The sequence below is a fragment of the Synechococcus sp. N5 genome (assembly GCF_900473925.1).
GTDB lineage: Bacteria > Cyanobacteriota > Cyanobacteriia > PCC-6307 > Cyanobiaceae > Parasynechococcus.
Window position 1 is genome coordinate 1 of the sequence record NZ_UCNI01000008.1, and the last position, 54,722, is coordinate 54,722.

Consider the following 54,722-nt stretch of genomic DNA (forward strand, 5'->3'; position numbering starts at 1 on the left):
GAGTCATCACTGACAGTTGGAAAAGGCAAGTCGGCACAGCAAATCGAAACCCTTACGCTGACAACTGGTGGTGATTCTGTACTTCAAGCTTCATTAGAAAATGAGCTCGGTCTAAATGAAGGCACACTCGATGATGTCCTCACCAATCCATCAGGCTCCACAGATGCAACAGAAGGCTCAGGTGTTACTGGTTCCTTTGCAGCCAAAGCCGGTGACGTAGTCACATTCGACTACTTCTTTGATGGTGGTGACTACCTGCCCTTTAACGACTTCGCCTTTGTTGCAATCAACGGTGATGCCCAAAAGCTCACTTCAATTGCTGATAACGGCAATTACGGCGATGCATCAGGTATTTACCAGTATGTAATTCAAGAATCCGATATCGTTGATGGAATCATTAATTTTGCTGTTGGCATTACTGATGTTGGAGATACAGCAGTAACTTCATCACTCAATATCGCTGGTTTCAAAGTTACCCCAGCATCGTTGGTCGATAATAAAATTACAATTATCGATCAGCCTGTTTCCAAAGCTTCCGATACTATCTCCAGCTTTGGTTCAGTAACGAAGTCCGATACCACCTACACACTTTCAACTACTAAGGGCTCAATCTCTCAGTTCAATCTTGAGAAATCACTGGGACTCGACTCCGGCATTCTCGACGTAACCAATGGCACTGAGAATGCCACAGAAGGCTCTGCAATCAGTGCTGTATTTGCAGTCAAGAGTGGCGATATTCTCACTTTTGACTATTACTTCCAGGGTGGTGACTACCTCCCTTACGACGACTTTGCCTTTGTCTCTGTCAATGGTCAGACATCGACCTTCTCTTCTATTGGAGAAGTTGGAAGCTATGGAACAGAAGCCGGCATTTTCAAACTAGAAATTACCGATGATCTGATTAACGATGATGGAACAATAGCCGTATCCGTCGGCGTCATGGATGTTGGCGATACAGCAATGGACACCACCTTGGTGGTCAAAGATCTCGCACTTAATAAGGAAGAATATATCGATGATGATATCGATATTGACGACGATATGATGATCGAAGATAACAGCAAGAACACGATCAATGCTATCGGTGACTATTCACAGTCTGATGACGGTGATACATACTTCCTCTCTACAGGTTCCGGCTCCGAATCCCAATTCACGCTTGAGTCAACAATTGGACTTAAGAAAGGAACACTGGATAAAACCAATGGAAAGGCCAATGCCACAGAGGGTTCAGCGGTTTACGCCGAGCTGAATGCCAAAGCTGGCGATGTCGTCACATTCGACTACTTCTTTGATGGCGGTGACTATCTGCCATTTGATGACTTTGCCTTTGTCTCAATTAATGGCAAGAGCATTACTCTTGCTTCTATCAAAGAGAATGGAAACTACGGAGATGAATCAGGCGTATTTGAATACAAACTGAAGAGCTCTGATGTCAAAGGCGGTACTGTCAAAGTGGCAGTCGGTGTCATGGATGTCGGCGATACAGCCGTTACATCTGCATTAGCTGTTTCTGGTCTATCTGTAACACCAGCTGAGTATGTCGATGAAGATGTCGACATTGACGAAGCTGAGTTTGACGATCTTGATCTGGTCATCGCTGCCTCTGACGAACTCACATACGCGGGTCAAGTCACTGAGTCATCACTGACAGTTGGAAAAGGCAAGTCGGCACAGCAAATCGAAACCCTTACGCTGACAACTGGTGGTGATTCTGTACTTCAAGCTTCATTAGAAAATGAGCTCGGTCTAAATGAAGGCACACTCGATGATGTCCTCACCAATCCATCAGGCTCCACAGATGCAACAGAAGGCTCAGGTGTTACTGGTTCCTTTGCAGCCAAAGCCGGTGACGTAGTCACATTCGACTACTTCTTTGATGGTGGTGACTACCTGCCCTTTAACGACTTCGCCTTTGTTGCAATCAACGGTGATGCCCAAAAGCTCACTTCAATTGCTGATAACGGCAATTACGGCGATGCATCAGGTATTTACCAGTATGTAATTCAAGAATCCGATATCGTTGATGGAATCATTAATTTTGCTGTTGGCATTACTGATGTTGGAGATACAGCAGTAACTTCATCACTCAATATCGCTGGTTTCAAAGTTACCCCAGCATCGTTGGTCGATAATAAAATTACAATTATCGATCAGCCTGTTTCCAAAGCTTCCGATACTATCTCCAGCTTTGGTTCAGTAACGAAGTCCGATACCACCTACACACTTTCAACTACTAAGGGCTCAATCTCTCAGTTCAATCTTGAGAAATCACTGGGACTCGACTCCGGCATTCTCGACGTAACCAATGGCACTGAGAATGCCACAGAAGGCTCTGCAATCAGTGCTGTATTTGCAGTCAAGAGTGGCGATATTCTCACTTTTGACTATTACTTCCAGGGTGGTGACTACCTCCCTTACGACGACTTTGCCTTTGTCTCTGTCAATGGTCAGACATCGACCTTCTCTTCTATTGGAGAAGTTGGAAGCTATGGAACAGAAGCCGGCATTTTCAAACTAGAAATTACCGATGATCTGATTAACGATGATGGAACAATAGCCGTATCCGTCGGCGTCATGGATGTTGGCGATACAGCAATGGACACCACCTTGGTGGTCAAAGATCTCGCACTTAATAAGGAAGAATATATCGATGATGATATCGATATTGACGACGATATGATGATCGAAGATAACAGCAAGAACACGATCAATGCTATCGGTGACTATTCACAGTCTGATGACGGTGATACATACTTCCTCTCTACAGGTTCCGGCTCCGAATCCCAATTCACGCTTGAGTCAACAATTGGACTTAAGAAAGGAACACTGGATAAAACCAATGGAAAGGCCAATGCCACAGAGGGTTCAGCGGTTTACGCCGAGCTGAATGCCAAAGCTGGCGATGTCGTCACATTCGACTACTTCTTTGATGGCGGTGACTATCTGCCATTTGATGACTTTGCCTTTGTCTCAATTAATGGCAAGAGCATTACTCTTGCTTCTATCAAAGAGAATGGAAACTACGGAGATGAATCAGGCGTATTTGAATACAAACTGAAGAGCTCTGATGTCAAAGGCGGTACTGTCAAAGTGGCAGTCGGTGTCATGGATGTCGGCGATACAGCCGTTACATCTGCATTAGCTGTTTCTGGTCTATCTGTAACACCAGCTGAGTATGTCGATGAAGATGTCGACATTGACACAACCGAGATGGATTTAGGCGAAGGTGTAGATATGGAAGCAACTTATGATGGCATTGTAATTAAGAAACTAAACAACTCCATTGATGATCAATGCGATCTTTATGTAACCTCCTCTGAGATAACACAAAAACTATCTTCGAACCCTGAGAATACATGGGGTAATTTCTTTGATGTACCCATTGAAAATATATTGCCTCAATTCTCGTCGATTGATGAGCTTACAAGCATATCAACTATCAAGAAAACCATTACGCTGAAAAATTGGAACGAGTTAGCCGTCTCGGTAAGTATGAATTTGGACGCGACCGGAGATGTCAATTCTGATGGATTTGAGGGTGTTGTAGTAAAAGCATCATTAAATCCTGAGTCAGCCCAATATGTAAATGATACCGATGAAGATATGATAGATATAGCTTTTCTTGATCCTAATTTCATTGAATACCAAGTGTTTGAATATGACCCGAACAATCCATTCCCCACATTTAGCATGAATATGGGTGAAATATTGCCTGACGCAATATGGCAATACAGTGAAAAGCCAGAAGTTGTTTACGTTGACATAGAGGTAGCTGCAGTCGCAAAATATAGCTCGAATATCGAGAGCACGTTCAAGGCAAGTATAGGAAGTACAAATGTCTCAAGTATATTCTCTGCAGATGTACCCACTTTCGATATGGAGAATAAGACTAAGACCTACAACCTATCAGCATATGATGAAAGCCTAAATGAATTAATTGATGATAGTGGAGTAGTTGCATTAACCACAGATTCACAAATATTAGACATCCTGGAAAGTGATATCAACGTCGCAAATAGTTATAAATTTAAGAAAAATACAATCGCTTACGAAGACGATGGTACAGACCTAATTTTGGGCGCTGGCAAGGGACAAGTTAAAGCATACGGAAGTTCAGATAGTGATATTTATGCACCTACACTTGGAACCGACGAAATCTCCTCATCTAATAAAACATGGGATGTCAATATCAGTAATTACTTACAAGAAATAACGGAAGAAGATCAGACGCTATCAAAACTCTATGGTTTCGAAAGTGGTGAGGATAGTATTTATCTAACAAAGGGGAGTGGTATGACCGTCAATGAAAACTATGAATTCAAGGAAAGCAAAGTTTCAACATTGATAATTGACAAGGAGACCGACACAACTGTGGCTCAAATTGTTGGCCAGGAAATAGATGAGCTCAACGAAATCATGGGTACAGGCTTTATCATATAATTGAGCTTGAATAACTAATAGGTAGTAAGTGACTTCAGGGATTTATCAAATTGGGTAAATATCAACTGAAAGTAACTTGCTTTTCGCAATGTGATATTCGCGGAAATAGTCATTCCTGGTCTTAACTTTAAACTTGAACCAATATTTGTTTCTAGCAATTGATTATCTAAATCTATAGTTGCGGGATAGCGTATGAAGTTATATTCGTTATCTGCAGGTAGCGATGAGGATGATATAGATATGATCTTGCCGCGAAGTGTTCCAAAATCTGACGCAGGAAAAGCATCAATAGAAACTTCAACTTTCGCACCTTTATTAACAAAACCAATTTTATTTGATGGGATATTGACATCAGCTATAAGTATATCTGTTGGTACTATTTTCAACAAAAGCTCAGCAGGAGCGCTGACATAATCAGGCTTGGTAGTGACTAAATCAAATACATAACCCTCTTGAGGACTTGTAAGTGTAAGATAATAGATAGCTTGAATTGTAGTTGACCTCTGTTTTCTAAGTTCAAGAAGCTCTTGATTAATTCGCGAGATTTCGTTATTAAGACTGGATACTTCGAGCAAGCCTTGAGAAACTATTACTTTTTCATCATCAACTAATTGTTGAACCCTAGATTTTTGATCCATCAGCTGGAATCTCGAAATCGCACCACTGTCTTTTAGTATTTGAAGGGAATCGAGTTTTTCATTTTCAATAAACTGCAAATTTTTGTTTCTGAGTTTTTGATTTGCATATGATTCTTGGACTGCCTTCTTTTGTTCTTCCTTGAACATGATTTGATTTTCTTTTGCCTGTATCTGTTCATTTAAAATATTGAGCCTTTTCTGTTCTAGTGAATCATCCATAAGTATCAGAACTTCGTCTTTTTGAACATAATCTCCTTCTGAAATAAGTATTTCTTTTATAACGCCGCCATTGGCAGCTTGAATTTCGTAAATACTGCCCAATGGGAGTAATTTACCTTGTACTTGAATTGTTTGCTCTGTTTTTCCAAAAAATAATAGGATGATGCCAAAACTTAGAAACGCAAGTAATGAGTATACAAGTACTTTGTAGTACAAAGAAGAAATTGGTTGATTGGGTCCACTTTGTTTTTTTAGGAATGATTCGATAAAAGATCTAATCATTTCTGAGTTCTCCTTTCTGTTCTATGAGTGCATAATATTGACCTTTCAGGTCAATCAATTCAGAGTGTGTTCCTGATTCTTGAATCATTCCAGAATCCATAAACAATATCTTATCAAAGAGATCAGCCTGAGACAATCGGTGAGTTATATATATAGTTGTTATCCCACTTAACTCTCGATGTATATTTGAAAATACTTCATATTCAGTCTTATAATCTAGGGCACTGGTAGCCTCGTCTAATATTAATAATTGGGGATTAGCTAGTATTGTCCTTGCGAGTGCAATTCTTTGCATCTGTCCACCAGATAGATTTGCCCCTCTTTCACCTACATCACTTAGATAGCCATTTGGAAGCTCCATGATGAATTCGTGTGCACAGGCAATTCTGCAAGCCCTAACCAGGTCCTTTTCAGGTGGTTCCTGAATACCAGCGCAAATATTATCCTTAACAGTTCCAGAAAACAACATTGGAGATTGAGGCACATATCCTATTTGATTCCTGAGAGAATAAAGATCGACCTTAGATATGTCATAATCATCGATAAATATTTTCCCAAAATTTGCATCGTAGAATCTGCAAATAAGCTTGGTCAATGTACTTTTTCCGCTCCCACTCAGTCCAACAATGCCTACCAATTGCCCAGCATCAATACCAAAACTGATATTATTTAAGACGTTTTTTTTGGAATCGTCACTGAAGCGGAATACAACGTTCTGAAATAAGACGTCTCCTTTAATAGGTGGCATACATATATTTAAGGACTGATCGTATTCCGATTCACCTTTTCTATTCACTATTTCACCGATTCTTGAAAGTGAGACTTGGATTTCTTGGTAACTTTGGAATATTGTTGTTAATCTAAGTAAAGGGGTAGTAACATAACCAGATATTATCCTGAAAGCGATTAACCCACCGAGTGTAAGCTTGGCGTCAAGGACTAAAGTTACACCTACCCACAGTACTAACAACTGCGATATCTTTTGAAATAACTTTGATGACTCATTGGTCAATGATGAAAGCTGGGTTTTTCTGAAGAGTGATTTCATATACTCTTTATATGTTTTCTGCCATTTCCATCTCGACATCAATTCAAGATTCTGTGATTTAACCGTGATCATATTTCCAAGAGTTTCGACAAGGTGTGACTGAATTGCACTATTTGATTGAGCAGCTTGCTTATAAAATTTAAGAATGTAGGGTGTACCAATGAGGGTTATTAATGCTTGAATTGGTAATACAGACAAAGCAATTATAGATAACAGAGGACTATATATAAACATAATTGCTATATATATAATTGAAAACAGGGAATCGAGAATTGAATTGATTATTTGGCCAGTAAAAAAGCTTCGTATCTTTTCAATCTCATTCACTCTTGTTGAGAGATCGCCAACTGTACTTCTATCAAAGAACTTAAGCGGCAAGTCAAGTAAATGCGTTAAAAGACTTGTCCCTAGTGAGTAATCAATTCTATTTGCCACCGCAGAAGAAAGAAATGTTCGAGTAGTTGCAAATAGTCCCTCAAAAACTGTTAAGAATATCATTGCACTTCCTAAAACAGCAAGAGAAGACAAGCTTCTTTGATTAACTACTTTATCTATTATTTGTTGGATCATTAAAGGTCCAAACAATCCAACAAGTTGAACAAAAAAAGATAAAATTAGGATCTCAATGATCTCTTTTTTGTATTTTTTGATGTATGGCTTAAATGAGCTGAGACTGAATCTATTGGTAAGCAATGTATTTCTTTTTGTCAGTAAAAAGGCATCTGTAGATTCACTTTCTGAAAACAATCTGGTACAAAAATCACTGAACAACAGATCTCTATGTCCCTCTGAACTATTGCATATCAAGCATTCATTTCCATTAATAGAAAGTACTAAATTGGGACTTCCTTCAAATTGAATAACTACTATTCCGTTAAATTTTGGGATATTTTCTTTGTTAATATGAACCTGGTCGCATCTAAACCCCATCTGGGATGCTGTGTTGATGATGGATTCAATTTTTATATTGCTTTCTTCGCTAGTTACCTGATTAGCAACAACCCTTCGCAGTCTTTCTAGATTGTAGGGTACGTCTAATTCATCACTGAGTATTTTTATAAGATAAATAATTACATCTGAAGGTTTTTGGTTTTGTGGTGGGTCGTGCTTGGGCAGACTTTTTTTCGTTGAATACTGGCCTATATTTCTCGCCAAAATACTGTTGGTGTTATTTTTGACAAGGCCAATATCACTATCGATGATTTTATTGGTATTTGGTATGTCCTCTATTACTTGACCAGATATATTTATATACTCTTCTTGTCCAATTTGCTTTGATCTTGCTAGCTTAATAATCCTAAGGGGCATTTCACCTCGCCTACTAATTACCATTCCATCTTCGATTAGATCACCAAATGACAATTCATCGCAATTATCAGATACCAAGTAATAATCACTTTTATCTAAATCAGGCTTTTGAAATGTTTTCGAGACAAATAATAATGTATTCTCTTTATCAATTTCTGCATAGATTTTTTTTGCCCAATTTTTGTCGGCATGAATTTTACCAATTTTCTGGCAGAGCCTTTCCAAAATGAGATTTTTATTGAGATCACATAAATCATTGTTCGCAGAAGGATTATGCTTTAGATAATCAATTACTGAGTCTGTTTTAATTAATAATCCTTTTATCGGCCTATCTGCAATTACATTCTTCTCTATAGTGTATGTAGACAATAAAGATACGAGTCCTACCATATCGCCAGGTGTTAGGTGTATTATTGATTTTGGATGACTCGTTTCTGTGCAAATTAATCTGGCTGATCCTTCTTTAATGTAAATAAGGTTTTCGGGTAGCCCATCTTGGGGAAGTAAACAGTCTCCGACCTCAAAATCTATTTCCTCTATGTTTACTTTCAATGCAGAAATAATTCTTTCCACTTCTGCGTGATGACTCATCTAGGGGCACCTTTACCCTGTTGTACTAGCATATTAGCAATTTTGAATCATCTTTCAAGTCTGCGTCATGAAGGAATTAGATTCTAACTTTTCAAAAGAACTAGCAAAATATAATTTGTTAGAACCCTTTCTTAAGCGTAAGATTTTGTTCGAGCTTGTTTCGGGCATAGACATATCGGATGAATTGAGAAGCAATACTTTTAAACACTTTCTCCAATCTCGAAAGATTGACCCAGATCAATTAGATGCTTATTTAATTTCCAAAGGTATTAACCCTTGCGATGCAGAAGACATTATTCTTCTTGATCAAAGAATAGAGCACTACATATTTAACGTAATTGGCATAACTTCCATTAAAGCTCGCTTTATGTCAGAGTCAAAAAAATTATCAAATGCTACTTTTGACATGCTCTCCTTCAAAGAAAAATTAACTTGCCAATTTGCTTACACTAAAATCCTCGAAGACTCAATACCATTCGTCAAAATCGAATCAGTGATGCCTGGAAAGTGTCATTTAAAGCACTACATAAAAGAAGCATTACTCAATCTTTCTCCTGCAATAAGGCACAACCTAATTGATTCAAAAGCCAATTGCACAAGCATCCCATTTCAAAATAAAGAATCGTGGTGTCTTATTTACGTTCATGATCTGGCTAAGCCAAAACTGACTCATGAAACGAAGCTAAGAGTTGGACGTCTCTTGCTTGAAGAGACCGTTGCCAGAAAATTTGCTTCCCTTGTAAGAGCTAAAAACTAATTTCCTGCAGACTTGTTTGAACTTCATTGAATGAAAATGACTTTTACTTGTCTGATTTCCAACCATGTAGAGTGAAGTACTGCAAGAAAAAAGAACGGGATTAACTCATTGTCTTGTCGTTGCTGTTGAGCTACACCTGGTAGGTCTGTGGCTCAGCCATGAAGATTGACAGCGCCAACGCTCAACCGATGGGAAGCCTGATCTTTGAGGGGGTACACAAGCCCTTCCATGCCTTGGCTTGTCCCCTGAAGCCGGCTTCAGTGCGCATCAGCCGGAAAGCTTGAGGACTAACAACTTGTTGCCATGCCCCAGCCTGATGCAGGCTGGAAGGCTGTTGAGCCCATTACAGCGTGGATCCAAGCAACCTGGAGCCTGTGCTGGCCAAGGACAGCCGACTCCTGGTGGCGGCGTTCTATGCCTTCACGCCCCTTGATGACGAGCGTCGTGAGGCATTGCTGGGCAGCTTGCCGAGCCTGGCTCGCGAAGGCAGCGTGCTCGGATCTGTGTTGGTGGCCCATGAAGGGGTGAATGGCACGATCAGCGGACCAGAGCACGGCGTTGATGCGCTGCTGGATCACCTGCGCGCCTCGTTGGATCTGGGCAACGACCACTACGCACGGCTCGGGGTGAAGCGCAGCTGGGCCAAAAAACCAGTATTCCGCCGTTTCAAGGCCCGCCGCAAAAAGGAGATCGTGACCATCGGTGTGGCCAGCGTGGATCCCAGCGCCAGCGTGGGCACCTATGTGGAACCCGAACACTGGAATGCCCTGGTGGATGATCCCGACACCCTGGTGATCGACACCCGCAACAGCTACGAAACGGCGATCGGCAGCTTCGAGGGGGCCATCGACCCCAGCACCGAGAGCTTCCGCGACTTCCCGCAATGGGCAGAGTCCACGCTGCGGCCCCTGATCGCACAGCAGAGCAGCAAGCGCATCGCCATGTTCTGCACCGGCGGGATCCGCTGCGAAAAAGCCAGCAGCTACCTGCAGCAACAGGGTTTCGGGGAGGTGCACCACCTGCGCGGCGGCATCCTCAAGTACCTCGAACAGGTGCCGGAAGCCGAGAGCCGCTGGCAAGGAGAGTGCTTTGTTTTTGATCAACGGGTGGCGTTGAACCACCGGCTGGAACCTGGAGAGCACAGCCTCTGCCACGCATGCGGCCTGCCGGTGTCAGCCCAGCAACGCGAACTGCCGAGTTACATCAAGGGGGTGCAGTGCGTTCACTGCGTGGATCGCTTCACCGATGCCGACCGGGAACGCTTCGCCATGCGGCAGCGTCAGATCGATCAAAGCCAGATTGATCAACACAACATCGACCTGCAGCAGGCCTGAGCCGTCAGTCCGCATCGGACAATCCCTGCAAGGGACCACCCCGATGCCGTGCTGCCGATCCTCTACAGCTTTCGACGCTGCCCCTACGCCATGCGCGCCCGCTGGGCTCTGCTGGAGGCAGGACTGTTGGTTCAGTGGCGAGAGATCGCACTGAAGGCCAAACCGGCTGAGATGTTGGCGGTCTCCCCCAAGGGCACCGTGCCCGTGTTGGTGTTGCCGGACGGCAGCGTGATCGAAGAAAGCCTGGCGGTGATGCACTGGGCCCTGGATCAAGCAGACCCTCGCGAGCTGCGCAACGACGGCGATGCCTCAGCGCTGATCGAGCAGAACGACGGTGCGTTCAAACATCATCTCGACCGGTTCAAGTACACCGACCGCTACCCCGGCACCAACAAAGACGAGCAACGGGCCGCCGGGCTAGCCATCCTTCAGGACTGGAACCAGAGGATCGCTGATCAGGGCTGGCTGCTGGGCGAGCGCTGCTCGCTGGCGGATGCCGCCCTCTGGCCGTTCGTACGGCAGTGGCGCATCGCGGATCCCGAGGGATTCGACAACGACAACAGCCTGGAACCTCTTCGCCACTGGCTCCAGCACTTCCTCGAGGATCCCCGTTTTGAGCGGCTGATGCAGCGGGCCGACCCCTGGGATGCCGGGGCGCAACAACACCACTTCCCCGCCGATGCCGTGGCAGTTCCCAAGGATCAAGCCCTGTTTCACCTGGCCCTCAAGGCCGACTGGCAGGCCGCCCAGGTCAACGGCAGCTACCGCATCTCCACCCGGGGAATGAGCTTGGAGCAGGTGGGCTTCATCCACTGCTCCTGGCAGGATCAGGTGAAGGCCACCTTTGAGCGTTTCTACGCCGACGCCGGCGAGGTGCTGCTGCTGGAGATTGATCCCGCCGCCGTGAACGCTCCCCTGCGGGCCGATGCCATCCCCAGCGGCGAACTGTTCCCCCATCTCTACGGACCACTGCCCCTGAAGGCAGTGCGCTCGGTCGGCACCATGACCGCGGCAGCATGACCGGACGACCATGACCGTGGCCAGATCCCAATCGATGCTTGAGCAACTGGAAGCCGAAGCCCGTGATCGGGGACTGCTGCTGAGGTTGCAGGTGGGCCGCCCCCTGGGGCTGTGGAGCCTGCGGCTGGTGGTGGCCCAGCAAGGCTCCAGCGGCAACCTGCTGCTGCTGGGGGAAATGAAGGGATGGGCTTATTCCGCCGCCACAGGCCTGCAGCTCGACACGATGCGGGTGATGCCAAAGGCGCCTGCCGGCGTGGGCGATCTGATCTGGGCGGCCACCATGGCCTGGGCCCAGGAGGCCACCCCCTGCTCCCGGGCCCGATTGCTGGCCATCCGCGACGACGAGCAGCAGCACCGCCGGCTGGTGCGTTACTTCCGCCAACGCGGCTTCAGCAAATCCCGCGATGTGGAAGCGGCGCTCTGGGATCTGCCCCTGCGCATGGTCTGGGGCGGCGCCGGGGCCCTGATGAGTGGTGATGTGGCCACCGTGCTGGAGCGCAGCCTGCGGGGCTGGCGTCAGTCGGCGGCGTGATAACTGCTGCGCACCAGCGGACCACTGCGCACCTGGGCAAAGCCCAGCTCGCGGGCCACATCCCCCAGCTCATCGAACTCCTGGGGCGTCCAATAGCGGGCCACCGGAATGTGCACAAGCGAGGGGCGTAGGTACTGCCCCAGGGTGATCCGTTGGCAATCCACGCTGCGGAGATCCTTGAGGGTGGCGATCACCTCGTCGCGGCTTTCCCCCAAGCCGAGCATCAGGCCACTCTTGGTGGGGATTTCCGGCGCCAGCTCACGGGCGGCCGCCAATAAACCCAGGGATCGTTCATAGGTGGCACCGCGGCGCACCTCCCCCTGCAGCCGCTGCACCGTTTCCAGGTTGTGGTTGAAGCACACTGGCTGGGCCGCCAGCACCGTGGCCAATCGCTCCCGTTGAGCCACCAACGCCTGATCGTGATCCGACACGCCCCCCCAGAAATCGGGGGTGAGCACTTCAATGGCGATCAGCGGATTGCGGGCTCGGATCGCCGCCATGGTGCAGGTGAACAGGCTGGCGCCGTGATCAGCGAGATCATCGCGGGCTACCGCCGTGAGCACCACATAACGGAGATGCATCGCCTCAACGGCATCGGCCACCCGCTCGGCTTCGGCGGCATCCACCGGCATCGGGGCCTGGCCCTTGTCCACCTGGCAGAAGGCACAGCTGCGAGTGCAGATCGAGCCACCCAAGAGAAACGTCGCCGTTCCGGCGGCGTAGCACTCGCCGCGGTTGGGGCAGCGCCCCTCCTCACAGATGGTGTGGAGCCGGTTCTGCTTCACCAGCCCCTGCACCCGCTCCAACTCCGAGGCGTTGCCGATCGGCCGCCGCAGCCAGTCCGGCAGTCGCTCGCCAGGGGGGATGGCGCTGTACTTGCTCATACCGGCCGGCGCCCTTCAAGAGCCCTGCTCAAGGTGACCTCATCGGCGTATTCCAGTTCACTGCCCATCGGCAGGCCGTAGGCGATTCGGCTCACTGAGCAGAAGGGCTTGAGCAACCGCCCCAAATACAAGCTGGTGGTGTCCCCTTCCACGCTGGGGGTGAGGGCCAGAATCACCTCACTGATCTCCTCATTGGTGATGCGCTGCACCAATTCGGTGACGTGCAGCAGCTCCGGACCAATGCCATCCATGGGTGAGATCAGACCACCGAGCACGTGGTAACGCCCCTGGAATTCGCGGGTGCGCTCCAGCGCCAGCAGATCGCGGGAATCCGCCACCACACAGATCACTCCGTTGCGGCGCTCGGGGTTGCGGCAGATCTCACACTCCGGATCAGCGGAGAGGTGGAAACAGGTTTGGCACTGGCCCACCTGGGTGCGGGCCGCCAGCAATGCGTCAGCGAACTGATGAATCTGCTCCTGCGATTGGTTCAGCAGATGCAACGCGAGCCGCTGGGCCGTGCGCGGGCCGATGCCGGGCAGACGCTCGAACTGATCAATCAGTCGCGCCAACGGTTTGGTGAAGCCGCTCAGGGGTCTGCCGCCGATGCGGGAAATGTAGGAGTTGCGGAGATCATCTGCCGCAACAGGGGCCACGACCATCAGGCCACAACGGCAGAATGGCCCGTGGATTGATCGCCCCGCTGATGCAGCTCCTCCAGTCTCTGAGTCGCGTGATCGTTTGCGGCGTTCTGGCTCTGGTGCTGGGGGCCTGCGCGGCGGGACCAACAGCAGGGCTGCAGTCGTACCAGAGTCCGGATGGCCGCTTCGCCTTCCTCTATCCCACCGGCTGGACCGAGGTGCAGGTGAGCAACGGACCCCGGGTGGTGTTTCACGACCTCATCCACAGCGATGAAACCGTGAGCCTGATGATCAACAAGGTGAACGAAGACAACGAGCTGAGTGAACTGGGCAGCGCCGTTGCCGTTGGCGAGCGCCTGCGCCGTGAAGTGATCGCCACCGCCGGCAGCGGCCGCACCGCCGAGCTGGTGGAAGCGCAGGAGCGTGAAGTGAATGGCCACACCTTCTACGACCTTGAATACGCCGTGCACCTGGAAGACCGCGACCGCCACGAGTTGGCGACCGTCGTGGTTGACCGCGGCCGGCTCTACACCCTGGCCACAAGCGTCAACGAAGACCGCTGGGGCAAGGTGGGTGACCTCTGCGGCCGGGTGGTGCGCTCACTGACCCTGCTGATCTGATCAGAACAGGAAGCGAAAACGCCGACCGTTGGGGTCACCTGAATCGGCGCCAGTGCTTGAGTGCGCCGGCCACTCCGTATCCAGATAGCTGATGCCGTCGGCATCGAACGGAACCGCCCTCAGGGTGGAGGCCTTCAGTTCGGTGGTGCCCATGGCGGTGACCAACCCGCCCAGTTCCATTGGCCCCAGATCCGTCTCCAACGCCTGCCCCGCCGCAGTGATCAAGGCCGGCAGGCGGATCAGATTCTGCGGTTGTTTCATCTGCTCAAACAGCCCCTTCAGCGCCAGCTGCTGCCGTTCCAGCCGGCCGAAATCGCCGCGGCCGTCGTTGCGCCAACGAAGAAAGCCCTCCAGATCCTTGCCCTTCAACAGCTGAGGTCCTGGCTGCAGGTCGATCAACAGGTTCTGACTGCGATCGACGTAGTACAGGCGCTTGGGAACATCCACTTCGATGCCCCCCACCAGGTTGGCCAGGGTTTCGATCGCATCCAGGCGCACCACGATGTGATGACGGATTGGGCGGTTCATCAGGCGCGACAACTCCCGCTCCACCGCCTCCACACCGCCGTAGGCCATCAGCGCATTGAGCTTGATGCCTCCGAAGCCCTCGGCATCGATGTAGCTGTCGCGTGGGATCTGGGTGATCGATGTGGTGGTGCCATCCACCCGCACCGTGAAGATCACATCGGTGCTGCTACTGGTGCGGTCCTGGCCCAGCACCACCACCTCCCTGGCCCCGAAGCCTGTCCAACCGGCAAACGGGTTGGACAGCGGCGCGGGCTGAAGCAGCGCGAAGGGTTGATCTGCCGTGCTGGATGGCGCCGTGATCAACCGGCTCAGCGGAACCGAAAGAATCAGGCCACCGCTGAGACCCGCCACCACAGCAGCAACCACCGGCCAATTGATGGCCTCAGATGACGCCTTAGCAGGGGGGGCTTGTGGCATGGAACACGTGTTATGCAGCATCTTGGCGCGCTCGTTCCATCTCGGGTAGAGGGGCGCAGGCCTCTGTTAAACCAACGGATCGCTGATCACCATCGAGGCGCAGGGGAGCTGACGGATCAATTTGCTGGTGCGATCACTGCCGGGAATCGGCAGACCGGCAACCCGCCTGCGCTGGGTGCGCAGGATCACCAGATCGTGTTCGCGGCTGAGGCGATGAATGGCCCCGTCGATGCCGGGCCCCCGCACGATCACGATGTGGAACCACTCCTCCGGAATCCCCAGCGGGCGCCAGCGGATCAGCTGCTGTTCCATCCAATGACGGTCCTGGCCGCTGAAGCGGGGGTCGTGCACATGCAGCAGGGTGATCCGCACGCGCTGATCCTCCGGGGCTGAGTTGATCACCCGCAGCGCCAGTTCGAACTGCTCGCGGGCACTGGCGGAGAGGTCTTTGATCGGAACGAGGATCCGGCCCAGACCGCTATCGGTCTCACGGCCCAGATTCACCACCACCACCGGACAGTGGGCCGTGCGGCAGACCCCATCAACGATGTCGCCCATCAGCCAGGCCCGGAGTTGATCGCTGCGGGCTGCACCGATCAGCAACAGATCCGCGGCCTGCTCCAAGGCTGTGCGGCTCATGCCGCCGGCGATGTCTTCATCCAGCCGCAGCAGGCTGCGGGTGTGCACAGCCAACTGGGCGCCGATGCTCTCCGCAGTGCTGAGGCGTCCGCGCGCTGCCGCAACGGCCCGGTTCAAGCCACCGCGCATCTCCTCGAGGCTGGGATTCACCATCGCCAGGGGCAACAGCACACCTTCAGCCCCCGATGAGCCCTGCACCAGCCGAGCCGCCATGCTCAGCAACCCTTTCTCAGTGCTGGGGTTGGCCACCGGCACCACGATGCGCAGGGGGCGCTGCACCACCTCGTTAACGCCGTCCAGCACCGCCGCCTCCTCCCCGAAGCTGACCGGCACCGCATCGGGGCTGGGATCCTTGAGCCTGGTCACCGACTGCTCGGTGAGGATCGGCCCCAGGGTGGCCGTCACCACCATCACCGCCAACACGCTGTTCAGCACGGTCTGATTGAGCAGGCCCGCCTGGTAGCCGATGAAGGCCGTGGCCAGGGTCGCCGCCACCTTGGGCATCGTCAGCGACCACATCATCAGGATCTGGGCGCGGCGATAACCGAACAGCCGTCCGCTGACCCACGACGCCAGGCCCTTGCCGCCAATGGCGCCCACCAGCATCAGCGCTGTGAACTGAAAGTTGCCCAGGCTTTCGCCAAGGCTGCCCAGATCCAGCAGCAATCCCAGATCGATGAAGAAGATCGGGATGAACAGCACGCCACCCACAAAGATCACCTGCTCCTTCACCCGGCCCTCGGGCAACACGGAATTCACCGCCAAACCAGCCAGGAAGGCGCCGACGATCTTCTCAACGCCGGCCAGCTCAGCCCCCAGGGAGGCCAGGAACAGGGCCACCAGAACAGCAAGCACCATCCGGTTTTCATCGCTGATGCCGCGCAGCACCAGGCGCCGGCCCAGCCAGCGGATGCCGATCACCACCACCAGAGCGAAGCCACCGATCTTGAGCAGCAGCAGGCCCAGGCCCAGCCCGCTGAGGCTGCCCTGGCCCAGCCCCACCGCCAGCAGCAGCAGAGCCACGATGTCGGTGAAGATCGTGCTGCCCACGCTCACCACCACCGACTCATCCTTCTGGGCGCCGTAACTGCGCACGATCGGGTAACCCAAAGGGGTGTGGGTGGCCATCAGGGCGCCGAGCAACAGGCACGACACCGAAGCGAAGCCCGCCATCAGGCCGATCGACACGCCCGTGCCCACACCGATCAACAGGATCAGCAGGCCATAGATGAACGAGCGACGTTTGACCCGGTTGAACTCCTCCAGGTCGATCTCCAGACCCATGGTGAACAGTAGATACACCGCCCCGAGATCGGAAAGCAGCCGCACCGTTTCGCTGCTGCTGTCGACCCAGTTCAAGGCATGGGGGCCCACCACCACACCAGCCGCCAGCAACCCCACCAGATCGGGCAGACCCAGCCGCCGGATCAACGGCGGCACCGCCGCACTGATCGCCACCAACATCGAGAACACCCCGAGGGGGTGATGCATGACGTGGCTGATCGAGGCCTGCATGGCCATGGCTGCACCGCCGGCTTGCGGACCCAGCATGGTCGCGGGATCTGCCGGCAACAACAGCTGCTTCAGGAAGCGATAAGCCCTTCGCCGGCCTGGACCTGCCAGAGGTTGGTGTAGATCCCGCCCTGGTCCACCAGGCTGTCGTGGCTGCCCTGCTCCACAATCCGGCCCTGGTCCATCACCACAATCCAGTCGGCATGGCGCACCGTACTGAGCCGGTGGGCGATCACCACGGTGGTGCGCTGCTGGGTGATCTGCGCCAAGGAGCGCTGGATGGCGGCTTCGGTGTCGTTGTCCACCGCAGCGGTGGCTTCATCGAGCACCAGCACTGGCGCATCCTTGAGGATGGCGCGGGCCAAAGCGAGGCGCTGACGCTGTCCGCCGGAGAGGCGCTGCCCCCGCTCCCCAACAAGGGTGTCGTAACCCTGGGGCAAGGCGTCGATGAAGCCAGCGGCTTCCGCCAGGCGAGCGGCCTGCTCAATCGCCACCGGATCGGGATCTGCAACGCCATAGGCGATGTTCTCGGCCACGGTGCCGTGGAAGAGGTAGACGTCCTGACTCACCAGAGCGATGCAGCGGCGCAGGTCCTGCAGCTGCAGGGTTTCGATGGGGAATCCATCCAGACAGATGCGTCCGCCATTGCGCTCATAGAGCCGCAACAACAGCTTCACCACGGTGCTCTTGCCAGACCCCGTCGCCCCGACGATGCCCAGGGTCGATCCCGCTGGCACGGTGAGATCGAAACCCTTCAGCAGCGTTGATCGGCCGGCATAGGCGAAATCCACCGCTTCAAAGCGAATCTCACCCCGCAGCCGCTGCGGATCCACCGGCACCGTTCCTCCCTGGATCAACACCGGCGTATCGATCAGATCGAGCACCCGTTGCGTGGAGGCCATCGAGCGCTGGTACTCATCGAGGGTGCGGCCAATGGCGGTGAGCGGCCAGAGCAGCCGCTGGGTAATGAACACCAGAACGCTGTAGGTGGCCACCGGCAGTTCCCCGGCCAGGGCCTTGAACCCACCGATTAACAGGATCGCCAGGAAGGCGAACAGAATCGCGAAGCGAATCAAGGGAATGAAGGCCGCCGAGAGACGAATCGCCCGGGCATTGCTCTGGCGGTAGGCCAGGCTTTCCGCCCGCAGGCGCTCCAGCTCCAGAGCCTCAGCGGTGAAGCTCTTGATCGTGAGCATCCCCCCCAGGTTGTTGGCGAGCCTGGAGGCGAGGTCGCCCGCCTTTGCACGCACCTCCCGATAACGAGGCTCCAGCCGGCGCTGGAAATGCAGCGACCCCCAGAGAATCACCGGGATCGGCAGATAGGCGAACAGGGCCACCTCCGGCGCCACCATCGCCATGCCGATGCCCACCACCAGCACCGTGGTGATCAACTGCAGGATCTGGTTGGCACCCCGATCCAGAAACCGTTCGAGCTGGTTGATGTCGTCATTGAGCACCGCCATCAGGCGACCGGTGCTGTCCTGCTCGAAAAAGGCCAGCTGCAGCTTCTGCAGATGGTCGTAGGCCTCGAGCCTGAGGCTGTGCTGGGTTGTTTGCGCCAGGTTGCGCCAGAGCACGTCGTAGAGGTACTCGAACAGCGACTCCGCCGCCCAGATCACAAAGGTGAGCAGGGCCAGGCCCCACAGTTGCTGGCCGGCGGTCTTCAGACCGAAACCCGCCAGCACAGATTGCTCCTTGAGCAACACCACATCCACGGCCAAGCCGATCAAGATCGGCGGGGCCAGATCGAACAGCTTGTTGAGCAGGGAGCACAACACCGCTACCACCACAAGTCGGCGCTGCGGCGCCAGATGGCGCAACAACCGCATTAAGGGGGAGCGATTTGCTGAAGCTTTCCTGAGGGTTCGTTCCGACACGGTTTTCACCCCTGAAGACGCACTACAACGGAACCACAACTGAAGGAGGTGCCATGAGCCGATCAAGGTCGTTCAACCGCTTTCACCGTTACCTGGCGCGGCAGAAACGTCGCGGACTGCGAGCTGTCTTGCCCCAGTTCCAGGACGCCCGTAAGCATCAGGAAAGCCCAGCCAACAGCAGCGGTGGTGTGCTGCGTCGGCTGAGCTTGCGTGAAATGGAATTGGACCTGATGGAGGCCGAGGCCTGAGCCTCAGCCGCGGTAACCGCCACCACCACCACGGGGGCCGCCGGAGCGCTCCCGAGGGGTGGCTTTGCTTACGCGGATCATGCGGCCCATCCACTCCACATCCTGAAGATCGTCGATGGCCTTCTGCTCATCGGCATCGTTGACCATTTCAACGAAGGCGAAACCGCGTTTGCGGCCCGTCTCGCGATCCAGGGGCAGGCTGCAGTTCTTGACCTCGCCGTACTCACTGAAGAGATCGAAGAGGTGCTCCTGCTCCGCCTGGAACGAAAGATTGCCGATGTAGATGGTCATGGACCGTGGAACCGTTGAACGTGCTCAGTCGCTTGAGCTGGTTCCGAAAGCTCGGAAGGTGCCAGTGCTCAAGCTTGAACCCGATGACGTTACAGGGCAGTCGCACGAATCAACACAAAAAAAAGAAGCAATTGCGAAGACTCGCCAGCAACCGAGCCATCCACTCCATTGTCAGAAGACCCTGACGCAGGAGAGAGATGACATTCGACAGCCTTTGTTTCCAAGCCCTGGCCTGGACCGCCGACGGAGAGCTGGATCCCGTGGACAAACTTGTGCTGCTCAACAACTTGATCCGGCAAGCCACGCCGAGCGAGCAGATCGAGCTGATTCAGGTGGTAGAGAAATTAGCCCTGCTTCAGCCCGAGGCCACCGTTCAAGTGAGCCATCTCTGACGGTTTTTGATCCCCGAGGATCAGAGGCCGTAGGTCTCGGCAGCCTTGGCCTTGCATGTGGCCTGGGCCGTCTGGATCCCCGCCGCGTTCTGCACCTCGGCGAGAAAACAACGGCAGGTGTCATCCACCATTCCCTCCGGAGGAACGGTCCCAGCCCTATGAAGCTCGGCCTTGACGGCCGTTTTGCAGAACTGGGTGATCAGGCTGTTGTCCGAGGCTGAAGCAGCCAGGGGAGCCGACATCAGACCAACGGCCAACAGCACACGCATCAAGAGGCCTTGCTGATTTGCAGTTCGCGGTTCATCACGCGCAGGCGTTGAAGGCTGTTGAACACATCTTCCGGCATGCCCTTGGGAAGATCCACCAGGCTGTGATTGTCAAAAATCTGGATGCGGCCGATCATCCGGCCCTGCAGACCGGTCTCGCCGGCGATGGCACCCACCAGGTTTCCGGGTTTGACCCGATCGCGGTGGCCCACCTCAACGCGGTAGCGCTGCATGTTCTCCTCAGGAGCCCGGGCCGGACGCTCGCGCCGCTCACGGCGGTCCCCTGAATGGCGATCGCGGTCGCGGTCATTGCGACGGGTGTTCTGAATCCAGTCGTCGTCGCCCTTACGCAACAGCGCATCGGGGCCGATGGCCAGGTTGAGTGCCGCCATGGCCAGCTGCTCGGAGCTGAGCTCAAGTTCCGTGGCCACCCGCTGCATCAATTCCTGGAGCAGGGCCGCTTCATCGGCGTCAGGGCGTTGCGATTGGGCCGCATCACTCAAACGCTTGCGCAAGCGGTCCAGCCGTCCCTGGTTGATGGCCGTGTTGCCGGGCACCTCCATCGCTTCGATCGGCTGGCCCGTAGCCCGCTCGAGGTTGCGGATGAAACGGCGTTCCCGTGGAGTCACGAACAGAACCGCTTCTCCGGTGCGTCCAGCCCGGCCCGTCCGGCCGATGCGGTGCACATAGGCCTCGCTGTCGAACGGCATGTCGTAGTTGATCACCAGGCCGATGCGCTCAACATCGAGACCCCGCGCTGCAACGTCGGTGGCCACAAGGATGTCGACCGATCCACTGCGCAGCCGCTCCACAGTGCGTTCCCGTTGGTTCTGGGGAACGTCGCCATTGAGCACCGCCACCTGATGGCCACCGGCCTCAAGGGTTTCGGCCACGGTCAGGGTGATCGCCTTGGTGCGGGCAAAGATGATCACACCCTCACCACCACAGGCGTCGAGAACCCGCTGCAGGGCCTCGAGCTTGTGCGGCATCGGCACCGTGATCGAACGCTGACGGATCCGCTTGCCTTCCTGATCCTTGGTGCGGATTGTGACCTCAGCCGGGTCCTTGAGATAACGCTTGGACAAGCGACGGATCTCAGGGGGCATCGTCGCGGAGAACAGCACCACCTGACGCTGCTCAGGAAGCTGATCGAGGATCCACTCCACATCGTCGATGAAGCCCATGCGGAGCATTTCGTCCGCTTCATCGAGCACCAGGCTGCGCAGACCGCTGGTGTCGAGCGTGCCCTGACGCATGTGGTCCATCACCCGGCCGGGGGTGCCCACCACCACATCAACCCCGCGCCTGAGGGCACTGATCTGGGAGCGGAAATCCGTGCCGCCGTACACCGCCAGCACCTTCAGATGGGGATGGCCGGCGGAATAGGCCTTGAACGATTCGGCCACCTGCATCGCCAGCTCCCGTGTGGGGGCGAGCACGAGGGCCTGGGGGGTTTTCTGGCCGCTCTCGAGACGCTCGAGCAACGGCAGGGCAAAGGCTGCTGTCTTGCCGGTGCCGGTCTGAGCCTGCCCCACCAGATCGCGGCCGAGCATCAGCTCGGGGAAGGCCGCCTTCTGAATGGGAGAAGGTTCGCTGTATCCCTTGTCCGCCAGGGTGCGGAGCAGGGCCTCACTGAAACCAAAACCGGCAAAACCGGATTCCGGTTCAGCCGATGTGATGGTGGTGGTGAACACCTCAGCATTGGTGTTGGATTCCGGCAGATCGGACGCAGAAAGATCCACTGCGCAGGCGGAATCGTCGCGCTGCTGTTGCTGTTCAGTCATGAAAGGTGGCTTGGCCTGATTGATCTCTGAAATCAGGCTCACAACCTCCCTGCAACGTAAGAGTTGCGCTCTGGTTGTGTTGCCTACGCTTCAAAGGTTGGCCATCAAGTTATCACCCGGCCGTAATCATCCTGCAGCCGTTCGATGTCGTCTTCCCGCAGATCATCACCGTGCTGAACTTCCAGAATCAGCAGATCTGACCCGTCTGAACGGGCGCGATGCACAGCGCCGCAGGGGATCGAGAGCATGACGCCCGCGCTGGCGGCGTGCCAGGTGTCTTCGCAGAGCAGAGCCCCCGAGCCGGACACCACGGTCCAACTTTCGCTGCGATGACGATGCCGCTGTAGGGATAACTGCTGCCCGGCACGAACCAGCAGCCGTTTGACCAAATAGTTGTGCCCCTGGGTCAGCGTTTCGTACCAGCCCCAGGGACGCTCAACCCGCATCAGTCCACCCGCGTCAGATCTGCGTCACCAGGTCAAGGCTGGCACGGGCACGGGTGATGGCTGTGTACAGCAATCGGCGTTGATGTTCTGCAGCCGGGCCATCCTCAAGGGGATCTGGCCAGAGCACGATCACCCGATCCGCCTCACTGCCCTGGGCCCGATGGATGGTGAGCGCAACCGCCGGCTCCAGACGCCGCAAACGGGCTGGATGCAAACGACGCACATGCAGCTGGCCGTCCGGATCCACCACCTGGAACAACAGGCGTCGTTCAGAGCCTGCCCCGATCACCACCCCGAGGTCACCATTGGCCAAGCCCAGTTCCGGTTGGTTGCTGCCGCAGATCACCGGCAAGCCGATCGGCCAACGCTCGACCCTGCCGGCGGCATTGGCCCCCAGCAGCGTGCGGTGCACATCATCAAGACTCCACGGTCCCCGGCGACGTGGACAAAGCAACAGGTCCTGCTCGAGCAACGCAAACAAAGGCCGGGATGCCGCCATCAGCTCCTGCTCGGTGCAGCGGTCGAGATCAACCGTCAGTGCCTGCAACTGCTGGAGGCGCTGAATCCAGCGCTGGCGCACCAAGGCAGGGAAACGACGCAGGGGCCAGGGATGCACCTGAAGATTGGCCTGCTCAGGCAAGGCGGACAGATCCGCTGCAAAGACCTGCAGATTCCCCTGGCGCAGCTGTTGCGCCACCTGGGCCAGGGCACCGCGGTTACGGTAGGTGCGCTCCAAATGCACGGCGCCGGCACCGAAACGACCGCGCACGTCCGGCTGCTGCAGCCGATGCCAAACCGCTCCACTCCCCACCGGCGGCAACTGAGCTGGATCCCCCACCAAGAGCAGCCGGCAACCACTGGGCAATGCCTCCAACAGAGCCTGGGTCAAGGCCAGATCCAGCATCGACATCTCGTCGATCACCAGCAGATCCAGCTCCAGGGGACGCTGGCGGTGCCTGCCGAAGCCACGGCTTCCGGCCTCCAACCAGCGGTGGAGGGTGCTGCAGGGCAACGGAGCCCGCTGCGCCATCACCGCCTCCCCCAGGCGCCGGGCCGCCTTGCCGGTGGGGGCCGCCAGACCGATGCGCAGGCCGGGATGGCGGGCTTCCGCCCGGGCCAGAATCTCCACCACCGTGCTGGTTTTGCCCGTGCCCGGACCACCGCTGAGCAGCACAACCGAGGCCTGATCCAGGGCGCGCACGGCGGCGCACTGTTCAGCGTTGAGACGATCCGACAGCTCGGGATCGGCAGCCTCGACGGGTTTGGGAAGCGGAGCATGGGCCCGCTCCACCAGCTCGGCCACCACCTGCTCCATGGCCTGCAACCAGCGGCGCCAGCCGAGCCGATCACCCTGGAGCAGCAGGGGGGAGGCATCCCCCTCCAGCCAGCCACTGGATTGGGCAGCGGCCAGCCGCTCCGGCGTCAGCGCCACCGTCAACTCCCCCTGCTCCAAGGCCAGCACCAGATCGCGGCTGAGCTCCTCCAGGGCGGGGCCATCAGCCCGGGGCGGGATCCGTCGCCGCAGGGCGGCATGGAGTCCGGCCGTGAAGCTGGAGGGCCAGGTGCTGGTTCCCTGGGGCAGCTGCTCCGTCACGCCGGCACCTCCCCCAGGGCTCGATCCAGGGCCGCAATGCGATTGAGCGGCACGGGTTCAACGATGCGCCCCGGCCCAACAGCATCTTCTGGAGAGGCAGTCACCGCTCCGGGCATCCCCCGCAGGAAGCAATAGACGTAGCCCCCCAGATGCTGCTCCGGGTCGTAATCCGGCAGCCGCCAACGAAGATGGCGATGCAGAGCCACCAGGTAGAGATGGGCCTGCAGGGGGTAGTGGTGGTGCAACATCTGCTCCTCCATCGCCTCCTGGGAGTAGTGATGCGGACCGCATAGCCCTGGCTCAGCGCCGGTGCGCCGTTCACCGATCCAGTTGCTCTTCCAGTCGAGAACCCACCAGCGTTGGTGCTGGGGGTCCTGGAACACCAGATCGATGGAACCGGTGAGAAACCCACGGCTGTTGATTGAGAGCGATGCCAGGGCCGGGCTGTAGGTGCGGCCAAAACGGGCCTCAGCATCACAACCGAAGGCGGCCACCAGATCGGCCGTGCGCACGTGCTGCACCGGCAGATCAAAACTGAGTTCCGGCAGGCGCTGGTGCGGCCCCAGCCGATCCAGCGACAACGCACCCAGCGGTCCCCCCAGGGGCGTCTGCAACACCTGCTCCAACCCCGTCAACACATCGTTCTGAAGATCTGGATCAAGCCCGGCCCGGCGCAACTCGGCGGCGATCAGCTCGAGCCGTTGGCGGGGTTCAGAGGCCTCCGCCGCAGAGAAGGGGAACTGTTCGAGGATCCGGTGCAGACAGTCCCCGGCCCCGGCCCCGCGCGGGAAGGCCGCCAGCGGCCCCGTCTCGGACCATGCCGGTTCTGCCCTCGCTACCGTCGATTCCACCATCGATTCCACCGTCGATTCCTCAGCGCCGGGATCGCGATCACGACCCTGTTCATGCAGCTGAACGTCGTCGGATGAGGCAATCCAGGCCGAATAACTGGCCCGGCCCCAGCTCCGGTCGATCCGCTTGGGGATGGAACCAAGGGCCAACGGCTCGGCCCGCAGCGGAGACCGCCAACGCTTGCCGCTGGGCAGGCTCTCGACCAGGCCATCGATGCTGATCGGAACCTGTCGCTCCGCCAGGGCTTGGCTCATCCGCTCATCGGTGAGGCTGTCAATCGCATCGCCAGCGGCCTCAGCTCCGAATAACCAGGCGGGCAAGGGGGAATCCTCCTGGCCGTTGGCCCTGGCCCAGATCAGAACCAACTGGGATTGGGCTCGGGTCACCGCCACATAGGCCAGCCGCTCGGCCTCGGCCGCGGCCTCCCGCTTCGCCTGTTGCGCCGCCTGCCAGCCCTCCCCCCAGTGGACATCCACCCGCACCAGGCACTCTGCGGAGCGGGGGTCACGCCAGAGCGGACCGGACACGACGGGGGGGGACTGCCAGAGGTAGGGGCAGATCACCACCGGATATTCCAGACCCTTGCTGCGATGGACGGTGACCACGGCGATGGCGCTGTCGGCCTGATCGCTGTGGGGCTGGCGAGCCTCAGGCACCGGCTGGCTGGGGTGCAACCGCTCCCTCCGCAACCAATCCGCCGCGGTGGCCACATCAAGCCCCTGGCGGTGCATCGCCTCCTGCACCAGCCGCGCCGCCTGCTGCAGATCCCCCAGCATCCGGCCCCGTTCCGACAGCCCCGCCATCTGTTCACCCTTGAGCAGATCAGCCAGCGCCCCGAGCAGGCCCAGCCGCGGCATCGCCTCAGCCAAACCGCGCAACTGCAGCGCCAGCTGATCCAACAGGGCCGGCTCCAAGGCATCGGGCGCGATGGTCATCAGTCCCGAGCAGGCCAGCAGACGCAAGCGAGCGTCATCGCCCGGTTCCGCCAGGGCATCGAGGAACCATTGCAACAACAAGGCAGCCTCACTTTCGAGCACATCCCCCTGGGTCACCAGGCGGGTGGGGAGTCCGCAAACCCCAAGGGCGCGACGCAGGTCTTCCGCCTGTTGATGACGACTCACCAGCACGCAGAGATCTGCAGGGGTGAGGTCGTCCCGTTGCTGCAGCTGCTCCAGCACCATCGCGGCGAGCCGCTGGGGCAGCTCTGCTTCCAGAGCACTGCGGCTGGAGGGCGTCTCAGTGGAAAGCAGCAGCAGTTGCAACGCCGGGGCATCCTGCGGTGGGGTGGCGGAGCTGCGGGGCTGCACCGCAGGCACAGGCAGTTCAGATCGAGGGAGACCCGGAGCCATCAAGCGGTTCAACCCCTCCATTAGAAGTGCCGTTGTGCGGAAGTTGTCGAGCAGGTGATCGATCCGCTCCACCTGATCCCGCGCTGCCATGTAGGTGGCCAGATCACCACCCCGGAAGCGGTAAATCGCCTGCTTGGGATCCCCCACCATCAGCAGGAGGTGGCGTTCACCACCACCGAAGGCCCGCTGCAGCAGACGCCACTGCACGGGGTCTGTGTCCTGAAACTCATCCACCATCACCGCCCGGTAGCGCTGTTGCAGCGGGGCAAGCCAGGCAACGTCGCCATCGCCCGGGTCCATGGCGGCCAACAAACCGCCAAAGGTGATCACCCCGCGGCGGCGACGGCGGCGGTCCAGCTCCTGCAAGCCCCGTTCCAGCAGGTACTGCCAGGTGCGCTCAATCGGTGCATCCCAGAGCGCCGCAACAGCGGCCTGCAGAGCCGGCGTCACCAGGCTGGGGTCGGTCTCACCGCACTTGCGCGCGACCTTGCACCAACTGCCGGGGTGGAAGTACTCCTTCAACGGCTTCTCATGGGCGGCAATCTCCAGCAGTGACGGCACTGCGGTCTGCCCATGCAGCCACTGGTTGATCTGCGCGCAGCGATCACTCTTGGGCTTTGCCGAATAAGGGGTGGTGGTTTCACAGCCCTGGGCTTTCCACTGCTCGGCCGCCTGACGGAACCCGGCATCCAGGGCGGCATGGTCCCGCTGCCAGAGCGGCACGAACTCGTCCCAGAGCTGCGCCAGCCAGTGCTCCAGCTGTGGGGCGAGGGGCTGGTCGAGATCGATCGCCCCATCAACGGCCCTGAACCGCGGCTGCTGTTCGCCATCGAGTTGCGCCAACCCCCTGCGCAGGGTCTGGGGCGAGAGGCCGCGTTGACGCAACGCCTTGAACTGATCCGGCGGCAGGCTGAGCAGTTCCTGTTGCCACAGGTCCTGAACCACCTCGGCCTGGAGCGCGGTGGCGTCGGTGTCCAGCTGAGGCTCCATCGCCGCCGCGTTGCTGAGGGCCAGACGGCGCAGACTGCGGCGGCAGAAGCCGTGGATGGTGGTGATGTCGGCCCGGTCCAGCTGTTCGAGGGCCACCAGCAAGCGCCGAATCCACCGCTGACGCGCCTCCCCTGGTTCGGAACCCGACAGCCACTCCACCAGGACGGGGTCTGGAGCGGTAGCCTCCATCCCCCGCTCCAGCTGCTCAAGGCCCTGCAACGCCAGCTGCAGCCGCTGGCCGATGCGGGAGCGCAGCTCTTCGGCCGCCGCATCGGTGAAGGTCACCACCAACAACGCCTCGAGGGCGTGGTCGGCCTCCGTGATCAGCCGCAGGCAGAGATGCGCCAGAGCAAAGGTTTTACCGGTGCCAGCGCTGGCCTCAAGCAGGCGGACCCCAGGGCCGAGGGGGTAGGTGTTGGCATCGAAGCGCTGGGCCATGGATGGAGTCTGCTCAACTTCGGCCTCAAAACCAGTGTTAACTTCCATTAAGCAGCTGGCGAAAGCTGCGAACTGGACTGGGTGTTGTCACACCCCAGAACAGAAGACGACCTGAGCGAGGGCCTGAAGAACCCTCGCTTTTTTATGGGCTTGTGAACGGATGCAACCCAACCCTTGAGAGAACATGGGCTTGTGCGGGTGCGGGGCCATCAGGCCAACACGTTGGTGAAAGCCACCGGCCTGTTTTGTCCCCCGAACGTCGTCAGAAATTGGCCCAGCTGCTGGTGCGCAAAGCCGCCGCTGTTGAAAGCATCAACCAGGAACATCGGGCCTACTTCTTCCGCCGTCAGGCCGGCGAGCCCATGGTGATTTCCAACGAACGCATGCGCGAAATGCTCGACGAGCTGTTCGACTAACGCAGCTGGGCCAGAAGCGGGCCATACAGCAGCTGACACGCCTCCTGGAATCCGGCCTCATCCATCAATTGCTCCGCAGCGATCTCCGTGCCGAAGCAGAGCTGCATCACCGGGGTGGCCCCTTCGTCCTGCCAGGTCTTGCGGAAGTCCTGCGGCCCCTCCCCCGGTTTGCGCCGGTCTTTGGCCACCATCTGCCAGCCGCTCTTCGGGGGGACCGGCCAGCACCGCTCCAGCCCCTGTTGCGCCAGCCGCACCAGCTGCTGCAGCTGGTGCTTGGCTTCAGCCGTCGGCAACGCCGACCAGCGCAAGTGCACCTCGGCGCCGGCAACCCGAGTGCTGCGGGCCACCACCGCTGAGCCGGCAGCAGGCGCCAATCCCTCAGCGCACAGCAACAGATGCTGCAACCAGCCGCGCATCACCGCCGCGGCCGTGAGCATGCCGGGCTGCACCACCACCTGGGTGTCGCCGGCGTAGAGCAGGGGCATCGGCAGACCGGCGAGCACAGGCACCTCCCGGCGGCAGGGACCAAGCGATGCCAGCTGCCGTTGCAGGGCCTGCCAACGCTGCTGCAGTTCCTCTTGCTCAAGGGCCGCACCAGCCCCCGCCGGCAGCACACCCTGGCCCGCCAGCGACGTCGTCCAATCCGGAGCCGATCCAAGAATGAACTGCTCCTCAAGCTCGTGGTTGAGCAGCAAATAGCGCTGCAGGCCCTCCAACTCGAGCGCCTCAAGATCCTCCACCGCCTCAATGCCTTCTCCAGGCCGCAACCCCCGTGCCTGCAACCAGGCCTTCTGGGGCTGCTGCATCCAAGCCAGCAAGGCTTCAGGGTCCAGGGCCAGGTCGTCTCGGTCACGTCCCTCGGCCTCTACCTCGTCATCGACATCGACATCGTTCAGGTCTTGCTGCCAGAGCGATGCCCAGGCCAGCCCCTGGACCTGATCCGACACCGGAGCACGATCCAGGCAGCGCCGGGCCTCCAGCTGGCGGCGATCACAGCTGAGCGGCGCCTCGGGCCGGAAGTTCTCACGGGAGAGGGGGTTCGCGGCCGGCGTGATCAACAACCCCTCCGTGGAGGCACCGGCCCGTTGCAACTGCTCCTGCAGCACCGCAAGCCACTGCTCCACCGGCGCAGCAGGCGGCTGGGGCTCACCGGTGCGCTCCAGCCGCCCGCACCAGCTGATCAGCAGATGACGGCGTGCCGACATCAAGGCCTCCAGCAGCACGTAGCGGTCCTGGTCGCTGCTGCGGGGATCCCCCAGGCGCCGTTGCTGCTCGAGCAGGTGAAAACCAGGGCGGCGACTCGGGCGCGGAAAGTCAGCGCTGTCGAGGCCCATCAAGACAACCACCTTGTGGGGAATCGCCCGCATCGGCTCAAGGGCACTGATGGTGAGGGCGCCACTGCGGTGACCGAAGCGACCGCTGTCCACTGACAAGGCCTCCTGCAACACCTCCAAGGCCACGGCTGCATCGAGGTCCAGAGGGCAGTCATGGGCCCGCAATCGCCACTCCTCAAGGGCCGCCGCCCAGCTCTGCGACTCATCGGCCCAGGCCCCACCCTCAGCGAACAGCTCCTGCAACAGGGTCTGCAGCAGCTGCACCCAGTCATGGCAAGGCCGGGGCTGCCTAAGGCGATCGAGCATCCGCGCCAAACGGTCCAGCAGCGTCCACCAGCGCACCAGGCGATCGGGATCCAGCTCCTGCTGGAACGGTGCCGCCCCTGCTGGAGCCAGGCCCGGCTCCACCGGCAGCACCAGGCCCAGCAGCCAACGGTCGAGACACCAACGCAGGCTGTGCACCTCGTCTCCGCCACGCTCGCGGGCATCCAAGCCCCAGCGAAAACCGCTGCGTTGCAGCGTCTGGGTGATCAACACCGCCTCCTCCGGCGTGAGTCCCTGCTGGCCCTGCAGGGCCGGATTGGCCAGCAGACGTTCCAGCCCCGTGGCAGTGAGGCGTGTGGCCGCCAGCTCCAGCAACGTGAACATCGCCATCGACAACCCCGGACTGCTCTGCTGACTGCGGTCGGTGAGGCGCCAGGGCAAATCGACACCGATGGCCGCCGTGTCGTTGAACACGGAGCTGAGCAGCGGTGCATAGCGCTCAATCTGCGGCGTCATCACCAGCACATCGCGGGGCGCGAGATCGGGATCGGCCGCCAGCCACTGCAGGATGCGATCACGCACCAGTTGCACCTCCCGCCAAGGTCCCGGCGCCGCTTGAAACAGCAGCGACTGGTCGTCTGAGGAACGCTCCAGTGCGGGAACGCTGTCGGCATCCACCAGCTGCTGCTGAAGCTGATCGAGCAGGGTGGGCTGGCGCTCTTCCGCTGCGGCCATCTGCAGGGAACCTGCAAACAGATCCCCTTCGCGTCGCTCCCCCAGCTGCGCTTCACCGGAGCCCTCCAGCAACTGCTGAAATTCGGCACCCATCCGCCCAAGCACGGCCTCCAGGCGCGGCGCCTCCGCCAACCAGCCCCCATCGGGCGGAACCAGCCAGTCATCCCCCATCGAGGCACGCCGACTGCCGCAGCGCTGCCACAGATCCGGACACGGGGTGAGCAGGTAGATCTCCACCTCCAGCAGACCGGACAAGGCCTGAATCAGATCCACCTGCACCGGTGCCAGGGCACTGATGCCAAACAGCCGCAGCCGCTCCGGCAGCAGGGCTGGATCAACGTCTCCTCGCCGGAGACGATCGACGGCCTCACGCACCTGCAGCCCAAAGGGAGCCCGGGGAAGCCGTTGGGCCAGCAGTCGCCAGAGCACGGGCTGCCAGTCGTCATCGGGCCGCGGCCGTTTCCACTGCTCCAGTTGATCGGGGCGGTAGAGGGCGTAATCGTCCATGGCATCGGCGATGGTGCGTGCCAGCTGCCAACGGTCCCGCGTCAACCCCGAGGCGGTTCCTTCACGCTGGCTAAGCCAGGTCCGTAGCGGCTGGGCGACGGGCTGCTCCAACAGCTCTGGCAGCAGCTCGAGCACAGCCCACACCAGCTGGCCCGCTCGCCAGGGATCGTCCTCCTGCGCGGGGAGATGCAGCACCTGGCGCACCAGCTGCCGCAGGCGACTACCCGGGAAGGGGAAGCGCACCAGGGAACTGATGCCGTTGGCCGTGGCCAGCTGTTCCCCCAACCATCGGCTGGTGGGCCAGGTGTTGACCATCACCTCCACCGTTTGAAGGGGGCCCGGCTGCTGCTCGATCAACTGACGGGAGAGCAAGCGAGCCAGAAATTCAGCCCTGTTGCTTCGATAAACCGTCAGCAAGGGCCAACTCCAGCAAGCACGGCATCGGTTGCAGCTCCTTCAACCTGAACGACCGCATCCGTTTGCGGGCAGTAGGCCGATAAACAACCGCCGTAGACCGCACCGGTGTCGATCAGAACAATCGCGCCAAGGCGTTCCACCTGGGGACGGGGCGTATGGCCCACAACAACCTGGCCAAAACGACCGTCATAGGCCTCCCAGAAGGGATCACGAATGGAGAGGTCCGGTTGACCCGCTGCATCGAACCCGGCATGGGTGGCGCACCAACCGTCACCGCGATAAACGAGCGGGAGCTGTTGCAGGCGCGGCAACCATTGGCGAGCGCTGCTGTCGCCCAACTGGGCATAGGTGGCGTGCTGACTCAAGCCGTCCCTGGATTTCAGGGCATCAATGAGGTCTTGCTCATGGTTCCCGCGCAGCCATGTGGCACGGCCGGCCTGGACCAGATCCCAGACCAGATTCATCGTGGTGGGAATGGCCTCACCACGGTTAATCACATCCCCGCAGAAGACCAGATGGTCGTTCGGCGGCAGGGTGGCGAGGAGTTGGCATAGGGGCTGATGGCAACCATGCACATCTCCAATCACCCAGTGCCGGCGGCTGTGCAGGTACAAAGCAACAACCTGGAGATACGTCAATTCTGATGCTCAGCCAGGCAGTGCCAAGAATCCGGCATGCAGATCAGAACAAACCGAGAAAGCGCTTGCGTTCCTTGGGTTGGCTCGGGTCTGGCTTGGGTTTTTCGGGGGTTTCCCGGCGGTAGCGGGGCTTGGCATCACCAACGGTGACCAGGGGATCGTTGTTCTTGAACCAGATCCAGTCGCGAATCGGCGACGTCTCCGTGAGATCCCGGCGGGTCAGCCCCAACCCCAGCTTGGCCGAAGCCCCCAGCAGGATGTCCACCATCGCGTCCCCGTCGGGACAGGTGGCCAAGGCCTTGTTGGTTTTCTCCGCACCATCGAGGGCCTGCACCAGGAGTGCAATGCGCTGCTTAACGGGAAGGGAACTGGGATTCATCAGACGGCACCGGCAAGGGCATCGGGAATCCCTGCGGACGGTGCTTCAAAGGTCCCCACAACCACAAACTCCAAACGGAGTTTGAGGAAGGTGATGAAGGTGGGATCGGTGGACACCACAGCGGCAGCGGGCTGGGGAATGGTTGCCTTGAGCTCAGCCAGCTCAGGAGAGGAGAGGAAAGCCGGTTGCTTCACCAGCCAGAAATCGATGGTCTTGCCGGTTTCGGCGAAGTTGCGTTGGCGCTCCCGCAGCACTTCCTCCAACGGCTCCTCCACGGTGAGGAAGCGCTCGCTGGCTGCAACGAAGTGATAGGTGGTCATCCGGGCGCCTGTCCGAAAAGGGGATCAAGGCGGGGATTCTGAACCAAGACCTTCATATCCCGCACAGCCTGTTGCAGTCCGACGGCGACAGAGCGGGCCACGATCGTGTGGCCAATGTTGAGTTCTTCCATCCCAGGGATGGCCGCGATGGGCTCAACGTTCTGATACGTAAGGCCATGGCCGGCATTGACCCGCAGACCGAGCTGCCGGGCGATGGCCGTGCCCTCCTGCAAGCGCGCCAGCTCCTGGGGCTGGGTGCTCCAGTCCGCATCGGCATAGCGCCCCGTGTGCAATTCCACCCAGCAGGCCCCCGTGGCTTTGCAGGCCTGGAGTTGGGTGGCCTCCGGATCCACAAACAGGCTCACAGGTATCCCGGCGGCCTGAAGGGTTTGCACCATGGCCCCCAGGGAGGCCTCTTGTCCGGCCACATCCAGGCCACCCTCCGTGGTGACCTCCTCCCGCCGTTCCGGCACCATGGTGACCATGTCGGGCTTGATCCGCAGCGCAATCGCCACCATCTCCTCGGTGGCGGCCATTTCCAGGTTGAGGCGGGAGCGCACGGTCTGGCGCAGCAACTCCACATCCCGATCCTGGATGTGACGCCGGTCTTCCCTCAGATGCACGGTGATCCCATCTGCCCCACCGAGTTCGGCCAGCAGTGCCATCGACACCGGGTCTGGCTCGACGGTCCGCCGCGCTTCACGGATGTTGGCGATGTGGTCGATATTGACGCCGAGGCTGGCCATGACGGGGCAGTCGTTGGCCGGATCTTATGCAGCTTTGCCTGGGGGATTTAGGTTCTCAGGCATCGAATCCGATCAGCCCGTTGCAAGCGGCCCTGGCGACCCGAGAAAACAGCCTGCGTGTCGGCATCGACAGCTTCTGGGCCCCCCTGGCGATGTTCACCACCCAGGATCTGGCGCTGCGCCTTCAATTCCGTGAGCGTCTGGTGCTCAACCCAGAGCATCTCCCCCATCAGGGCCCGGTGCTGCTGGCACCGACGCACCGCGCCCGCTGGGATGCCCTGATGCTGCCGATGGCCGCCGGCCGTCGGGTCAGTGGCCGCGACTGCCGCTTCATGGTGACCACCACCGAAATGCGGGGGCTGCAGGGCTGGTTTCTGCAACGGCTCGGCTGCTTCCCAGTGGACCAGGGACGGCCTTCGATGACCACCCTGCGCCTGGCCATCGACCTGCTGGCCGACGGACAGCAAGTGGTGATGTTCCCCGAAGGCAGGATTCACCGGCAGGACGCGGCGATTGAACTGCGGCCCGGCCTGGTGCGTTTAGCCCAACTAGCCAAGAGCCGCGACGTTTCCGTTCCTGTGGTTCCCGTTGGCTTGGGCTACAGCCAGGCCCCACCGCGGCCCTTCAGCCGGGCAGCGCTCTGTTTCGGAGCACCGCTCAGCGTGCCACCCAAGGGAGATCGCGAAGCGACGCGGCAGTTCAACAGCGAACTCGCTGCGGCGATGCATACGGCTGAACAAGCGGCCCGTGCTGCCGTTGGCCGACCGCTTCAGAGCTTCTAAAGTCCGCCCACGTTTTCTTGCTGATCTCATGGGTTGTCGCGCATTGCTGACGACTGCTGTACTGATGGCAACCCTGGGCGTCACCGCAGCTCCCGGCATCGCCCAAACCTCAGCCGAGAACCGCGTTCTGGCTCAGAGCAAGGGTGGATTCAACCCGGCGTCCGTTCGTTTGATGCTGACTGAGGGCGATGCAGCCGCCAGCCGAGGGGACCTGGCCGAGGCGCGGGCTGATTACGACAAAGCCCGCAAAGCCTCCAATCAGCTCCTGGCCTTCTATCGCGACCTGAGTGGTGCCTTCCGGGGGCTTGATGCTCGGATCCCCCGTGAGATGGACACCAAGGGCCGTGAAGCCCTGGAACTGCTGGCGGAAACCAACCTCCGCCTGGCAGCCCTGTTCCGCCGTCAGAACCAGCCCGAAGTGGCTGTTCCGGTGCTTGTCGAGGTGGTCAAGCTGATGACGCCGGCCAAGCCTCAGGGTCAGAAGGCTTATCAGAGCCTGCTGGAACTGGGCTTCGTTGAAACCGAATTCCGGGGTGCATCGGCTGCCGGCCAATGAGCCGGTCTGTCAGCATCTGAGCCAGTCCTCTTTTGCACAACCGCCGCCATGGTGCAGCCGGATGCCGTTGAAGCCGCGATCCAACAGGTCATTCCCGACGCCAACGTCACCGTTGAAGACCTCACCGGTGGCGGTGATCACCTCCAGGTGACGGTGGTGTCGTCTGCTTTTGCTGGCCTTTCACGCATCCGTCAGCATCAAATGGTGTACGGCGCGCTGCAGCAGGAATTGGCCAGCGAAGCGATTCACGCCCTCGCCCTCAACACCTCAATACCTTCGGACGCTGCGTCCGCTTAACGCCAACTAACGCTCAACGATGGACCCCTCCACCAAAGCTCGCATCGAAACTCTGGTCGCTTCCAGCCCGATCTTCGTGTTCATGAAGGGCTCCAAGCTGATGCCCCAGTGCGGATTCTCAAACAATGTGGTGCAGATCCTGCACTCCCTCGGTGTGGCATTCGAGACATTTGACGTTCTCTCTGATCCAGAGATTCGTCAGGGAATCAAAGAATTTTCCAGCTGGCCCACCATCCCCCAGGTGTACGTGAAAGGGGAATTCATCGGCGGTTCCGACATCCTGATCGAGATGTACAACTCCGGAGAACTTCGCGAAAAGCTGGAAATCGCTCTCGCTAGCTAACTCAATAGCCCTTGGGATGGCGCATATACAAGGTGCTCACATCCCCGTCAGGGCCAATAAAGCTGGAGGGATCCAGGATCCAGCGATCAATCAATTGCTCAAGACGATGCTGAGAGCGGGGATCAAGCGATCCTGACTTCCGCAATGCATGCAAGTAGCCATCGGAGTACAGCCGCAGCTCCGAAGGTGTGTGATATCTCGTCGTCAGCTCCTGACAGGCATCGCAGAGCGATTGGAAATGGCGGATGGCTTCAGGGTCGTCGAGTGATGTCATGAGATACAACAGCAGCCCCTGCTACCAGCCTGCCAGGAATTTCGGCTTAGCGTAGGCGCGCCCGGGCCGATCCAGTGACCTCCACTCCCCACGACCTCACGGCGGAAGCATCTGCAGCCAGCTCTGATCCGGTAGTGATGCCAAGTGCAAGCACCGGTCAGGAACCTTCGAGAGTGTTGGTGGTCGAGCCGCACCCCACCCTGCGCACGGTGCTGGTGCAGCGGCTGCGTCAGGACGGTCATCTCACCGCAGCAGTGGCCAACGCCGCTGAAGCTTTGGACGTTTGTCAGGAACAGTCTCCCGATCTCCTGGTGAGTGCAGAACTACTGGAGCGCAGCTCCGCCCTGCGCTTGGCGGAGCAGCTGCGTTGCCCTGTGATTGTGCTGACCGCACGGGCCGGAGCCGAGCCGGTGGTGGGCCTGCTGGATGACGGTGCAGACGATGTGCTGCGCAAACCCTTTGGCCTCGAGGAACTGGCCGCCCGCTGCCGAACCCTGCTCAAGCGGGGGCACAGCGGCCTGCAAGAGCGGGTCACCGTTGGGCCTCTGGAGGTTCATCTGCTCCTCCGCCATGTGACGCTGCGGGAGCAGCCGGTGGAGCTCAGCCCCCGCGAATTTGCCCTGCTTTGTGCACTCTTGATGCCGCCTGGGCTGGTGCGCAGCCGGCAGGAACTGCTGCGAATGGCTTGGCCTCCCTTCAGCGGTGGCCCCCGTTCGGTGGACACTCAGGTGTTGACCCTGCGCCGCAAGCTGGAGCAGGCCGGTCTGGGCGAGGGCGGTGGAATCACCACCGTACGTCAGCGGGGCTACCGCTTCAGCCTCGACAATCTGCCGGCCAGCTGAATCAAGTGAATTCATTCCAGTCACCGACTGGAATTCTGGGGTCGGGGCCAATCAACGCCAACCCGAAGCACCCTTTGTGCTTAAGCCCCTTGAAGAGACCTTAATTCGTCTTGTGATGACGCAGGGCCTGCTTCAGCTGAGCCTCTTTGGTCGGGACCAGATGGTGCGAGGTCACCCAACCCAATTCACAGAGGTGATTCGCGCAGACCTTGAGCTGAACCGTGCCGCAGGGGAGGTTGGTGAGTTCGGTTGTCATCCGATCGGAACAACTGCATCGATTTCAACGTCTGTGCGACCCATGGCAACGCCAGACATCTGGACAAAATCAAGAGTTGTTTGCAGGAGCGTCTTCATTGCTTGATCAGCGCAGCCGGGTCAACATGGCGCTGTCGACACCCGGGAGCCCCCGCCGTGATCGGATTAACCAGGCTGTATTGCAACCAGGGAGAGAGATTTCTCCTCATCGACGTTGCCTCAGAAGAGGCTCCAACACGAGCCGAAGAGCTGCTCAACGAGGGCTGGGAGATCGAAGCGGCAATACCGGTCTGAAGCGAGACAGCGTTTTACGTCCGGATTGGGAGTGGCTGGTGGGATGACGTCCCTGGAATGGGGGAGCTGCGCTGGTGAACAAATCCCTCAAACGGGGGAGTTGCTCTCAGACAGGAACAGAGATGGTGTGCTCAGAGAGGAGAACAGGATGCTTCCATTGCTCACCATCGCCCACATGCAAGTGGATTGCTGATGCCTGAACGATGGCGTCGGGGAGCCTGATGCCTGCCGAGGGTGTCTCTGAAACAGGCTGAGAGCCATACAAGACCCATCAAGGGAAAGCAGGAGGCGCGGATTGTCGCCATCCATCTCCCGACCAAACCTCACACACTCCACCCCGTCAGCAATGGCGGAGTTTTCTGTTGAAAGAAACAGCTCTGGTCAGCCTGGATAACCCGCCGGCAAACTAATCCAGCCCTGGGCCAGCGCCAGAGACGTGACCAGTTCGCCGGCGATCATGAGCACGGCCAATCCAGCCAAGAGCTGATACGTCCAGGGCGGGGTCAGACGCCCGATGCCCTTTGTCGACACAGGGGTGTTGGCGGCCAGCAGCTCCAGGAATCGATCGAAGCGCTCAATGCGTTGCGGCAGGAGCTGGTGGCGCAGATCGACTGCCTTCACGTAATACACCGTTCCCCCCTGACTGGTGCCAACGGGAACCAGGGCCCGAATGTCCTGCCAACGCATGGACCAGCCGCGCCGCAGCAACCAGCGGATCCAGGCGGGGTAACGCACCTGAATGCCTTCGGCATCGGTCTCCACCCGTTCACTCAACAGACCGATAACCAACACCAAGCCCAGCAGCAGCCCTGCCACCATCAGCCAGCGCGACTCGGCAGGGGCCAGCAATGGCAAGGGCAGCACCAAGGCCCCATACAGGCTGAGCAGGGTGAAGCGGATCAGGGGCGATAACCCGAAACGTTCGATGCCGTTCATCGGTCATCTGGAGAACCGGGCAGCGGTTCAATCAGTTCAGACGGTTGGTAGGTGCCACCGAACACCTCCTGTTCACGCCCCTTCCAGAACTGACCGAGCCGCATCAGATCGGCATGGGCCTCCTGCACCTTCTCGAGGTAGAGCTGAGGATCCATCGAGTCCTTTGCTTCCTTGAGCTTCTTGAGCCGCAGCATCTGCAGATTCCAGGGCTTGGTCAGCTCGCCCCTCTGCTCGAGGTAGCGGGCCAGATCGTCCGACGACGGCTGAAACTCAGGCGGCATCCCAACTCCTATGGACGGTCACGCTAGGAAGAAGATCAGGCCGGCAGCGCCCAGGGATTGAGGCCCAGGTCGGCCCCAACCCGATGAGCACAGGCAAACCCACTGAAGGCCACAGCGTTGAGGCCCTGGCCGGGGAAACAGGAATCACCCACGCAATAGAGGTTTTTCAGGCCCGTACGGTTGAACGGCATCGGCAGCAGTCCCGGCAATTGCATCGCCGGAATCGGGCCGTAGCTGCCCTGAAAGCGACCCAGAAAACGCCGGTGACTGCGGGGCGTGCCGATTTCCTTGTGGGTGATGGCATCGGCGAGGCCGGGAAGGATCGCCTCCAGGCGCTGGATCAACCGTGCAGCATCCGCCTCCTTTTTCTCGCGGTACTGGCTGGGGGTCAGTCCCTGCCAGGCCTCCATCGATGAGGGCGTGAAGGTGTGAACGATGTGATGCCCGGCCGGTGCCAGATCCGGATCCAGCAGCGAGGGCATCGACACGAAGATCACCCCCTGCTCGTCCTCCATCCGGTTCCAGTCTTCGAGCAGAAGGTGATGGCAGTGGGTGCCGGCCGGAATCAGGTCAGCCCGAACCCCCAGATGCAGCGAAAGGAACGAAGGGGAAGGCACATAACGCTTGCGCCAGAACTGCTCTTTGCCCGGCGTGTGGGCGGCATCCACCAGGGCCTGGCCGGAGCGGCGCTGCTCATCACCCGCATCCGAGAAGGTATCCCAGCGAGTTGCATTGGAGATCACACGCTTGGCGCGGATGACCTCGCCATCGGCCAGCTTCACGCCAACCGCCTGATCCTTCTCGATCAACACCTCGGTGACTCGGGCCTTGTAGCGAATGGCGCCGCCGTGACGTTCCAATCCCTTCACCAGCTTTTCGGCGATCACGCCGACGCCTCCCTTGGGGTAGTTGATCCCGCCCGCATGCCGATCGGAAAACACCATGCCGGCATTGATCATTGGCGTGCGATCCGCCGGCATCACCGACCAGCAGAAGCACTCGATGTCGATGAACTTGAGCAGCTGCTCATCCTTGATGTGTTCGCGGGCCACCGCACCGACGTTGCACGGCAGCCAGCGGGCCAGCCCCAGACAGGCCAGTGGTGCCTTGAAGAACACCTTGGTGAGGTAGGCCGGATCCTCCAGCGAGAGAAGCGGCATGGCATCGAGGCAATTGAACACCTGCCAGCAGGTGTCGTAGAAGCGGCGGATCCCCTTCGCCTCATGGGGAAACCACGCCGTGAGATCGGCGATGAACTGCTCGTAGTCGCGATCCACAGCGATGCGCAGCCCACCGGGCATGTGGTACTCGAGCTGGGCGGGGTCGGGGATGGTGTCGCAGTGCTCCCCCACATCGGCGAGGGCCCGGGTGAGCAGGTTGGTGAAACCCTTCTTGCCAAAGCCGAAGATCATCGAGGCCCCCACATCGAAGGTGTAGCCCTCGCGTTTGAAGGCACCACCACTGCCGCCGGGGATCAGATACCGCTCCAAAACGAGGGTCTTGGCTCCCTTGGCCGCCAACTGACTGGCGGTGACCAAACCACCGATGCCGGAACCGATCACAACGGCATCCCACTGCTGGTTCTCGCTCATGGCATCGCTTCTTTGGGGGTGACGCTAAGGGGCCGTCTGCGGCCTTGGATCCTGGCGGTGAATCGGCGGCATCACCGTGAGGATCACCTCAGAGCGCACCGGACGTCCGAGTTCGGCACTGCAGCGGGCATCGATGTGATAGCGCAACCCATCAATCACCCGACTTTCCTGGGGCTGCAGCGGATTGATGTAAACCACGACAAAGGCCGTGCGGCCGAGCTGCTGCACCGTGAAATCCATCATCTGCAGCTGAAGCCCCACCAGCTCCTGCATCAACACCATGCGGGTGCGCTGGAGCACATCCGGGTCAGCAGCACAGCCCGCGGCCTGGGCCATGGCATCCCGCAGCGCCGCCAGCGGTTCGCGCAGCAAGGCCAGGCTCACCGCCAGCACCAGCAGGGCATCGGTGATCGGCGCAAGGACAGACAACGGCGTTGCCAAGAGCAGCGGCGACGCCAGCAAGGCCAGACCCGTGGCCAGGGTGATCACGGCATCGATCCGGGCATTGCGGGCCTCTGTGAGCAGCAGCAGCGACACACGACCCGTGCGGCGCCAATCCCGGCGGTGCCGCCAGGCCAGCAATCCACACAGTGCCGTCAGCAAAGCGGTGTAGAGCGCCACCGGCTCCAGATACAGCGGCGCAATGCTGTTCCCCCGCCACCAATCGATCAAGGTGGAGCAGGAGCTGCCGACGCCAAAGCCGATCACCCCGAGCAGCACCAGGGAGCGAAACAGCACATACAGGGCTTCCTGGCCTTCGTAGCCGTAGGGCCAGGCTCGATCCGGTGGCCGCACCACGTTGCGGCTGATGCGACTGGCAATCAAGGACGACCCCACCAACACAGCGGAATAAAGGCCGTCCAACAGCAGGGCCGAGGATCCGGTGAGCACATGGGCGGAAAACCCAGCCAGGGCCATCACTGCGTTGGCTCCAACACCGAAGCGCAGGGAGCGCTGTTCTATCCGGCGAGCCTCCGCAGGGGTTGTCATGCCGTCACGGTCTGGGGTTGGAGGGCCCGCATCGGCTCCAAGTCCTGCAGGGCACGATCGCGGTAGGCGCCATAGCGCGCTCGCTTGTCGCGAATGCGTTCCGGCAGCTCCGGCAACAAACCGAAGTTGGGGGGCATCGGCTGGAACTTGGCCGTTGGTGCCTCGCTGACGAAATGGGTGAGGGCTCCACTCATGCAGGTGGCCGGCAAATCAATGGGCTCCAGGCCCAGGGCCAGCCGGGCCGCATTGGTGCCGGCCAACCAGCCACCGGCCACAGCGGCGGCATAGCCCTCGGTGCCGGTGATCTGGCCTGCCGCCAGGAGGTTGGGGCGCTGGCGGAACTGCAGGGTGGGCTGCAGCAGCTGCGGCGACTCCAGGAAGGTGTTGCGGTGCATCACCCCGAAGCGCACGAATTCCGCCTGGCCCAGCCCGGGGATCATCTGCAGAACTCGCTTCTGCTCACCCCATTTGAGATTCGTCTGGAAACCCACCAGATTCCAGAGGCGCCCGTCCTTGTCTTCCTGCCGTAGCTGCACCACCGCGTAGGCGCGCTTGGCGCGGCGCACATCGCGATCGTTCACATCGCCCCAACGGGGATCCCAGAGCCCGATCGGCTTCAGGGGGCCATAACGCATGGTGTCTTCACCACGACGCGCCAACTCCTCAATCGGCAGGCAGCCTTCAAAGAAGGTGGCGTCGTTCTTGTCGAAGTCTTTGAGTTCCGCCTGTTCCGCCTCCAGCAGGGCCTGGCGGAACGCCAGGTACTGCTCCTTGTCCATCGGACAGTTGATGTAGTCGGCATCCCCCTTGTCGTAGCGGCTGGCGCGGAAGGCCACCGACAGATCGATGCTGTCCCCATGCACGATCGGACTGGCCGCATCAAAGAAGTGGCAGTCGGAACGGCCGGTGAACTGGCGCAGATCCTCCGCCAACGGTTCACTCGTGAGCGGCCCCGTCGCCAGAACGGTGATCGCATCCTCCGGCGGTAGAGCCTGCTGCTCACGCCGTTCAATCGTGACCAGAGGATGCTTGTCGAAAGCTTCCGTGAGGGCAGCGCTGTAGCGACCGCGATCCACGGCCAAGGCTCCGCCAGCCGGCACGGCATGGGTGTCGGCCGTGCCGATCACCAAAGAGCCAAGCCTGCGCAGTTCCTCCTGCAGCAAACCTGCGGCACGGTCGCTGCTCAGAGCGCCAAAGCTGTTGCTGCACACCAATTCAGCGAAATCACTGCTGTGGTGCGCAGGGGAGCGTCGAATCGGACGCATCTCCACCAGAGTGACCGCAACTCCTGCTCGGGCGATCTGCCAGGCCGCCTCAGTACCGGCCAGACCGGCACCAAGAACGGTGACATGGGGAGATTGAGACAACCGGCTGCATCAAGCAGCCTTCAGCCTACGAAGCTCGCTTGCCTTGATCAGGCGCGGCTGCGCTTGAGCATCAGCTGCAGCTGACCCACAGCCGCACGGCCGATGTTGAAAGCAGCCCAGCTGACGGCGGCCAGGATCGGTGCAACCACCAGGAACAGGCGGGCATCGATACCCAGAACCTGGCCCGTGGTGATCACGCTGAAGGCCGAGTAACCGACGATCACCAGGATGAGGACCAGACCGATGGCAACTCGGACCATTCTTGAAAACGGAAATCTGTGTCGCCGATCTTACGGACTTCTCCGTTGATCCCACGACCTTCCTTGAAAGCTGATCGAATTCGCAGCAATCAGAGGAGTGCGTTCAAGGCCTGATCTGCGCGTGGGATGCCGCCAATTGCGCGTAACGCCGGGCATGGCAGCGCTGTTCATCAATCGCCTCAGGCGACAACTCCCGCTTCACCGCCGCTGGCGCACCCATCACCAGGGTTCCGGGAGGCACATCCCTGGTGACAACAGAACCAGCAGCCACCAGGGCGCCTGCACCGACGGTGACGCCATTGAGAACGATGGCCCCAATGCCCACCAGGCATCCATCCTCGAGCGTGGCGCCGTGGATGACGGCCCTATGCCCCACGGTGACGTCAGCACCGAGGCGAACCGGCTGTCCCGGATCGCCATGGAGCACGGCACCGTCTTGAACATTGCTGCCCGCTCCGATGCTGATCTGCTCGAGATCTCCGCGCGCAACGGCCGTGGGCCAGAGGCTGCTGGCCGCTGCCATCTGCACATCGCCAATCACAACGGCGGATTCAGCAACCCAGGCGTTGGCATCGATCTGGGGATCGGGCCAGGGCTTGGAGCCAGTCATGGCCATGGTTCAGCAGCCACCAGTCTCCCCGGCGACCTGAGTGATAACCTCATTTGGTGCCGAAATGGCATGTCCAAGCGGGCACGGGTCGCTAGCTCAGCGGTAGAGCATCCGGCTTTTAACCGGCTGGTCCTGAGTTCGAATCTCAGGCGACCCATATCCACGATTTGATGTCGTCTCGTGACTCAACCGAGCCGACGGCCGAGCGGCTGTTAGAAAGCCGTGAATCTCTGATCAGGCCAACAGTTCAGATGGCGTATTTCGCATTCTTTGGCGTCACGATTCTTCTGGCTTTGCTGGGTGGTTTGTTTTCCCGAGTGGCCGCAGAACGCTATTGGATGTGATCAGCGGAAGAGGCTTCAGCGAACGTGGCTGAGGTTGATCTCGCCGTTATCGGTGCAGGACTGGCTGGCTGCAGCCTGATTGGCCGGCTCCAGCAGCTGGGATCTGACCTCAACATCGCTTTGATCGAGGCCGGCCGGGGGCCAGGTGGACGCACGGCCACCCGCAGGAGACGCGACCAGAGTGGCTGGCTGCTCAACCATGGAGCACCGGGGTTCAACCTCAGTGAATCCATGCCCTCAGCCATGGATTCACTGCTGAAGCCATTGCGGGCAGCGGGTGTGCTTCAGCGGGACGAGCGAGCTGTGCTTTCGCTCGATGTCGAAGCCGGTTTGTCGCCTGCCACCAGCCCAAACGCCTGTCCAAATGGTGGCTGGTGGCATGGTGTTCCCAGCATGGCCAGCATCTGCGAGGCGCTTCTCGATACGGCTGGCACCGCGCAACTGAGCCGCCAATTCGAAACCCGTGTGCGCTGGTTGGAGCACCGCAAGAACCATTGGCTGCTGGAGAACGAGGATCGAACCTGGAGCCTCAGGGCCAAGCGCCTTGTGCTCAGTGGAACCCTGCTAGCGCATCCACGCTCACTGAAGATGCTGGCCTGGAATGACGTACCCCTGCGCACAGCCGTTGCAGAAGGCGTGGATAACGACCTCGACAAGGCATTGAGCCTGCTGCAACACGGCCAAGCCGAAGTGCGCTGGAACCTGATGGTGGATCTGGGCGTGCTCGCGCTCAACGCTGAGGAGCTGCCCGCTCAGATCTGGTTGGACGACGCCGCCAAGGCGCGCTGGAGGGTGGAACGCCTCGTGCTGCAGCCGCAAAGCGATGGACGCTGGGGGCTTGTGGTGCATGGCTTGGATGCCGGGGAAGCAATCACGCCCGAAAGCCAGGCGCACCTACTGGCTCAGGAGCAACAGCGCCTGGTGGAGCTGTTGCCCGAACTGCTGCAAGCCCTGCCGGTTGTTTCAGCTGCGTTGAACCAGGCGACGCCGTTGGGTGTGATGCGCTGGGGCGCCTCACGGCCCCTCAACAACCCCTTGCCACAAGAACTGCAGTGGTGCCCCACCAGTGCAGTGGGGTTCTGTGGCGACTGGATCGCAGGGACTGGCTTCGGTAGAGCAGAGGGAGCGATCAGCAGCGGCGTCAACCTGGCTGAACAGCTGCACGCTGACCGCTAATCTCTGTGTGCGCCGGGGAGTGGCGCAGTTTGGTAGCGCGCTTGCTTTGGGAGCAAGATGCCGCAGGTTCGAATCCTGTCTCCCCGATGCGATCAAAAGCCAGTCCCCAGCTGGTGTTTAAACCGTCCCGCAAGGGGCGGTTTTTTTATTGCTCTCTCTGCTCAAGCAAGCTGCTTGAACGGGCTTCTCACTACGCGGTGGCGCCAGAAATCCCAAAGTCACCAACCTCGTCCAGGTCGCAGACGTGGACAACGGCCCTATCAACTGACTCAACGCTGACCTGGCCACCCATATCGCGCCAAGGGCCTGAATTGAAATTGCGCCTGTTAAGCCATCCAAGGATTTGTAACAAGCTGAACTCTTTGTCTCAATTCGCCTAGTCAGGACTCATCTTGTTGTCTATTTGTTGGATGAGCGGAGATCAAGAGCATGAAAGGAACTAAGACCAGACTCACCACCGCTCCAGAGGGCTTCGAGTACTACAGGGTTTGCGACCAAGAAGGGGTCTGCCAAGTCGTCAGAGGCATGTGGGCAGCACAGCACCTCACAGAAGACATACGTGAACTGAGCGCTACTAAGACGAAGTATTCAGACGATTGGGTTTAGGACTCAGAACGACAACCCGCTTCCCCCATACAAGGGCGATGGCATACGCCAAAAAAGGGGAGATTGAACAAATCGAAGAGCACTGGCAGCTCTGAAGACCACCGAGGAAAAGCCCTGAACGAATCAACAGGACTTTGATCTTCGTGATGAAGAGATCCTGCTGCCGTCACGCGCCGGAGTTTTTTCTTGCCCATACCAGCAATGAAACCCGCGTCGTTGGTGGCTCAGATGATCTCTTTACGGCCAGCCTTGATCTTGGCTTTGGCAGATACAAGACCAAAAATCAGCAGGATCAGAAGGCCGGCATTCACGCCAACGAAAAACATTGTGTCCATAACTTCAAGATGGCTTTGCTCGTCATAAGGAAAGCGAACAAAACAGCCCATCGGTCAAAAGACTCATTGAGCTCCGAAGAAAGAAGAAATCTTGAGCTGATCTTGGGAAATCTGGCGAGACCAACTACAACTGCCAATCGCCATCGCCATCGCCATCAGTGCAGTCCTTCCCCTGCAACTCTTGCAAACGCGCCAAGAGCTCTGGATCACCAACAATCTGCCGTCGGCATCCGTCTTCACCCATGTAGGTCAGATGCCCATCGGCATCGATGACCAGCGCGGTCATGGGGGTAACTGGAGACGTCTCGTCGATGGCGATGCGCTCCTTCTTCAGATCCACCCAGTCTGCGTCCTCTAAGCGCACAAGCCCAAAGCCATGAACAAACCAGACAGTGGTGGCAGCCACCTGGGCAGCGTTCCTCTATGAAGGGTGCGATGGACTGGCACCTTTCCAAACGCGTGACTGAACAACAAGGCAAAGACAGGGCCTACTGGATTGATGAGATCGCCTTCCTGGAGGCACGCTTGAACGGCAGTCAGGGTGACATCGACAGCGAAGACCGAGCGGCCTGCGAGGAAGCCCTAAAAGCAGCGAAAGCGAACTTGGCTGCCTCTCGGTGAACCCGGGGCTGACGTAGGCCCGAGCCACAACTAGGGTTTGAAGGTGAGAGGGAGACCTCTTCGGGCGTGGTTGCTTGATTTGGTGGGTGGTGTCACGACCTACTGCCTCTCTCACACCTCTTGATCAAGGCTGATTGGTCACAGCTGAACCACGCCCCTCTCCTTGGCATAACTCTTGTAGTGATTGGGAAATTCATCGGCAAGCCGAGCAAGTACATCACTTGAAGAGCCCATTTGCTCGTTCACTTCATCAAAAACCGATGCAAAACAGCTCTCACACCTGATTTCAAGACAAAGCTCATCCCAGCTCGTGCCTTGTTTGTTGAAACTGGCCACAAGCTCTTTAAAGGTCACGAGAAACAGAGTGTTCTATTGCGAACAAGCTTAGAGACAATGACAACAACCAAGTTGATGCCGAATGAAATCAGGATTGGCATAGCCTGATGGCACATGGCTTTGATGAATCAACATTCAAGGGATGAAACGATTGCTGCAGCTGCTTCGGCGATGGACTGGCCAACGGGAGAAACCCCCATTGCATACACCCGAAGAATTGGAGTGTTTTAAAACAGATGCGATCGACAATCGCGGCAAGCACTACTGATGCAGGGGGCAACTGAACTGGCACTACTGGCCCTGGCGTTTGTCGGGCTTCAGCTCTGGTGGCTCAGCAAGGTCTTTTTGAACCGACCCCGGCAGCCAAGGGCACTGGGCAACCCCATGAGGGCGAATTCGCTTCAAAACGAGCGAACTGCCCTGCAAAAGATCTTTGATCAATCCTGAGAACCGCCAAACCTTGGGATCGAACTAGGGACAAACACCGATGCCTGATGCGATCTGAACAATCAGCGTGGTGCATCAGCAACAACAGCCATGGCACTGATTTGTTGTGCGCACTGTGGTCACATGCACTCGAGCCTGAGAGGGGACTGCCCCCAGTGCCATTTACAGAGACGCCTATGGTCTCCCCAGGCGTTGTCAGAAAGGATCAAACCAACGCCGATCAACACCAAGGAGTGACCACCATGGCCTTTGAAGCCCCCCCCCAGCAGAGGGACGTCAGTGCATCAGCTGCGGTGACATCAAACCTCTGAATTTCTTTGGCTTGGATCAACAGGGGTGCCGGAACTGTGAATCAAGTCGACGCCAACAGGGCATCAAACAAAACGCCAATGATTCCGTCGAGGAGGCTTGAATCAAACCGAGCCTCAATGAGCATATGCACCAATGTTCAATTGATATCCATGGGCTATCACATGGGCAGCATTGCAAAGAGGTATCATGGGCAAGGTTCTTTCAGCAGCAAAGTGGTCATTCGAACTACTTGGCCAACGCATCACTGCACTTCGTCTTAAAAAGAGCTTTTCAGAATCAAGGATTTACAGCGACTGGGCTTATGACGAATCACAGATGAAAGAGGCCGATTTTGGCAAGCGTGAGCAGAAATCTCATCTCGAATACGATTGCTGAAGCCACAAGCTGATTCATCAGAACCAAAAACAGCGGCTTAACAGGCATCCAACTAAAGCCTTGAATGGCGAACTGACCAGCCTGAGAGAAAGGTTGGCAATTTGCGTCCAAGTCTCCTAGAACGCTGTTCAGCATCATTGTTGTAATGGCCTTGATTCCCCGCTGGCAGTTCATGACTGACAGCAGCAAAGCCATGGTGAAGCGATCTGCGATCACACTTGTGGTCGTCCTGATTGGATTAACACTGCTGCGCGCAATCTTTCCCTGGATCCTGCTTGGCCTTGCCCTTTATGGTGCTTGGTGCCTGTTGAACCGGAAATGATCGATGAGCGATGACTCAACCCAAGCCAGACGCACGCTCTATCTCTGGGCCCTTGGCCTCAACGTTGTCGCTTGGGGCGGATACCTCGTTCTAACCAAAGTGATGGGTATCGATTTTGAATCGATTCGGCAAGCCAGATTGGCTGGCTAGGACTAACTTTCTTGATCAAAGACTCTGCCCTGAACAATGGCGTTAAACGGTAGAAGACAATTCGTGCAGTAAAACAACGCAAGGCATAAAGGTGCAGATGCACAGCTGACCTGATCCAGCCTCAGCAGACTTGATCCTCAGGGCACCAAGGGTATAAATCGTTCGGTGCAGACAAAAAAACCGCTCCATCCCTGGAGCGGCTCAATAGCCAAGGCAATCCCCATCACCCGGCGATCTGCACCAATCTTTGATGCAATGGAAAAATAATACCCACCAAACACCAGATGTAGTGGACGTCAACACTGACTTAAGACTCTGGCGAACATGCGTGAAGTGGCCAGATAACCCAACAGCACCACTGCATCCAGTGCAAGGGAGCCCGCCTTGAGGAGACACTAAATCTGGAGCAGGAGGTCCAAACCCCTCGGAATTGTGATGCTTCATGCTGAAGACATCCTTAAGGGAGAAGCCATGATTTCTGGCCCATCCTGCCCATTGCGGTTGGGAGTTCTCGATAGTCCCGACTATTGGACTGATGACGCACTGATGTCTGCAGTACGTCCATTGAATCCAGAGGAACTTCACCACCTGGCCGTTGGATCCCAACAACGAAAGAATCAACAACGCGGTGTTCGCACCACCCGTTCATTCAATTCCGGCGGCTGAACGCAGCCAGGAGTTGATGAATCGGCTCGACAAGCTTGTCGACCCAGGTGCCTGAGCGCCGACCAGCAGGCCGCTGCAATGCCGAGGCATGCAGCATTGGCCCATTGGAGCCATACCCCTCAAAGGCAATCAAAGCGTCTTGAGCTCCCTGCAGCTCCTGGTCGATTCGACGGGAGGAGAAGCGACTGTGGGCTCGGTTTCGCGACGTTGACATGACTGGAGCGGTTGCACCTACATCCGGTCTGGCTACGGACCGAGCTGCTTGGCAGCAATTGGTGATGCTTCTTAGGGAGCCGAAGCACCACCCATTTACAAACCGTTACAAGGGGGCTTAATATTTCGCAACCTACTTACGTGCAATGGCTTCTTCAACTCCCAACGACGATTGGTTCCAAAGCGCCGCAGCAGCTCAAATCCGCAGTGAGCGTTTCGAACGGGCAGAGCTCCTCAATGGCCGCGCCGCCATGATCGGCTTTGTGGTGGGCGTGCTGACGGAAGCTCTGACGGGGCACGGGATCGTGAGCCAGATCACCTTTGGCGTGTTCGGCTGCAACTGAATCGATCAGGCCAATGGGGCAGAACGTGCCATTGAAATCACGCGTTCCTCATTCCTCACCCCATTGGCCGTCGCCAAGCTCTGACAGATCCCATTTTTTGGGTTTAAACGCTTGATATTGCAGGCGTTTTGCGATAAAAGGTTATGAATCGGTTATGAAGAGATGAAGACAAGTACCGCCCATTCACGCCTCGAGTCCCTCCAGCTCGCCGCTGAAGAGTGCCTGACCCGCGATGAAGCTCAGAAGATCCTGAGGAAGGCAGACAAGGCCCACGCCAAGCTCGAGTCGTCCGCAGCCCCCTTCCACCGCCCCAAGAACTGACAGGCACCTCAAGCCAGCAGCAGACGAAGAAATAAACACTCTTACTAATCAACTGGAGTGTGCCCATCCACTCCAACCCCCATCAAGTCAACGCGGGATGGCTTGAAGCCTCTGGAACGGATCTCTTCCCCTATCCCATGTCGAGCAGATAGTGCATGACAGCAACCCGATGGGACACAGCAATGCCCTTGGGGGAGTCGGGACCGATCAACGCCTCGGGAACACGATGAATACGCGTGAGAGGTTTGATCTCGTAGGCCGTTCCCTCGGGAGCACCGTTACCGCGACTGCGGTCCCAAATGCCACTGGCGTCACCCTTGTCATGCCCGGCCACCTGCGAGAGGTGCGCATAGAAGTTGGGCCCCATGCGACAGACCACGATGGCCAGACAGGCATCGAAATCGTCAGACGAAAGCACATTGATCCAATCACGGACAGCACTCTCGTCAACCCCGAGAACCATGTCCTCGAGAGCTGTTTCACCCGTCAATTGCGAGCAACGAATGGTGACCGCGTCGTGTTGGCTCACTTTCTGCGGGTGAGATCACCGAAATCATCATCGTTGGGCTGCAGAAATTGCCAAACGACAGGAACGGTGAGGGCGACCGTCAGGCCAATGGTGACCCAGATCGCTGTCGTGTAGTCACCCATGTCATGTCCCCATTTTTGCGGACCTTAACCAGTCCGGGCCGAAGCAGCAGCGAAAACGCCAGTCACACCTGGACACGCCCTCACCACAACCTGGCCATCCTTCACATGGCCGATGCCAAGACACTTCATTCGGGGAACGAGACACCCCGCACACACGGACCAAGACCCCTTTATGAGTCCAGCGCACCTCATCATGGGATAATTAAGCAATCCTTAAGGGCTGCCGGATGGGTCACATCGCTAAGCAGCTCAGCGCGCAGGAGATCAAGCAGGGCTACGCCTTGCTCAACCTGATGGAACATCTCGACCGCGAGATGGATCTGCTCAATCAGCAGCGCATCCGCGTTGGGCCAACAACCCAGGAAGGACAGCGACTCACCCAGATCAAGCAGAGCCATCTGCGCAAACTGCAGAGCTGCATCAGCGAACTGAACACCAGTGGCTTTAACGACTGGTTGCTGCACCAACAGCCTGCCTGACCTTTGAATGGGGCTGAGCCATCCCGGGTGAGACAACCCCTTGCCGCTTCCGGTCATTTACCACCCGCATTACTCCGCGCCGCTGCCGAGCACCCATCGCTTTCCGATGGCGAAATTCCGGCTGCTATATCAACTCCTGCTGGAGCAGGGAGTCGTTCAGGCCGACGAGGTGCATCGGCCCTTGAGCATCGCCCGCAGAGATCTGGAAAGCATCCATCCCCGCGAATATCACGAAGCCTTCAGCCGTGATCACCTGACCCGACCGGAGCAACGTCGCATCGGGCTTCCGGCCACGCGGCCTTTGGTGCAGCGCACCTGGCTTGCCGTGGGCGGCACCCTGTTGACGGCACGACTAGCTCTCCAGCGGGGCTTGGCCTCTCATCTGGCGGGCGGGACCCACCACGCCCACCCCGGCTTCGGGAGTGGCTTCTGCATCTTCAACGACTGTGCTGTCGCCGCTCGGGTGTTGCTGGGAACAGGGGAGGTGCGGCGAATTCTGATCGTGGATCTCGATGTGCATCAAGGGGATGGTTCAGCGGCCTGCTTTCAAGACGACCCCAGGGTGACCACCCTTTCGGTGCACGCCGCCAGCAATTTCCCCTTGCGCAAAGTGGACGGGGATATCGACATCCCCCTCGCCGACGGCACCAACGACGACGACTATCTCGCTGCCATTGCCGACCGGTTGCCCGATGCCTTGGACACCATCGCCCCGGACTTGGTGCTCTACAACGCGGGCGTCGACCCCCATCGCGATGATCGGCTCGGCCGCCTCGCCCTCAGCGATGCGGGATTAAACATGCGCGATCGACTCGTGCTCGATGCCTGTCTTCGCCGCAGTATTCCAACGGCAACGGTGATCGGCGGGGGCTACGACGCCCTCGCTCCCCTGGTGCAGCGCCACGCCATCGTGGTGCGTGCTGCTGCCGAGCAGGCTCGCTTGTTCAACCTTCCATGACTGAGGGAATCTCGGGGGCCATCACTGAGCCCATCACTGGGGCCATCCCCCCTTGGAGACCTCTGCTGCGCGCGGCCATGCAGCGGGAGGGACGCTCCGTTGCCGCCCGCTGGGTGCAACTGGCCACAACAGGACGCGATGGCGCACCCCGGGTGCGAACCCTCGTGTTCCGCGGCTGGGCCGGTGCAGACCAGCTCGAACTGTTCAGCGATCAGCGCAGCGAGAAGGTGACGGAACTCGCCAACGATGGAGCCGCTGAACTGTGCTGGTTGTTCCCCAAAGCTCGCCAGCAGTACCGCCTGCGGGGAAAGGTGACGTTGATCACAGCCACCGAACAACCTGAGCTCTGCCAGCAGCGCTGGCAAAAGCTCTCCGACACAGGACGAGCCGTCTGGGGCTGGCCCACCCCGGCGGATCCGCTGGACTCCACCGCGGCCTTCCCCGATCAACTGGCTGAAACTTCACCGCTACCTGAGCATTTTGTGGTGCTGAGGCTGCAGGTGATCAGCGTTGAGCGGCTCAACCTCGGCCCCCATCCCCATCAACGCACGCGTTGGAACGCGGACACGCTCTGGCAAGAGCAACCGCTGAACCCCTGATCACCACCATCGCTCAACGCGACCAACCGACGGACGGCCCGGTTCACTGGGCACCGTCACCACCGACAGCCGCTGCAGGTCTCGGCGGTAATCAAAGCGGCAGAAGCCAACGCCCGTTCCGGAACAGGCCGAAAGGCTCTCGAGCGCCACAGAGGCCCAGCGCCGTTCCTGAGGCGTTGGCTTTTTTTCAGGCGCGGGACGCCAGCCATCGGCAATCAGGTGGCGATTCGCCTCGAGGATGGTTTGCCTGGCGCTGAGCTGCGGCTCAGGTCTGGCCAAGGCAGACCCGCCCACCAACCAGGGCAGCAACAGCGACAAGACAACACAACGGGCCATGGAGAGGCTCATCCCTCTCTGACCTAGCCATGGATCGAGGCGCTGGCCACAGGGTCAGCCTGCGGTGAGCTGAGCGAGGGGCTGGATGCTGATGGCGATCACCACACTCACCACAACGCCAACGGCGGCTTTCCAGAGATCCGTGCCGATGACCTTGGCCAGACTTCCCCCCTCCCGGTTGGTGAACGGCAGATCTGATGTGTGTTGCTTGATCCGCAAGGCCAACTCACGGCCGCCGATCAGCCCCAGAAACACCCAAGTGGTGCTGAGGGGGAAGCTGGAGAGGAAGGCCTCGTAGAGCAGACAAAGACCGAACAACAGATCAATCAGCGTGGCCGAACGCAAATCGGAGCTATTGGTCTTGGTGCGGAGCACGGCCTGGATCGGCCCTCCCCCGGTGGCCACCAGAACACAGAGGCCCACGCAGAGCACCAGCGTGCAGATGAGCATCGGAACGAGGTCCAACTGGCGCGGCAGGAACACAAAAATATTGGCCAGGTCCTGCACCAGCCACATGCACCAGAGAAAGCCGGTGGAGAACCACTGCAGGCCGTACCAGACCTTGCTGGGGTCTTTGCCTTCCTGGGAACGACAGAACACCCAGCGCTCCAGCGACCACAACCCCAGGCCATAGGCCGCCAGACCCACGCCGAAGGCGAGGCCATACCCCGTCAGCGAGCTGCTGAGCAGTGTGCCGATGTTGGCCGGCATGAACGATGACAACACCAGAAACGAGGTGCTCACCGGTGCTCCCCACTGGGTCAAGGCCACAACAGCGAGCGGTGGAATCACATAGACCCAGGTGAACGGCTCGGGCCAAGGAAACTCCTTGCCAGGCACACTGAGGCGCCCCCAGGTGGGATCACCGTTGTTAAGGAACCAGCCCAACAGCAGCACTCCACAGGTGACCGTGCAGATGAACAGCATCTGCACGGGCTTCGGCGTGCGTTTCCGGTTGGAGGAGAGATAAGTACCGAGGGTCTGGAGCGAATCGTTCGCCACCACGGAATAGGCCGCCAGCAGGAATCCGACGAGCATCCAGATGCTGACGTCCATGAATCCGATCAAGCCGATGGTTTGACTTCCTCGTAAAGAGCTCTAGGAGGAACGTCGGTGCTCCAGGCCACTCAGACGTGTCGTGATCAAGGAATTTTGTGTGGTCGACGGTGATGCACCACCGGAGCGATTCGACCACGAACGTACGTTGAAGGACGGATCGGTATTTAGGGATACACACCCAAATCTCTTAAGAACGAACGGATTTGACCTCAACACCAGCCGAAGCCAAATCGCAGTTCCCGTCGGGCATCGCTCGGCCCGGCTTCCAAGCCCAATAGCGGCTTGGCCCACGCATGATGAGCCGAAAAGAACGAGATTGCAGGGATGTCGGCAAAGATTTTTCGACATTCACAAATTCCGTTCGAGACCGAATTTGGGACAGCTGCACGTCAAGGCTGTCGCATCAGTTCACCACCTTCAGGCTGCGAATCCCAGTGGCCTTGACCCAACTGGCGAGCGCATCGATATCAGACCGCTCGGGAATGCAGATGCAACCCGTGCCGGGGTAACAGCGGTGGATGCCCAGAGCACTTCGGGTGGTGTCGAAGCGAGGGGTCAGGTCAAACCAGAGATCATTCCCCCACGGTTCCGGACGCCCCAGGCTGTACTCACCAGCGGGCAAAGGGGCTGCATTGCCGGGGCTCCAGCGACGATCAGCACTCTGACGCCGGGCCACACCACTGGCTGCTGGCCAGCT

At 58.4% G+C, this 54,722-nt stretch carries 59 protein-coding genes and 2 tRNA genes (1 of these 61 running past the window's edge); 24 read left to right on the forward strand and 37 right to left on the reverse strand.

Annotated elements, in window-relative coordinates; translation table 11 throughout:
- Nucleotides 1-4,443 (forward strand): hypothetical protein (locus DXY03_RS12340; protein ID WP_371637737.1); only part of this gene is annotated, 4,443 nt, incomplete at its 5' end.
- Nucleotides 4,444-4,457: 14 nt separating this feature from the next.
- Here DXY03_RS12340 and DXY03_RS09155 read toward each other — a convergent pair.
- Together DXY03_RS09155 and DXY03_RS09160 are read right to left on the reverse strand one after the other, a co-directional pair.
- Nucleotides 4,458-5,582: an HlyD family secretion protein gene (locus DXY03_RS09155; protein ID WP_115010147.1), complete on the reverse strand. Its 1,125-nt coding sequence runs from the start codon at nucleotides 5,580-5,582 to the stop codon at nucleotides 4,458-4,460.
- Entirely contained in the window at nucleotides 5,575-8,529 is a 2,955-nt protein-coding gene (locus DXY03_RS09160) for an ABC transporter transmembrane domain-containing protein (RefSeq protein ID WP_115010148.1), read from the reverse strand. The genes DXY03_RS09155 and DXY03_RS09160 overlap by 8 nt, the downstream gene beginning before the upstream one ends.
- 67 nt (nucleotides 8,530-8,596) lie before the next feature.
- Between DXY03_RS09160 and DXY03_RS11910 the strand changes: the two genes are divergently transcribed.
- From DXY03_RS11910 to DXY03_RS09175, 5 genes are all read left to right on the forward strand, one after another.
- Nucleotides 8,597-9,286: a hypothetical protein gene (locus DXY03_RS11910; RefSeq protein ID WP_136987674.1), complete on the forward strand. Its 690-nt coding sequence runs from the start codon at nucleotides 8,597-8,599 to the stop codon at nucleotides 9,284-9,286.
- Nucleotides 9,287-9,444: 158 nt separating this feature from the next.
- A complete protein-coding gene (locus DXY03_RS12770) occupies nucleotides 9,445-9,570 on the forward strand; it encodes a hypothetical protein (RefSeq protein WP_256377249.1) in 126 nt (41 codons plus the stop codon).
- A 66-nt stretch (nucleotides 9,571-9,636) separates the two neighbouring features.
- Nucleotides 9,637-10,620, forward strand: a complete 984-nt coding sequence (locus tag DXY03_RS09165; protein WP_115010149.1) for a rhodanese-related sulfurtransferase — start codon at nucleotides 9,637-9,639, stop codon at nucleotides 10,618-10,620.
- A 48-nt stretch (nucleotides 10,621-10,668) separates the two neighbouring features.
- A complete protein-coding gene (locus tag DXY03_RS09170) occupies nucleotides 10,669-11,640 on the forward strand; it encodes a DUF952 domain-containing protein (RefSeq protein ID WP_115010150.1) in 972 nt (323 codons plus the stop codon).
- 34 nt (nucleotides 11,641-11,674) lie between these two features.
- A complete protein-coding gene (locus DXY03_RS09175) occupies nucleotides 11,675-12,172 on the forward strand; it encodes a hypothetical protein (protein ID WP_115010232.1) in 498 nt (165 codons plus the stop codon).
- Here the strand turns inward: DXY03_RS09175 and lipA are convergent.
- Both lipA and recR read right to left on the reverse strand, forming a co-directional pair.
- A complete protein-coding gene (gene lipA, locus DXY03_RS09180) occupies nucleotides 12,157-13,056 on the reverse strand; it encodes a lipoyl synthase (RefSeq protein ID WP_115010151.1) in 900 nt (299 codons plus the stop codon). The genes DXY03_RS09175 and lipA overlap by 16 nt on opposite strands.
- Nucleotides 13,053-13,628 (reverse strand): recombination mediator RecR, encoded by a 576-nt coding sequence (gene recR, locus DXY03_RS09185; protein ID WP_170952037.1) that lies wholly within the window; start codon nucleotides 13,626-13,628, stop codon nucleotides 13,053-13,055. Before recR ends, lipA begins: the two co-directional genes overlap by 4 nt.
- A gap of 134 nt (nucleotides 13,629-13,762) precedes the next feature.
- Here recR and psbP point away from each other — a divergent pair, with 134 nt between their 5' ends.
- A complete protein-coding gene (psbP, locus tag DXY03_RS09190; RefSeq protein WP_115010233.1) occupies nucleotides 13,763-14,317 on the forward strand; it encodes a photosystem II reaction center PsbP in 555 nt (184 codons plus the stop codon).
- On the opposite strand, the gene DXY03_RS09195 is transcribed toward psbP, so the two are convergent.
- The 3 genes from DXY03_RS09195 to DXY03_RS09205 form a co-directional block, all read right to left on the reverse strand.
- On the reverse strand, nucleotides 14,318-15,262 hold the full coding sequence (locus DXY03_RS09195) for an LCP family protein (protein WP_115010152.1): 945 nt from the start codon (nucleotides 15,260-15,262) through the stop codon (nucleotides 14,318-14,320).
- A gap of 66 nt (nucleotides 15,263-15,328) precedes the next feature.
- Nucleotides 15,329-17,422, reverse strand: coding sequence for a cation:proton antiporter (locus DXY03_RS09200; RefSeq protein WP_115010234.1), 2,094 nt, complete (start codon nucleotides 17,420-17,422; stop codon nucleotides 15,329-15,331).
- Nucleotides 17,423-17,484: 62 nt separating this feature from the next.
- Nucleotides 17,485-19,242: an ABC transporter ATP-binding protein gene (locus DXY03_RS09205; RefSeq protein WP_170952033.1), complete on the reverse strand. Its 1,758-nt coding sequence runs from the start codon at nucleotides 19,240-19,242 to the stop codon at nucleotides 17,485-17,487.
- A 101-nt stretch (nucleotides 19,243-19,343) separates the two neighbouring features.
- Between DXY03_RS09205 and DXY03_RS09210 the strand changes: the two genes are divergently transcribed.
- On the forward strand, nucleotides 19,344-19,538 hold the full coding sequence (locus DXY03_RS09210) for a hypothetical protein (RefSeq protein WP_115010153.1): 195 nt from the start codon (nucleotides 19,344-19,346) through the stop codon (nucleotides 19,536-19,538).
- Nucleotides 19,539-19,541: 3 nt separating this feature from the next.
- Here the strand turns inward: DXY03_RS09210 and DXY03_RS09215 are convergent, their stop codons facing one another.
- On the reverse strand, nucleotides 19,542-19,829 hold the full coding sequence (locus tag DXY03_RS09215; RefSeq protein WP_011364605.1) for an RNA-binding protein: 288 nt from the start codon (nucleotides 19,827-19,829) through the stop codon (nucleotides 19,542-19,544).
- Between the two features lie 197 nt (nucleotides 19,830-20,026).
- On the opposite strand from DXY03_RS09215, the gene DXY03_RS09220 reads away from it, so the two are divergent.
- The gene (locus tag DXY03_RS09220) at nucleotides 20,027-20,221 is read left to right on the forward strand and encodes a hypothetical protein (RefSeq protein ID WP_115010154.1); all 195 of its coding nucleotides are present in this window, start codon (nucleotides 20,027-20,029) and stop codon (nucleotides 20,219-20,221) included.
- Nucleotides 20,222-20,241: 20 nt separating this feature from the next.
- Here DXY03_RS09220 and DXY03_RS09225 read toward each other — a convergent pair whose 3' ends face one another.
- The 5 genes from DXY03_RS09225 to DXY03_RS09245 all read right to left on the reverse strand — a co-directional run bounded on the left by DXY03_RS09225 (nucleotide 20,242) and on the right by DXY03_RS09245 (nucleotide 27,940).
- Nucleotides 20,242-20,490: a hypothetical protein gene (locus DXY03_RS09225; protein WP_115010155.1), complete on the reverse strand. Its 249-nt coding sequence runs from the start codon at nucleotides 20,488-20,490 to the stop codon at nucleotides 20,242-20,244.
- Nucleotides 20,490-22,271 (reverse strand): DEAD/DEAH box helicase, encoded by a 1,782-nt coding sequence (locus DXY03_RS09230; RefSeq protein WP_115010236.1) that lies wholly within the window; start codon nucleotides 22,269-22,271, stop codon nucleotides 20,490-20,492. Before DXY03_RS09230 ends, DXY03_RS09225 begins: the two co-directional genes overlap by 1 nt.
- A 104-nt stretch (nucleotides 22,272-22,375) precedes the next feature.
- Entirely contained in the window at nucleotides 22,376-22,717 is a 342-nt protein-coding gene (locus tag DXY03_RS09235) for a phosphomannose isomerase type II C-terminal cupin domain (protein ID WP_115010156.1), read from the reverse strand.
- A gap of 13 nt (nucleotides 22,718-22,730) precedes the next feature.
- Complete coding sequence (locus DXY03_RS09240) at nucleotides 22,731-24,311, reverse strand: ATP-dependent RecD-like DNA helicase (RefSeq protein ID WP_115010157.1); 1,581 nt, start codon at nucleotides 24,309-24,311, stop codon at nucleotides 22,731-22,733.
- A complete protein-coding gene (locus DXY03_RS09245; RefSeq protein ID WP_115010158.1) occupies nucleotides 24,308-27,940 on the reverse strand; it encodes a UvrD-helicase domain-containing protein in 3,633 nt (1,210 codons plus the stop codon). The genes DXY03_RS09240 and DXY03_RS09245 overlap by 4 nt, the downstream gene beginning before the upstream one ends.
- Nucleotides 27,941-28,185: 245 nt before the next feature.
- On the opposite strand from DXY03_RS09245, the gene DXY03_RS12640 reads away from it, so the two are divergent.
- The gene (locus tag DXY03_RS12640; protein ID WP_006851171.1) at nucleotides 28,186-28,356 is read left to right on the forward strand and encodes a hypothetical protein; all 171 of its coding nucleotides are present in this window, start codon (nucleotides 28,186-28,188) and stop codon (nucleotides 28,354-28,356) included.
- Here the strand turns inward: DXY03_RS12640 and DXY03_RS09255 are convergent.
- The 5 genes from DXY03_RS09255 to DXY03_RS09275 all read right to left on the reverse strand — a co-directional run bounded on the left by DXY03_RS09255 (nucleotide 28,353) and on the right by DXY03_RS09275 (nucleotide 33,696).
- Nucleotides 28,353-31,613: an exodeoxyribonuclease V subunit gamma gene (locus DXY03_RS09255; RefSeq protein WP_115010160.1), complete on the reverse strand. Its 3,261-nt coding sequence runs from the start codon at nucleotides 31,611-31,613 to the stop codon at nucleotides 28,353-28,355. The genes DXY03_RS12640 and DXY03_RS09255 overlap by 4 nt on opposite strands.
- Nucleotides 31,607-32,227: a metallophosphoesterase gene (locus DXY03_RS09260; RefSeq protein ID WP_115010237.1), complete on the reverse strand. Its 621-nt coding sequence runs from the start codon at nucleotides 32,225-32,227 to the stop codon at nucleotides 31,607-31,609. Before DXY03_RS09260 ends, DXY03_RS09255 begins: the two co-directional genes overlap by 7 nt.
- Before the next feature lie 67 nt (nucleotides 32,228-32,294).
- Nucleotides 32,295-32,630, reverse strand: coding sequence for a hypothetical protein (locus tag DXY03_RS09265; protein ID WP_115010161.1), 336 nt, complete (start codon nucleotides 32,628-32,630; stop codon nucleotides 32,295-32,297).
- Nucleotides 32,630-32,950, reverse strand: coding sequence for an MgPME-cyclase complex family protein (locus DXY03_RS09270; RefSeq protein WP_115010162.1), 321 nt, complete (start codon nucleotides 32,948-32,950; stop codon nucleotides 32,630-32,632). Before DXY03_RS09270 ends, DXY03_RS09265 begins: the two co-directional genes overlap by 1 nt.
- Complete coding sequence (locus DXY03_RS09275) at nucleotides 32,947-33,696, reverse strand: pyridoxine 5'-phosphate synthase (RefSeq protein ID WP_115010163.1); 750 nt, start codon at nucleotides 33,694-33,696, stop codon at nucleotides 32,947-32,949. The genes DXY03_RS09270 and DXY03_RS09275 overlap by 4 nt, the downstream gene beginning before the upstream one ends.
- Before the next feature lie 26 nt (nucleotides 33,697-33,722).
- Between DXY03_RS09275 and DXY03_RS09280 the strand changes: the two genes are divergently transcribed.
- From DXY03_RS09280 to grxD, 4 genes are read left to right on the forward strand one after another with little or no spacing between them, the layout of a single operon-like run.
- Nucleotides 33,723-34,478: a 1-acyl-sn-glycerol-3-phosphate acyltransferase gene (locus DXY03_RS09280; RefSeq protein ID WP_115010164.1), complete on the forward strand. Its 756-nt coding sequence runs from the start codon at nucleotides 33,723-33,725 to the stop codon at nucleotides 34,476-34,478.
- 28 nt (nucleotides 34,479-34,506) lie between these two features.
- Nucleotides 34,507-35,034, forward strand: a complete 528-nt coding sequence (locus DXY03_RS09285; protein ID WP_115010165.1) for a hypothetical protein — start codon at nucleotides 34,507-34,509, stop codon at nucleotides 35,032-35,034.
- Nucleotides 35,035-35,082: 48 nt separating this feature from the next.
- A complete protein-coding gene (locus DXY03_RS09290) occupies nucleotides 35,083-35,331 on the forward strand; it encodes a BolA family protein (protein ID WP_115010166.1) in 249 nt (82 codons plus the stop codon).
- Between the two features lie 19 nt (nucleotides 35,332-35,350).
- Nucleotides 35,351-35,674: a Grx4 family monothiol glutaredoxin gene (gene grxD / locus DXY03_RS09295; protein WP_006851683.1), complete on the forward strand. Its 324-nt coding sequence runs from the start codon at nucleotides 35,351-35,353 to the stop codon at nucleotides 35,672-35,674.
- A 1-nt stretch (nucleotide 35,675) separates the two neighbouring features.
- Here grxD and DXY03_RS09300 read toward each other — a convergent pair whose 3' ends face one another.
- Nucleotides 35,676-35,948, reverse strand: a complete 273-nt coding sequence (locus DXY03_RS09300) for a DUF6761 family protein (protein WP_115010167.1) — start codon at nucleotides 35,946-35,948, stop codon at nucleotides 35,676-35,678.
- A gap of 74 nt (nucleotides 35,949-36,022) precedes the next feature.
- On the opposite strand from DXY03_RS09300, the gene DXY03_RS09305 reads away from it, so the two are divergent.
- Nucleotides 36,023-36,790 (forward strand): response regulator transcription factor, encoded by a 768-nt coding sequence (locus tag DXY03_RS09305; RefSeq protein WP_115010168.1) that lies wholly within the window; start codon nucleotides 36,023-36,025, stop codon nucleotides 36,788-36,790.
- 100 nt (nucleotides 36,791-36,890) lie between these two features.
- Here DXY03_RS09305 and DXY03_RS12345 read toward each other — a convergent pair whose 3' ends face one another.
- The 8 genes from DXY03_RS12345 to DXY03_RS09340 all read right to left on the reverse strand — a co-directional run bounded on the left by DXY03_RS12345 (nucleotide 36,891) and on the right by DXY03_RS09340 (nucleotide 43,381).
- Nucleotides 36,891-37,046, reverse strand: a complete 156-nt coding sequence (locus tag DXY03_RS12345; protein WP_170950645.1) for a hypothetical protein — start codon at nucleotides 37,044-37,046, stop codon at nucleotides 36,891-36,893.
- Between the two features lie 674 nt (nucleotides 37,047-37,720).
- Complete coding sequence (locus DXY03_RS09310; protein ID WP_115010169.1) at nucleotides 37,721-38,275, reverse strand: hypothetical protein; 555 nt, start codon at nucleotides 38,273-38,275, stop codon at nucleotides 37,721-37,723.
- A complete protein-coding gene (locus tag DXY03_RS09315; protein ID WP_115010170.1) occupies nucleotides 38,272-38,556 on the reverse strand; it encodes a hypothetical protein in 285 nt (94 codons plus the stop codon). The genes DXY03_RS09310 and DXY03_RS09315 overlap by 4 nt, the downstream gene beginning before the upstream one ends.
- 35 nt (nucleotides 38,557-38,591) lie before the next feature.
- Nucleotides 38,592-40,148, reverse strand: coding sequence for a carotenoid isomerase (gene crtH / locus DXY03_RS09320; protein WP_115010171.1), 1,557 nt, complete (start codon nucleotides 40,146-40,148; stop codon nucleotides 38,592-38,594).
- 24 nt (nucleotides 40,149-40,172) lie between these two features.
- Nucleotides 40,173-41,138, reverse strand: coding sequence for a cation transporter (locus tag DXY03_RS09325; protein ID WP_115010172.1), 966 nt, complete (start codon nucleotides 41,136-41,138; stop codon nucleotides 40,173-40,175).
- On the reverse strand, nucleotides 41,135-42,505 hold the full coding sequence (trmFO, locus tag DXY03_RS09330) for an FADH(2)-oxidizing methylenetetrahydrofolate--tRNA-(uracil(54)-C(5))-methyltransferase TrmFO (protein ID WP_115010173.1): 1,371 nt from the start codon (nucleotides 42,503-42,505) through the stop codon (nucleotides 41,135-41,137). Before trmFO ends, DXY03_RS09325 begins: the two co-directional genes overlap by 4 nt.
- A 47-nt stretch (nucleotides 42,506-42,552) precedes the next feature.
- Nucleotides 42,553-42,675, reverse strand: coding sequence for a photosystem II protein Y (locus DXY03_RS12350; protein ID WP_025362202.1), 123 nt, complete (start codon nucleotides 42,673-42,675; stop codon nucleotides 42,553-42,555).
- A 193-nt stretch (nucleotides 42,676-42,868) separates the two neighbouring features.
- A complete protein-coding gene (locus DXY03_RS09340; protein WP_115010174.1) occupies nucleotides 42,869-43,381 on the reverse strand; it encodes a gamma carbonic anhydrase family protein in 513 nt (170 codons plus the stop codon).
- Nucleotides 43,382-43,460: 79 nt separating this feature from the next.
- Here DXY03_RS09340 and DXY03_RS09345 point away from each other — a divergent pair.
- The 3 genes from DXY03_RS09345 to DXY03_RS09355 all read left to right on the forward strand — a co-directional run bounded on the left by DXY03_RS09345 (nucleotide 43,461) and on the right by DXY03_RS09355 (nucleotide 44,982).
- Nucleotides 43,461-43,532: transfer RNA gene (locus DXY03_RS09345), tRNA-Lys, on the forward strand.
- Between the two features lie 211 nt (nucleotides 43,533-43,743).
- Nucleotides 43,744-44,895, forward strand: a complete 1,152-nt coding sequence (locus DXY03_RS09350; protein WP_115010175.1) for an NAD(P)-binding protein — start codon at nucleotides 43,744-43,746, stop codon at nucleotides 44,893-44,895.
- Nucleotides 44,896-44,908: 13 nt separating this feature from the next.
- Nucleotides 44,909-44,982 (forward strand) — tRNA-Pro (locus DXY03_RS09355).
- Nucleotides 44,983-45,725: 743 nt separating this feature from the next.
- Here DXY03_RS09355 and DXY03_RS12360 read toward each other — a convergent pair.
- Nucleotides 45,726-45,887, reverse strand: a complete 162-nt coding sequence (locus DXY03_RS12360; protein ID WP_170950951.1) for a hypothetical protein — start codon at nucleotides 45,885-45,887, stop codon at nucleotides 45,726-45,728.
- Between the two features lie 73 nt (nucleotides 45,888-45,960).
- Complete coding sequence (locus DXY03_RS09365) at nucleotides 45,961-46,242, reverse strand: hypothetical protein (RefSeq protein WP_244272386.1); 282 nt, start codon at nucleotides 46,240-46,242, stop codon at nucleotides 45,961-45,963.
- A gap of 53 nt (nucleotides 46,243-46,295) precedes the next feature.
- Here DXY03_RS09365 and DXY03_RS09370 point away from each other — a divergent pair, with 53 nt between their 5' ends.
- Nucleotides 46,296-46,457 (forward strand): hypothetical protein, encoded by a 162-nt coding sequence (locus tag DXY03_RS09370; RefSeq protein ID WP_244272388.1) that lies wholly within the window; start codon nucleotides 46,296-46,298, stop codon nucleotides 46,455-46,457.
- 138 nt (nucleotides 46,458-46,595) lie between these two features.
- Here DXY03_RS09370 and DXY03_RS09375 read toward each other — a convergent pair whose 3' ends face one another.
- From DXY03_RS09375 to DXY03_RS09390, 3 genes are all read right to left on the reverse strand, one after another.
- A complete protein-coding gene (locus DXY03_RS09375; protein WP_115010177.1) occupies nucleotides 46,596-46,811 on the reverse strand; it encodes a hypothetical protein in 216 nt (71 codons plus the stop codon).
- 1,050 nt (nucleotides 46,812-47,861) lie between these two features.
- Nucleotides 47,862-48,122 carry a hypothetical protein gene (locus tag DXY03_RS12490; RefSeq protein ID WP_206749730.1) on the reverse strand — a complete coding sequence of 87 codons (261 nt, stop codon included), beginning with the start codon at nucleotides 48,120-48,122 and terminating at the stop codon, nucleotides 47,862-47,864.
- Nucleotides 48,123-49,048: 926 nt separating this feature from the next.
- On the reverse strand, nucleotides 49,049-49,279 hold the full coding sequence (locus DXY03_RS09390; protein WP_115010180.1) for a hypothetical protein: 231 nt from the start codon (nucleotides 49,277-49,279) through the stop codon (nucleotides 49,049-49,051).
- 145 nt (nucleotides 49,280-49,424) lie between these two features.
- Between DXY03_RS09390 and DXY03_RS09395 the strand changes: the two genes are divergently transcribed.
- Complete coding sequence (locus DXY03_RS09395; RefSeq protein WP_115010181.1) at nucleotides 49,425-49,622, forward strand: chlorophyll a/b-binding protein; 198 nt, start codon at nucleotides 49,425-49,427, stop codon at nucleotides 49,620-49,622.
- A 162-nt stretch (nucleotides 49,623-49,784) separates the two neighbouring features.
- Complete coding sequence (locus DXY03_RS12370) at nucleotides 49,785-49,943, forward strand: hypothetical protein (protein WP_170950551.1); 159 nt, start codon at nucleotides 49,785-49,787, stop codon at nucleotides 49,941-49,943.
- Nucleotides 49,944-50,073: 130 nt separating this feature from the next.
- Here DXY03_RS12370 and DXY03_RS09400 read toward each other — a convergent pair whose 3' ends face one another.
- Nucleotides 50,074-50,472 carry a hypothetical protein gene (locus DXY03_RS09400; RefSeq protein WP_115010182.1) on the reverse strand — a complete coding sequence of 133 codons (399 nt, stop codon included), beginning with the start codon at nucleotides 50,470-50,472 and terminating at the stop codon, nucleotides 50,074-50,076.
- Nucleotides 50,469-50,594: a hypothetical protein gene (locus DXY03_RS12775; RefSeq protein WP_006850800.1), complete on the reverse strand. Its 126-nt coding sequence runs from the start codon at nucleotides 50,592-50,594 to the stop codon at nucleotides 50,469-50,471. The genes DXY03_RS09400 and DXY03_RS12775 overlap by 4 nt, the downstream gene beginning before the upstream one ends.
- A gap of 227 nt (nucleotides 50,595-50,821) precedes the next feature.
- Here DXY03_RS12775 and DXY03_RS09405 point away from each other — a divergent pair, with 227 nt between their 5' ends.
- From DXY03_RS09405 to DXY03_RS09415, 3 genes are read left to right on the forward strand one after another with little or no spacing between them, the layout of a single operon-like run.
- Nucleotides 50,822-51,073 (forward strand): hypothetical protein, encoded by a 252-nt coding sequence (locus DXY03_RS09405; RefSeq protein ID WP_115010183.1) that lies wholly within the window; start codon nucleotides 50,822-50,824, stop codon nucleotides 51,071-51,073.
- Nucleotides 51,074-51,113: 40 nt separating this feature from the next.
- Complete coding sequence (locus DXY03_RS09410; RefSeq protein WP_115010184.1) at nucleotides 51,114-52,031, forward strand: histone deacetylase; 918 nt, start codon at nucleotides 51,114-51,116, stop codon at nucleotides 52,029-52,031.
- Nucleotides 52,028-52,630 (forward strand): pyridoxamine 5'-phosphate oxidase family protein, encoded by a 603-nt coding sequence (locus DXY03_RS09415; RefSeq protein ID WP_115010185.1) that lies wholly within the window; start codon nucleotides 52,028-52,030, stop codon nucleotides 52,628-52,630. The genes DXY03_RS09410 and DXY03_RS09415 overlap by 4 nt, the downstream gene beginning before the upstream one ends.
- Here DXY03_RS09415 and DXY03_RS09420 read toward each other — a convergent pair whose 3' ends face one another.
- The 3 genes from DXY03_RS09420 to DXY03_RS09430 all read right to left on the reverse strand — a co-directional run.
- Nucleotides 52,631-52,978 carry a hypothetical protein gene (locus DXY03_RS09420; protein ID WP_244272392.1) on the reverse strand — a complete coding sequence of 116 codons (348 nt, stop codon included), beginning with the start codon at nucleotides 52,976-52,978 and terminating at the stop codon, nucleotides 52,631-52,633. It lies immediately after the preceding gene.
- A gap of 42 nt (nucleotides 52,979-53,020) precedes the next feature.
- Nucleotides 53,021-54,022, reverse strand: coding sequence for a hypothetical protein (locus DXY03_RS09425; protein ID WP_244272393.1), 1,002 nt, complete (start codon nucleotides 54,020-54,022; stop codon nucleotides 53,021-53,023).
- A 406-nt stretch (nucleotides 54,023-54,428) separates the two neighbouring features.
- Nucleotides 54,429-54,722, reverse strand: partial view of a hypothetical protein gene (locus DXY03_RS09430; RefSeq protein WP_244272394.1) — the 3' portion only. It continues 219 nt past the right edge of the window; 294 of the gene's 513 nt are visible here — the last part of the coding sequence; the start codon falls outside the window, past its right edge — the gene reads right to left on this strand; it ends in the stop codon at nucleotides 54,429-54,431.

Excerpts from the sequence above, each read along its gene's own strand:
- DXY03_RS09155 (WP_115010147.1), bottom strand. The coding sequence starts at position 5,582 with ATGATTAGATCTTTTATCGAATCATTCCTAAAAAAACAAAGTGGACCC.
- DXY03_RS09160 (WP_115010148.1), bottom strand. The coding sequence starts at position 8,529 with ATGAGTCATCACGCAGAAGTGGAAAGAATTATTTCTGCATTGAAAGTA.
- DXY03_RS11910 (WP_136987674.1), top strand. The coding sequence starts at position 8,597 with ATGAAGGAATTAGATTCTAACTTTTCAAAAGAACTAGCAAAATATAAT.
- DXY03_RS12770 (WP_256377249.1), top strand. The coding sequence starts at position 9,445 with ATGAAGATTGACAGCGCCAACGCTCAACCGATGGGAAGCCTGATCTTT.
- DXY03_RS09175 (WP_115010232.1), top strand. The coding sequence starts at position 11,675 with ATGCTTGAGCAACTGGAAGCCGAAGCCCGTGATCGGGGACTGCTGCTG.
- lipA (WP_115010151.1), bottom strand. The coding sequence starts at position 13,056 with ATGAGCAAGTACAGCGCCATCCCCCCTGGCGAGCGACTGCCGGACTGG.
- psbP (WP_115010233.1), top strand. The coding sequence starts at position 13,763 with ATGCAGCTCCTCCAGTCTCTGAGTCGCGTGATCGTTTGCGGCGTTCTG.
- DXY03_RS09195 (WP_115010152.1), bottom strand. The coding sequence starts at position 15,262 with ATGCCACAAGCCCCCCCTGCTAAGGCGTCATCTGAGGCCATCAATTGG.
- DXY03_RS09200 (WP_115010234.1), bottom strand. The coding sequence starts at position 17,422 with ATGGCCATGCAGGCCTCGATCAGCCACGTCATGCATCACCCCCTCGGG.
- DXY03_RS09205 (WP_170952033.1), bottom strand. The coding sequence starts at position 19,242 with ATGCGGTTGTTGCGCCATCTGGCGCCGCAGCGCCGACTTGTGGTGGTA.
- DXY03_RS09210 (WP_115010153.1), top strand. The coding sequence starts at position 19,344 with ATGAGCCGATCAAGGTCGTTCAACCGCTTTCACCGTTACCTGGCGCGG.
- DXY03_RS09215 (WP_011364605.1), bottom strand. The coding sequence starts at position 19,829 with ATGACCATCTACATCGGCAATCTTTCGTTCCAGGCGGAGCAGGAGCAC.
- DXY03_RS09220 (WP_115010154.1), top strand. The coding sequence starts at position 20,027 with ATGACATTCGACAGCCTTTGTTTCCAAGCCCTGGCCTGGACCGCCGAC.
- DXY03_RS09225 (WP_115010155.1), bottom strand. The coding sequence starts at position 20,490 with ATGCGTGTGCTGTTGGCCGTTGGTCTGATGTCGGCTCCCCTGGCTGCT.
- DXY03_RS09230 (WP_115010236.1), bottom strand. The coding sequence starts at position 22,271 with ATGACTGAACAGCAACAGCAGCGCGACGATTCCGCCTGCGCAGTGGAT.
- DXY03_RS09235 (WP_115010156.1), bottom strand. The coding sequence starts at position 22,717 with ATGCGGGTTGAGCGTCCCTGGGGCTGGTACGAAACGCTGACCCAGGGG.
- DXY03_RS09245 (WP_115010158.1), bottom strand. The coding sequence starts at position 27,940 with ATGGCCCAGCGCTTCGATGCCAACACCTACCCCCTCGGCCCTGGGGTC.
- DXY03_RS09265 (WP_115010161.1), bottom strand. The coding sequence starts at position 32,630 with ATGAATCCCAGTTCCCTTCCCGTTAAGCAGCGCATTGCACTCCTGGTG.
- DXY03_RS09270 (WP_115010162.1), bottom strand. The coding sequence starts at position 32,950 with ATGACCACCTATCACTTCGTTGCAGCCAGCGAGCGCTTCCTCACCGTG.
- DXY03_RS09275 (WP_115010163.1), bottom strand. The coding sequence starts at position 33,696 with ATGGCCAGCCTCGGCGTCAATATCGACCACATCGCCAACATCCGTGAA.
- DXY03_RS09280 (WP_115010164.1), top strand. The coding sequence starts at position 33,723 with ATGCAGCTTTGCCTGGGGGATTTAGGTTCTCAGGCATCGAATCCGATC.
- DXY03_RS09285 (WP_115010165.1), top strand. The coding sequence starts at position 34,507 with ATGGGTTGTCGCGCATTGCTGACGACTGCTGTACTGATGGCAACCCTG.
- DXY03_RS09290 (WP_115010166.1), top strand. The coding sequence starts at position 35,083 with ATGGTGCAGCCGGATGCCGTTGAAGCCGCGATCCAACAGGTCATTCCC.
- grxD (WP_006851683.1), top strand. The coding sequence starts at position 35,351 with ATGGACCCCTCCACCAAAGCTCGCATCGAAACTCTGGTCGCTTCCAGC.
- DXY03_RS09300 (WP_115010167.1), bottom strand. The coding sequence starts at position 35,948 with ATGACATCACTCGACGACCCTGAAGCCATCCGCCATTTCCAATCGCTC.
- DXY03_RS12345 (WP_170950645.1), bottom strand. The coding sequence starts at position 37,046 with ATGACAACCGAACTCACCAACCTCCCCTGCGGCACGGTTCAGCTCAAG.
- DXY03_RS09310 (WP_115010169.1), bottom strand. The coding sequence starts at position 38,275 with ATGAACGGCATCGAACGTTTCGGGTTATCGCCCCTGATCCGCTTCACC.
- DXY03_RS09315 (WP_115010170.1), bottom strand. The coding sequence starts at position 38,556 with ATGCCGCCTGAGTTTCAGCCGTCGTCGGACGATCTGGCCCGCTACCTC.
- crtH (WP_115010171.1), bottom strand. The coding sequence starts at position 40,148 with ATGAGCGAGAACCAGCAGTGGGATGCCGTTGTGATCGGTTCCGGCATC.
- DXY03_RS09325 (WP_115010172.1), bottom strand. The coding sequence starts at position 41,138 with ATGACAACCCCTGCGGAGGCTCGCCGGATAGAACAGCGCTCCCTGCGC.
- DXY03_RS09340 (WP_115010174.1), bottom strand. The coding sequence starts at position 43,381 with ATGGCCATGACTGGCTCCAAGCCCTGGCCCGATCCCCAGATCGATGCC.
- DXY03_RS12360 (WP_170950951.1), bottom strand. The coding sequence starts at position 45,887 with ATGGGCTGTTTTGTTCGCTTTCCTTATGACGAGCAAAGCCATCTTGAA.
- DXY03_RS12490 (WP_206749730.1), bottom strand. The coding sequence starts at position 48,122 with ATGGCTTTGCTGCTGTCAGTCATGAACTGCCAGCGGGGAATCAAGGCC.
- DXY03_RS09390 (WP_115010180.1), bottom strand. The coding sequence starts at position 49,279 with ATGTCAACGTCGCGAAACCGAGCCCACAGTCGCTTCTCCTCCCGTCGA.
- DXY03_RS09395 (WP_115010181.1), top strand. The coding sequence starts at position 49,425 with ATGGCTTCTTCAACTCCCAACGACGATTGGTTCCAAAGCGCCGCAGCA.
- DXY03_RS12370 (WP_170950551.1), top strand. The coding sequence starts at position 49,785 with ATGAAGACAAGTACCGCCCATTCACGCCTCGAGTCCCTCCAGCTCGCC.
- DXY03_RS12775 (WP_006850800.1), bottom strand. The coding sequence starts at position 50,594 with ATGGGTGACTACACGACAGCGATCTGGGTCACCATTGGCCTGACGGTC.
- DXY03_RS09405 (WP_115010183.1), top strand. The coding sequence starts at position 50,822 with ATGGGTCACATCGCTAAGCAGCTCAGCGCGCAGGAGATCAAGCAGGGC.
- DXY03_RS09415 (WP_115010185.1), top strand. The coding sequence starts at position 52,028 with ATGACTGAGGGAATCTCGGGGGCCATCACTGAGCCCATCACTGGGGCC.
- DXY03_RS09420 (WP_244272392.1), bottom strand. The coding sequence starts at position 52,978 with ATGAGCCTCTCCATGGCCCGTTGTGTTGTCTTGTCGCTGTTGCTGCCC.
- DXY03_RS09425 (WP_244272393.1), bottom strand. The coding sequence starts at position 54,022 with ATGGACGTCAGCATCTGGATGCTCGTCGGATTCCTGCTGGCGGCCTAT.